The organism is Gemmatimonadetes bacterium SCN 70-22, assembly GCA_001724275.1.
In the GTDB taxonomy this organism is placed as follows: domain Bacteria; phylum Gemmatimonadota; class Gemmatimonadetes; order Gemmatimonadales; family Gemmatimonadaceae; genus SCN-70-22.
On record MEDZ01000024.1, the window covers coordinates 57,672 to 107,121 of the forward strand.

Consider the following 49,450-nt stretch of genomic DNA (forward strand, 5'->3'; position numbering starts at 1 on the left):
CCGTCCCACCGGTCCCGCTGGCCCATGCGATCCGCGCATCCACGACGCTGAGTCCGCGCAACGAGGCGGTGGTCCCGCTGGTGAGCGGGGTCCACTGCCCACGGGCGGGGATTGCCACGGCGCCGAGGAGAAGGGCGGCGCGAGCCAGGGTACGAGCGGGAATGGTGGCGGACATGTGCTGGCGATATCCTGAACGAAGGGGGACCGGAAATCTCGCCGATTCATGCGGGTCGGCAACGCCCCGCCACTCCTCGTCAACCGCGACCGCCTCGGCATGCCCTCCCTCATCCGTACCCGCTTCCTCGTCATCGGGAGCGGGGTTGCCGGACTCCACACCGCCTGGCGCGCCGCGGAGCACGGCGACGTCCTGGTCCTCACCAAGCGGTCGTTGCACGACAGCGCCACCTCGTATGCCCAGGGGGGCATTGCCGCCGCCCTCGGCGCCGGCGACTCTCCCGAACTGCACCGAAAGGACACCCTGGCGGCGGGGGCCGCGCTCTGCGACCGTGAGGCGGTGGAAGTGCTGGTGGAGGAGGGGCCGGCCCGCGTGCGCGAGCTGCAACTGGCGGGCGCCGCCTTCGACCTCGGGCGGAACGGCCAGCTCATGCTGGGGCGCGAGGCCGCGCACTCGCGGCGGCGCATCGTGCATGCCCACGGCGATCGCACCGGCGCCGAGGTGGCGCGCACCCTCATCGAGCGCATCCGCGCCACCGAAAGATCCGATGTCCTCGAGTATGCCCGCGTCCTGGACCTCATCGTGGAGGACGGGCGCTGCGCCGGCGCGCGCGCCAGCGTCATGGGGCAGGCGGTCGAGATCCGCGCCGACGCGACGGTGCTCGCCACCGGGGGGTGCGGGCAGATCTACCGGTACACGACGAACCCGGTCGTCGCCACCGGCGACGGCTTCGCCATCGCGCACCGCGCGGGCGTCACGCTCGCCGACATGGAGTTCGTGCAATTCCACCCCACCGCGCTCGATACCCCGGAGAACCCGCTCTCGCTCATCTCCGAGGCGGTGCGCGGCGAGGGGGCGACGCTGCTCAACGCCGAAGGGGAGCGCTTCATGGTCGCGCGGCACAAGCTCGCCGAGCTGGCGCCGCGCGACATCGTGGCGCGCGAGATCTTCCGCGAGCGGCAACGCACCGGGGCCGTTCACCTCGACGCCCGGTCGATCGGGAAGAAGTTCGTGGAGCGCTTCCCCGGGATCTTCGCCATCTGCCAGCACCGCGGCATCGACCCGCGCCGCGACCTCATCCCCGTCACCCCGGCGGCCCATTACATGATGGGGGGGATCGTCACCGACCTGGCCGGGCGCTCGTCCCTCCCGCAGCTCTACGCGTGCGGCGAGGTGGCGTGTACGGGGGTGCATGGCGCCAACCGCCTGGCGTCGAATTCCCTGCTCGAGGGACTCGTCTTCGCCGAGCGCGTGGCGCGCGACATGTCGACGGCGCCGCGCGTCCCGGCGCCGCGCGTCCCGGTGCCGCGCCGTCGCGCCCGGTGGGACGTCCCTCCGCTCACCGACCGCGGCGCCGCCCAGGTGGCGGCCGACACCATTCGCCAGCTGATGTGGGACCACGCCGGCATCGACCGCAACGCGCGCGGGCTCCGCAAGTGCGTCAAGGCGCTGGATCAGCTGCATGCCCGGCTCGACGAAGGGATGACCGAGGAACGGAACATGTGCGAGACGGCGCGCCTCGTGGCCGCGGCCGCCCTGGCTCGGCGCGAGTCGCGCGGCGGGCACTATCGAAGCGACTATCCCAGGGCCCGCGGGGAGTGGCGCGGCAAGCACATCGAGTGGTGAGCTCGCCGGGCGCCCCGCGCCGACGCGTCCGTGGGCCCGGTCGTCGACGTCGCTGCGAGCGTCCGCTACCTTCTTCGGTTCGTGCTCCCGCGTGCGCTGCGACTCGCCGGGGGCAGCATGCGCAGATGCCCCAGCAGCCGAGACGCACATGATCGTTCGCCTTGCCCTCGCGATCCTCGCCGTATCGGGCACCGTCCCGCCCCGGGACGCCGCGCCGTCGCTCCCGCCGGCAGGCGGAGCGGTCGGTGCGTTCCATCTCCGCCTCACCAAGTCGGAGCCGGCCAAGGACCAGACGGTCGCTCCTCCCACCGCGATCCGCCTCTGGTTCTCGCTGGCACCCGAACTGGCGGTCACGACCGTGCGCCTTCACGATGCCGCGGGACAGGCGGTGCCGCTGTCGCCCGTGCGCCGGGCGGACGCGGCCGGCGCCCCGATCGAGGCCGGCATTTCGCATGCGCTCGCCCCGGGACGCTACACCGTCGCCTGGAAGACGTCGTCCAGGGATGGGCACCCAATGAAGGGCGAGTTCTCCTTCACCGTGCGGGCGGGAGGGTAAGTCCTCGTGCTGGAGGCGCTCGTCGCCCCCGCGGCGCAGGGCATCGTCCGCGCTCTCCTGTTCGCGGGGATCATGGTCGTGGTCGGGGGGTGGTGCTTCGCGCTGCGCGTTGTGCCGGTCTTCGACCGTGACGAGCGCGGAAGCGCCCAGGTGCGCGCGCGCGCCAGCCGAATTTTGCTGCTGGCGGTGGGGGCGCTGGCGATGCTCTTCGCCTGGCGCCTCGTGCAGCAGGCGGCAGCCTTCGCCGACACGCCCTCGGCCTGGGCGACGGAGGCCCCGCGGGTCATCACCCAGACCACCTGGGGGACGGGATGGCTCCTGCAGGGCGCGGCCCTGCTCCTGGTCGCCCTGGCCGCGCCGGGGGCGCTGCGGGGCAACACCCGCGGCACCTGGACGTTAGGCGCCGGCGCGCTCGCGCTGGCGGCGACGCCGGCGCTCGCCGGGCACGCCGTCGGCGCGCCGCGCCTGGCCCCGCTCGCCGTCGCCCTCGACGCGATGCACGTGACGGCGGCCGGTGCCTGGCTGGGGACCCTCTTCATCATCGTCGTGGCGGCGCTCCCGGTTGCCCGAGGAACCACGCCAGGGCTTGCCACCGAGCTCCTCGCGCGCTTCTCGTCGCTGGCCCTCGCCAGTGGCGGCGTCGTCGCACTGACCGGGCTCTTCGCCTCCTGGCTGCACCTCGAGTCCTTGTCGGCGCTCTGGAGCTCGGACTACGGCCTCGCCCTGGTTCGCAAGTTGGTCGTACTGGTCGGGGTGGCGGCGCTGGGAGGGTACAACTGGCGCGTCGTCACCCCGCGCGTGCGCGCCACCGGCGACCTCGCAGCGCTCCGTCGCTCGGCGGTGGCCGAGCTGACCCTGGCGGCGATCCTCGTCGCCCTCACCGCTGTCCTGGTCGCCACCCCCCTCCCGGCGGAGATGTAGCCGAGGGAAACATGGCGCCGTCCACCGGAGTAGATTCCGATCCATGACTGCCACCGTCACGCCTCCTGCCGCCGCGGCGACGCACGCCGAGCTCGTCGCGCAGATTCGCGCCCTCGCGAAAGCGAAGCGCGCCGTCATCCTGGCCCACAACTACCAGCGCCCCGAGGTGCAGGATGTGGCCGATTACGTGGGCGACTCGCTGGGGCTGAGCCGCGAGGCCGCCCGCACCGACGCCGACGTGATCGTCTTCTGCGGTGTGCACTTCATGGCCGAGACGGCGGCCATCCTCTCCCCGACGAAGACGGTGCTCCTCCCCGAACTCGGCGCGGGCTGCTCGCTGGCGGACACGGTCACCGCCGAGCAGCTGCTGGAGTGGAAGAGCGAGCACCCCGGGGCCGTCGTCGTGAGCTACGTGAACACCACCGCGGCGGTGAAGGCGGAGAGCGACTACTGCTGCACCTCGGGGAACGCGGTCGAGATCATCAACGCCATCCCCCCCGAGCAGGAGATCCTCTTCCTCCCCGACATGTTCCTCGGCGCGCACGTGCGGCGCGTGACTGGACGCGAGAACATCCACGTCTGGATGGGGGAGTGTCACGTGCACGCGGGGATCACGACGCAGTCGCTCAACCGGCAGCGCGCCGAGCACCCCGGCGCCGAGGTGCTGGTGCACCCGGAGTGCGGGTGCTCCACCAACGTGCTTGAGGCCATGTCGGCCGGCGCCATCGACAAGGAGGGCGTGCAGGTCCTCTCCACCGAGGGGATGATCCGCCGCCCCGGGGTATCGGAGGCGACGTCGTTCATCGTCGCGACCGAGACGGGGATCCTGTACCGGATGCGCCGGGCCAACCCGGACAAGACGTTCTACGCCGCGAGCGATCGCGCGGAATGCATGTACATGAAGATGACGACGCTCCCCAAGGTGCTGCACGCGCTGGAGCGCATGGAGCATCGCATCACGGTCCCCGAGGATGTGGCCTCCAGGGCACGTCGCGCGCTGGAGCGGATGGTCAGCATTGGCGGAAGCCAGGCGGCGCGCCTGCCGGCTGCGGACCCGGGGGAGTAATCGCGGCCGCGGGCCGTGGGGGAGAGATTGCCGTGGACTTGCACCTGGGGGAGACCGAGATGTCGCCGCACGAAGACCCCGTCACGCCGCCGCGTCGCCTGACGCCCCTCGAGACTCCCGCCGCCAACCCGCGGTCGCCGCTCCGCTTTCCGCTGAGCGCGGCGCAGGTGACGGAGTGGGTGCGTGGCGCCCTCAATGAAGACGGCGCCTTCAACGACGTGACCACGATCGCGACGGTCCTCAGCGACCGGCGGGCGCGGGCTCGGCTCGTGGCCCGGCAGCCTGGGGTGATCGCCGGCGTGGCGTTCGCCATCGAGGCCTTCCGCCTCCTCGATCCCAAGACCTCCATCCGCGTCGACGTCGAGGATGGGACGACCGTCTCGCGCGGCGACACGGTCCTCTACATGTCGGGCCACGCACGCGGACTCCTGTCGGCGGAGCGTGTGGCGCTCAACTTCCTGCAGCGCCTCTCGGGGGTGGCGAGCCATACCGCGCGCTACGTCGAGGCGGTGCGCGGGACGCGGGCCAGGATCCTCGACACGCGCAAGACGACCCCGGGGTGGCGCGCACTGGAGAAGTACGCCGTCCGGTGCGGTGGCGGGGTGAACCACCGCCTCGACCTCTCCTCGTCGGTCCTGATCAAGGACAACCATCTCGTGGCCTGCGAGGGCGACATCTCGGTGGCCATCCGGCGGGCGCGCGAGCTGGTCCCGCGGGGCGCCACGGTCGAGGTGGAGTGCGACTCCATCGAGCAGGTGCGGGCCGCGCTCGAGGCCGGGGCCGACATCATTCTCCTCGACAACATGACGAACGAGTCGATGGCCGAGTGTGTGCGCCTGGCGAGCGGGCGCGCGATCCTCGAGGCGTCCGGCGGGGTGAACCTGGACACGGTACGCGGAATCGCCGCCACCGGCGTCGACCACATCTCCGTGGGGGCGCTCACGCATTCGGCGCCCGCCATGAACCTCGCGCTCGACTTCGAGTAGGCAGCGGGGCCGACATGCACGCCGACCTGCAGAAGACAGTCGGACTAGACCCCTGCCCGGTATGCGGCTCGCCGAACGTGCAGGAAATCCGCTGCAAGGTGATCTGCCTCAACTGCCGCACCATCCTGCAGAGCTGCGCCGATCTCGGCGGGATGGAGCAACAGGCGTAGGGGAGGGAGACGTCCGGCGGCAGCGGCCCGCCCCCCCTCCCGGGCCATGTGATGAGACCGAAGGCGAAGCGCCCCGCAGGCCGTCAGGCCGCGGGGCGCTTCGCTGTCGTCGTGCGCGAGTGCCGGCCCATGCCGGCACCGACCATCGATCGGGGTCAGGGAACGGTGATCGTCGCGCTGGCCGGGAAGCCGTTCACCGAGGCCGTGATGATGGCGGTCCCGGCGGCGCGCGCGGTCACGGTCACCACCTGTCCCCCGGTGGGGGGGACGGTGGCGACCGCCGTGGCGTTGCTCGCGAAACCGATGATGGGGCGGTTCACGACGAGCGAATTGCCGTTGGCGTCCCTGATGGTGACCGTGAGCTGCACGGTGCTCCCCACCTGGACCGTCGCCTGCGACGGCGAGATGCTGACCTGGTCGACCTGCGGCACGGTGATGGTGAGCGGGGCGGTCGTCGAGACGTTGTCGATGGTCGCCGTGATCGTGGCGCTGCCGACCGTGTTCTGCGCCGTCACGATCACCCCCGCCGAGGCGGCCGCCGTCGAGAGGACGAGGTTGTTCGACGCCGTATAGGCGATGGTACGCCCGAGGAGCGAGGGGATCACGTTCCCCGCCGTGTCACGCACCACCGGGTTGAACTGCTTCTGGTCGTTGGGGATCAGCGTATCGGCCACCTGCGTGAAGGTGACCGACCCGACGGGGATCAGCGTGACGGTCACCTGCAACGTCGCCGTGCGCCCTTCGCACTCGGCGGTGATCGTGGCATTCCCGACCCCAACCGCGGAGACGAGCCCCTGTTGGGTGACGGTGGCCACCGTGGGGTTGTTGGTGAACCAGGTGACGGTGCGCCCCGCAAGCGGCAGGTTGGCGGCGTTGCGCGGCGAGGCCGTGATTTGCAGCTGGCCGCCGATGCGCAGGAGCTGGGCGACCGGCGGGTTCAGCTGGATGGAGGCGACGGCCTCGCGCGTCACCGTCACCACGGCACTGGCGAGCTTCCCTTCCACGCCGACGTAGATCGTCGTCGTCCCCTCGGCGATCGCCGTCACGAGCCCGCCCGTGCTCACCGATGCCACGCTTGGCTGCGACGAGGAGAAGTTGAGGACGCGGCCGCTGATCGCCGACCCGTCCGGGGCGAGGACGGTGGGGACGAGCTGCCGCGTCGTGCCCACGGTGAGGGAGAAGTCGCCCGTGTTGAGCACGACCTTGTCCACCGGGTGGATGACCTTCACCGTCGCCTCGATGAACCGCCCGTCCGCGGTCGCGCGGTACAGCCCCGACCCCGCCGCCTTCGCGGTCAGCACTCCGGTCTTGCTGTCCACCGTGAAGACGTCGGGGGCCGAGGAGGTATACGTGATCGCGCGCCCGTCCCTGATCTCCGTGTTGTTCGCGTCGAGCATGGTCACCGCGAACGGGGCCGATGCGGTCGTACGCCCGACGAAGAACGAGTCGGCCCCCGGCGTGATGCGGAGCGAGGCGATCGGCGTCGGCGGGATGCTCTCCGTGCACGCCGCGCCCGCCACTGCGGCAACGGCGAAGGCCAGGCGAGCCAGTCGGCGTGAGGCGCGCGCGACGGCAGGCGAGGATCGGTCGGAATCGGTGGTGTGCATTCGCTCGGACGAGGTGATGACTCCGCGAGACAGCGGGGGGGCGAGCCGATCGGGTGCCGAACTGCGACACCCGGGAATCGACGCCCCCCGGAACCCTCGGATTATAGCCGCACCCCTCAGTGCGATGATGCCGAGGGGGGGCCGGCTGTGACCCTCACAGGGACGAGCCACGTGCGACGGCGGATACCCTGGTGGAGCAAGGGGGGTGCCAGCGTCCCTAGCGCTCGGCCGGTGGCGGTGCCGGCCGGCGGGCCGCCGCCAATTGGGCGACCAGCTCGTCCGGGCGGCTGGTGGGGGCCTCGCAGCGGTACTGCCGGCAGAGATACGCCATGGCGTGACCGTCGGGAGCGTCCCGCCCCCGGAGGAGGGCGAGCGAGCTCGTCGGCTGCGGTTCCCCCCCCGCCAGGATCAGCGAGGGAGCGTAGGTCGCGGCCAGGGCGTCGCGCAGCGCGGCGAACGCCGGCACGGACGGATCGCCGACGAGCACCACTTCGGTGGCGCCGTGGAGGGCCATGTCGGCCACCCCCAGGAGGTGCCCGAACGACGACGGGTGCCGCGCGAGCGCCTCGGCCACCCCGCCGCAGATCCGGTGCGCCAGCTCGGCGCCGCGCCCCTCGCCGGTCACCACCGACAGGCGCAAGAGTAGTTCCGCGGCGAGCGAGGTCCCGCTCGGCATCGCGTTGTCGGTGATGTCGCGCGGACGCGTGATCAGCGTCTCGTGGTCGTGGGGGGTGTCGAAGAAGGTGCCGCGCACCGGATCGAGGAACCGCTCCACCGTGACATCGGCGATGGTCATGGCCTCGGCGAGCCAGCGCCCGTCGAAGGTGAGTGCGTACAGGTCCAGGAAGCCCAGGGCGACCGCGGCATGATCTTCGAGGAAGCCGATCTCCTTGACCACCCCTCGCCTCGACACCCGGAAGACGCGCCCGTCGCGTACCAGGTGCGTGCGGAGGAATTCTCCGTTCCGGATCGCGAGGTCGCGCAGCGCCGGGTCGCCGAAGACGCGTGCCCCCTCGGCCACCGCCCGCAGCATGAGCCCGTTCCACGAGGCGATGACCTTGTCGTCCAGGGAGGGCCACGGGCGTCGCGCCCGCTCGGCGTACAGGGCGCCGGAGGCCCGCGACAGGAGATCCGTCAGCTGCATCAAGGTGAGGCCATGGCGCCGCGCGACCACCGACGGGTCGGCAGCCACGCACAGGATGTTGCGCCCCTCGAAGTTCCCCCCCGGCGTGACGCCCCAGTACTCGCGGACGACCGGCGCGTCGTGGCCGACGATCGCCGAGAGCTCCTCGTCGTCCCACACGTAGAACCGGCCTTCGTGTCCCTCGCTGTCGGCGTCGAGCGACGAGTAGAAGCCTCCCTCCGGTGACGTCATCTCGCGCGCCACCCACCCCAGCGTCTGGCGGACGGCCCGTTGCACCTCCGCATCGCCCGTCACCTGCCACAGGTGCACCCCGAGGCGCGCGAAGAGGGCATTGTCGTACAGCATCTTCTCGAAGTGCGGCACCAGCCAGCGCTCGTCGACGCTGTAGCGATGGATCCCGCCTCCCACCTGGTCGTAGATCCCGCCCCGCGCCATGGCGCGAAAGGTGGTGGTGGCCATGTCGAGGGCCAGTTCGGTCCCGGTGCGCGCCCAGTGCCGCACCAGGAAGTCGAGCGCCATGGATGGGGGGAACTTGGGGGCGCCACCGAAGCCGCCGTGCCGCTGGTCGAAGGTGTGCGCCAGTGACCGGTAGGCCGCCTCGAGCACCGCCGGGTCGAGTGCCTCGCCCCCGGCCGCCAGCGAAGCCGAGGCGTCGAAGACTTCGCGCAGCTGACGGGTGGTGTTGGCGATGGCGTCGCGTCGGTCGCGATAGGCATCGCTGATGGCCATCAACAGGCGCGGGAACGACGGCATGCCGTGCCGCTCGACCGGAGGAAAGTAGGTGCCGCCGTAGAACGGCTCGCCTGCCGGCGTGAGGAAGACCGTCATCGGCCACCCCCCGTGCCCGGTCATCGCCTGCACCGCCTGCATGTAGATGGCGTCGAGGTCGGGGCGCTCCTCCCGGTCCACCTTGATGTTGACGAAGCGCTCGTTCATCAGCGCGGCGGTCGCCGGATCAGAGAACGACTCGTGCTCCATCACGTGACACCAGTGGCAGGCCGCGTAGCCGATGCTCAGGAGGATCGGCTTGTCCTCGGCCGCAGCGCGCGCCAGTGCCTCGGGGCCCCAAGGGTACCAGTCCACCGGATTGCCGGCGTGCTGCAGGAGGTAGGGGGAGGATTCGCTGGCCAGGCGGTTCATGAGGACGAGAAGACGAGAAGACGAGAAGACGAGAAGACGAGAAGACGAGAAGTGGGGAGCCCCTGCGGGGGGGCGGCGGCCCTCTGGTGTGAAGATGCAGGGTGGTGAGTGGAGAGGAAGGTACGGGCGGCACGGTTGAATTTCGCCCTTCGCACGACGCACCTTCCCTTTGCCCTTCACCCTGCGCCCGTCGCCCGACTCTCGCTCCCCGGCCCATGCCCGCCCTCGACTCGTACATCGCCTCCAACAGCGACCGCTTCCGTCGCGAGCTGTTCGACTTCCTCCGCATCCCGTCGGTGAGCGCGCGTTCGGAGCATGCCGGCGACGTGGCGCGGGCCGCCGAGTGGTTGCGCAGCGAGATGGCGCGCCTCGGGTTGGAGGCGAGCATTCACCCCACCGCCGGGCACCCGGTGGTCCTCGGGGAGTGGCGAAAGGCGGGGGCGGAGGCGCGCACGATCGTGATCTATGGGCACTACGACGTGCAGCCGGCGGAGCCGCTCGACTTGTGGGAGTCGCCGCCGTTCGAACCCACCCTGCGGGACGGGAAGATCTTCGCCCGGGGGGCGGTCGACGACAAGGGACAGCTCTACTTGCACCTGAAGGCGATCGAGTCGTACCTGGCGGCGCACGGCGCGCTCCCCGTGAATGTCGTCGTCCTCGCCGAGGGCGAGGAGGAGGTCGGAAGCGAGCACCTGGCCCCGTTCGTCGAGGCGCACGCGGAGCGCCTCGCCTGCGACGGCGTGGTCATCTCGGACTCTCCGATGTTCGCCCCGGGGCTTCCGTCGGTCCTCTCGTCGCTGCGCGGCCTCGCCTACTTCCAGATCGACGTGGAGGGGGCCACCACCGACCTGCACTCGGGGAGCTACGGCGGGGCCGTGGCGAACCCGGCCATGGCGCTGGCCCGCATCCTCGCGACGTTCCACGACGCCGACGGACGGGTGGCGATCCCGGGCTTCTACGACGTCGTGCGCGCGTGGGATCCCGCCGTGCGCGCGCAGATGCGGGCGCTCCCCTTCGACGAGGGTGCGTTCCTGCGCGAGACGGGGGCGCCGTCGTTAGGCGGGGAGGCGGGGTACACGACCCTGGAGCGCATCTGGACCCGCCCGACCTGCGAGGTGAACGGCCTCCTGAGCGGCTACACCGGCGAAGGAGCCAAGACGGTCCTCCCGGCCAGGGCGATGGCGAAGGTCAGCTGCCGCCTCGTCCCCGACCAGGACCCCGAGACGGTGGAGCGCCTGCTCGAGGCTCACGTCGCCGCGGTCCAGCCGCCGGGAGTCACCGTCACGGTGCGCGCGTTGCACGGCGGCAAACCGTGGCGCGGCGAGCTGTCCGGGGTCCTCTTCGAGGCGGGGTGCAAGGCGCTCGAGCGCGCATTCGGGCGCGCCCCGGTCATCGTGGGTGAAGGAGGATCGATCCCGGTCGTGCACGACTTCACGCGCGTCCTCGGCGCCCCCGTCCTCCTGATGGGATTCGGCCTCCCCGGCGAGAACGCCCACGCGCCGAACGAATGGATGAGCGACGCCAACTACATCGGGGGGATCCGGGCGGCGGCCTTTCTCTACGACGAACTCGCGCGTCGCTGAGGACAGGCCGCGGGTCCCTGGCTCCCCCACCGAACGGGGGGGCGAGCGTGGCTCGTGGTCGCGCGACTCCGTCGTGGCCCGCGGCCCTTGGGACTCGCGGGGACGCAAGTCCGTCCTCGGCGAAGGACAGCCTGGCAGGCGCACGTCTGGTTCGGGACTCGTAATATCTTGCGGCCAAAGCACTTGGCCGACGGCCAGGTCGCGGCACCGCGCGTGCATACCCATGGGGCGTACCTCAACTGGAGCATCCATGTCTCGCACTATTGTCCGTTTCCGCCGTTCGGCGTTTGCAGCTGTCGCACTCCTCGCGTGCGTCGTCCCCGTCTCGCGCCTCGCGGCGCAGAAGCCCACGGTCGCGCGTGTGACACCGTATGTCGGCTACATGACGTTCGGCGACTACGTCGATGGCCCCCTCGGGACCAGCGTCAGCAACGAAGGAGCGGTCGTGTATGGCGGCACGCTCGCCCTCGACGTCGCGCCCCAGCTCTCGCTGGTCGGGAACCTGGGATACACCGAGAGCGACCTGCGCGTGCGGATCCCCATCGTCGGCGGGGTCAGCATCGCGAACACCCGGATCCTCCTGTACGATGCCGGGCTGCAGTACCGCTTCGGCACGCCGGGGGCGTTAGGCACGGGGGCCATCCCGTTCGTCGAGGGGGGGCTGGGCGCCATCCGGTACGAGGTCAGCAAGGGGCCGCTCACCACCAACACCACCAACTTCGCCGGGAACGTCGGCGGCGGGATCGACCTGCATGTCAGCCGGAGCCTCGCCTTCCGGGGCGCGGTCAAGGACTACATCGGCAAGTTCGACTTCAAGGAGGCGACCTCGTTCAACCTGGACAGCAAGGTCGCGCACAACGTCGCCTTCACGGCCGGGATCAGCCTCGCGTTCTAGCGGACGAACGGGCGAGGGAGTCGGAGATGGGCGGGCGGGGGCGTCGCGAGACGCTCCCGCCCGCTCGATTTCCGGGATGGGAGCGACGGCACGGCGCGGCCCCGCGACATCGGCGAGCCATGGCGGCGGGGCGCGGCTCATGCACATCCGCTGGCGCCAGTGCAGATTCCGGAGCACCGCCGGAAGCGCCTCTCCTCGTTTCGTCCATCGCCTCGCACCACTCACGGCACGCCGCGGGTGCGATCGTCCCCGGAGAACAACGTTCCCGCCCGCCGTGCGCGTATCGACTCGGCGCCGCGCCCCGTGCGGCCGAGCCGCCCGCCCTTCGCATCCTGACTGACGACACGTTGTGCTGACCCCCCTCCTCGCCACGCTGGCCCTTCTCCTGCCATCGGACCCGCCCAAGGGCGGGGTCTTCCACGGTCGCCAGGGGCAGCTCGACGTCTCCCCGCCCCGGCTCGAACAGAGCATCACGGTGGACGGTGTCCTCGGCGAGCCGGCGTGGGGCGAGGCGGCGCTCCTCACCGGGTTCTCCCAGTTCCAGCCGGCCGACCAGCGCGCCTCGACCGACTCCACCGAGGTCCTGGTCTGGTACTCGCCGACCGCCATCCACTTCGGGATCCGCGCCTTCGCCCCGGCGGGGGCGACGAACGCCCGGCTCTCGGACCGGGACAAGATCAGCGCCGACGACTATGTCGAGATCATCCTCTCGACCTTCAACGATGGGCGGCAGGCGTTCACCTTCGGTGTCAACGCGTTAGGCGTGCAGGCCGATGGGACGATCAACGAGCTGTCGACCGCGACGTCGAGCGGTAGCGCCGGCGCGGCCGCGCGCGTGGCCGCCGATCTCAGCGCCAACTTCGTCTACGAGTCCAAGGGACGCCTGACCGAGTACGGCTACGAAGTCGAGGTGCGGATCCCCTTCAAGTCGCTGCGCTACCAGCCCAGGGCGGTGCAGGACTGGGGGTTGCAGCTGGTGCGCAAGGTGCAACACCTGGGGCACGAGGACACCTGGACGCCGGCCCGCCGCGATGCCGCCTCGTTCCTGGCGCAGTCGGGGCGGCTGGTGGGGCTTCGCGACCTGCGCCGCGGCGTCGTGGTCGACCTCAACCCGTCGGTCGTCGCCTTCCAGAACGGCCACCGGAAGGGCGACCTGGGGTGGGGGTACGACCCGCAGGGGCCGGAGTACGGCGGAACCGTGCGCTGGGGCGTCACCAACAACCTCACCCTCAACGGGACGGTCAATCCCGACTTCTCGCAGGTCGAGGCCGACGTCGTCGCGTTCCAGTACGATCCGCGGCAGGCGCTCTTCTACCCCGAGCGCCGTCCCTTCTTTCTCGAGGGGATCGAGAACTTCGCGGTGGGGAACAACCTCATCTACACGCGCCGCATCGTGCAGCCCGACGTCGCGGTCAAGCTCACCGGGAAGGCGCTCGGCACCAACCTCGCGTTGCTCACCGCCCTCGACGATCGCTCGACGTCGCTGACCGGGGGCGGACATCCGCTCTTCAACATCCTGCGAGGGACGCGCGACCTCGGGCGTCAATCGCGCCTCGGTGTCACGTACACCGACCGCATGGATGATGGCGACTTCAACCGCGTGCTGGGGCTCGATGCCCGCCTGGTGGCCCGCAAGATCTGGTCGCTGTCCATGCAGGGCGCGCTCAGCAGCACGCGCGTCGACACCAGCACGACGACCGCGCCGCTGTGGGCGGCGACGCTCGCACGGCAGGGGCGTCGCTACAACTTCTCCGCGCGCATCAACGCCATCGACCGGGACTTCGATGCACAGGCCGGCTTCATCTCCCGGCGCAACGTCGTCGACTACGTCGTCGCCAACACGTGGAGCTTCTTCCGTCCCACCGGGTCGTTCATCGAGACCTGGGGGGTGACCGTGCGTGGCCAGGGGACCGGGCCGTACGACGCCTTCGTGAACGGGCGCGCGTCGCAGGATCGCAAGCTGCACTTCACCTCCAACGCCGCGCTCCGCGGCGGCTGGCGCGTGAGCGGGGCCCTCTTCTTCGAGAACTTCGGCTTCGACAAGGAGCTCTACGCGGGCTACTACGTCGAGCGCGACCTCGGGACCCACAAGGACACGGTGCTCTTCACCGCCGCCGGCGACCCGCGCCTGCACAACGTCGACCTGATGCTGAACGTCACGACCCCCGAGTGGGGGAAGTTCTCCGGCGACTTCCAGTACATCGGCGGCAAGGACGAGAACTTCGACGAGTGGCAGTCGGGGCTGATCCACTTCGTCACCGCCAACCTCCGCTTCCGCCCCACCGATCAGCTGCGGGTGGAAGGACAGTACCAGCACCAGGAGTTCAATCGCTGGACCGACGGGTCGACCGTGAGCATTCGCAAGGTCCCGCGCCTCAAGGTCGAGTACCAGGCAACGCGGTCGATCTTCGTCCGGATGGTGGGGCAGTACGACACGCAGGAGAAGCTCGACCGTCGCGACGACGGGCGCACCAACGATCCCTTGCTGCTCCGCAACGCCGATGGATCGTTCACGAGGCTCAGCGGCTTCAAGCGCAATCGCGTGCGCGCCGACTGGCTCTTCTCGTACCAGCCCACCCCGGGGACGGTCTTCTTCCTGGGGTACGGGAGCTCGCTGGTCGAGCCGGAGCCGCTCAAGCTTCGTGACCTGCGGCGCGCCGCCGACGGCTTCTTCGTGAAGTGGTCCTATCTCTACCGCATCTGATGACCGTGTCGGGCGCCCGGGGGTGACGGCGTGAGGGGATCGCGGGCGGCGCCGACAGGTGCCGCCTCGCCAAGCCGGCTCGGCCCGCGAGGTGGCCATGCGGAATCGCCGCGGATGATGGGCGCGCGGGCCGCCGCTGGGAATCCGGGCTTTCTGCTCGGAGTTAATCCGGGGTTCATGGCCTTCTCATAAGCTCTCTCCCATGGATCTGGGAGAGCGCGTCGCGGAGATCATCGCCCGGGTCGCCGATACGGACATCGTCATCGGTGACCGTGAAGTGCGGCTGTACGATCGGGGGATCCTCGACTCGATCGCGACGGTCGAGCTGCTGCTGGAGCTGTCACGCGAGTTCGGGGTCGAGCTCTCGCCCGCCGAGGTCGACCGCGAGGAGTGGGCGACCCCGAATCGCATCGCGCAGTACCTGGAGCAAAGGATCGCAAGGTGAGCGGCGCGAGGGGAGCCCCTCGCGAGGAATCGGCTGTTGCGTCGCACGCGACCGCCGCGGTGTGGTCGACGCTGCTCATGCTCGCGATCCTCCTGGCCGGGTGGTGGTGGAGCGGCCGGCAGGTGGCCGAGCGTGCCGACGTGATGGGGGGGACATCCTGGCCGACGCGGTCACGCGGGACGATCCTCCTTCGTGCTTCGCTTCGCCCCCCCGATGTGGTGCCGCTCCTCGGGACCTCGGAGCTGGTCCGCCAGCGCGAGAACCGGCCGGACGAGTTCTTCGCCACGAGTCCGACGGGATTCCGCGTCGTCGCGGTCGGCCAGGCGGGAATGGTCCTCGTGCAGCACGCGCTCGCCGTCGGCGCGATGGGGTCCATCCTGCGCGGCCGGACGGTGGGTGTCCTCGTCTCCCCGGGCGAGATCGTCCTCCCCGACACCGGCGGACGCCAGGGGTGGTTCCGCGGGAACTACTCGCGTGTGCAAGCCGCGGCGGTCTTCATCGGCCAGGCGCTCCCCGACACCCTCACGCGCGACATCGCCCGGCGCCTTCTCGCCTACGACGGGCTGGGGAGCGATCCGGTGATCGAGGCGCTCGTGAGGTTCCGCGCGATCGGCGGCGCATGGGGGCGCCTCGGCGCCCGGCTTCTTGCACCGGCGGCGTGGCTCGATGCGGCGTGGCTCGCCCTCGTCGATCGCATGGAGGGGGCCATGGCGCTGCGCCACTTCACCCCCGTCAAGCGGCTGACGCCGTCTCCCGCCGTCCCGGTGAAGTGGGCCGCGCTCGAGTCCGTGGCGCGCGCGGACTACGCACGCCAGTCGAGCAGCAACCCCTTCGGCATCGACGACGACTGGTGGAAGCAGTTCGAGAAGTACCTGACCCAGAAGCAGCCGCCCGACTTCGACGCGCGGCAGGCGACGCTCCTGCGGGACGGTCCGGCGTGGGGGGAACTGGCCCTCCTGGTGCGCACGATCCAGGCGGTCGGCGCCACCCCTGTCCTGGTCCCGATGCCGATGAAGGGATCGCTCCTCTCCCACGCAGGGGTTCGGGCGGAGACGCGCGCGCTGTACTACGACCGCCTCGACTCCCTCGCGCGCGCTCACGACGTGGCCCTGATGGAGGCCCGTGATTTCGATCTCGACAACCTCTTCATGCACGATCACGCTTCCCACCCCAGCGCCGTCGGCTGGCTGCTGATGAACCAGGCGCTCGATTCCCTCGTCCACCATGCGCGTGTCACCCGCTAGGCGCCGGTTCCTCGTGCTCATCGTCGGCTACCTCGCGATCCAGCTGGCAGCGCTCTGGTTCGCGCAGGGCGACGCGACGGCGACGCCGAGCTTCATCTACCAGGCGTTCTAGGGGGGCGCGTGGACTTCCTGGACCGGATCCTGTCCTGGGGGACGCGCGCTCCCGACCGCGTGGCGCACGTGAGCGCCACGCGACGGATGTCGTACGGGGAGCTGGTGGGGCGCGCGGCGACGCTGGCGCGCGAGCTCGCCACGACGCTCCCGAACGACCGTGCCCCCGTCGCCCTCGTCGGCCACCGCGAGCCGCAACTACTGGTCGGGATGCTCGGCTGCGCCCTCGCCAATCATCCATACGTCCCGATCGACGACGCGCTCCCCGCCCCCCGCGTCGCGCGTATCCAGGAGATCGCGCGGGTGGCGACGACGCTGACGCCGGACGACATCGATCGACTCGCCCCTGTTGGGAGCGCCCTCCCCGCGCCGCTCGCGCGCGCCGGTGACGACCGCTTCTACATCATGTTCACCTCGGGGAGCACCGGCGAGCCGAAGGGGGTGCAGGTCACCCGCGGGAACCTGGCGGCGTTCATCGACTGGATGCTCGGCGAGCAGGCCTTCACCCCGGGCGGCGAGGTCTTCCTGAACCAGGCGAACTTCTCGTTCGACCTGTCGGTGATGGACACCTATCTCTCGCTGGTGACCGGCGGGACGCTGGTGAGCGCGACGCGAGACCATGTGGCCGACCTGCGCGCGCTCTTCACCCTCCTACGCGAGACGCCCTTCACCACCTGGGTCTCGACCCCCACCTTCGCGGGGATGTGCCTGGCCGAGCCGGCGTTCTCGGCGTCGATGCTCCCACGGCTTCGCCGCTTCCTGTTCTGCGGCGAGGTGCTTCCGCGGGAGGTGGCGCGCGCACTCCTGGCCCGCTTTCCGTCCGCTGCGGTGTGGAACACCTATGGCCCGACGGAGGCCACGGTGGCCACGTCGTCCGTGCGCCTCGATCACGCGATGGTGGAGGCCAACGATGCGCTGCCTGTCGGGCGCGCGATGCCGGGGACGTGGGTGGAGGTCGTCGACGCCGACGGGCGGGTCGTCCCGGAGGGAGGGCGGGGCGAGATCGTCATCGCCGGCCCCAACGTCAGCCCGGGCTACCTGGGGCGCGACGACCTGACGCAGGCACGCTTCACGCGGCGCCACGGGCATCGGGCCTATCGCACCGGTGACTGGGGGCGCTACCGGGGCGACCAGCTCTTCTGCGAGGGGCGCATGGACCAGCAGGTGAAGCTGCGCGGCTATCGCATCGAGCTGGGGGAGATCGAGGCGCACCTGCGCGACGTTTCCGGGGTCCGCGATGCGGCGGTGGTCCTCGTGGTGCGCGACGGCACCCCCCACTCGCTCGTCGCGTTGCTTCTGGCGGAGGACGCCCGCGGCGATCACGAGGCGCTGGCGCGCGAGGCGAAGGCGGCGCTCGCCGCGCAGCTCCCCGCCTACATGGTGCCGCGCCGCCTGCGGGTGGTCGATCGCTTCCCGATGACGGCGAACGGCAAGGTGGATCGGGCGGCCCTCGCCGCCGAGGCGGGGGCGAGATGACGCCCTACACGGACCTCCTGTTCGGCGGCCTCGCCCTGTACGTCGTGCTGCCGGCCATCGCGCTGGGCATGGCCGGGCGCCTGCGGTGGTCCTGGGTGCTCCCGTCGACCCTGGCGATGTTCGTCGTGCAGCTGGCGCTCACGCCGGGGCGCACGACCGCGGTGGCGTGGCATGCCGTCGCGGCCGGGGCCGGCTGGACGCTCTGGCAGTGGGCGTGGGCGCAGGTCGCCTTGCGCCTGCGGGGGGATGCGCGGCGCTGGCGGGTGTGGTGCCTCGTCGGGATGGCGCTGGCGCCGTTGCTCCTGCTCAAGTTCTCCGCGGCGGCCGGCGTCCACCAGCTCGTGGGCTTCCTCGGGATCTCGTACGTCACCTTCCGCGCCGTCGACGTGCAGCTGGCGATCCACGACGGACTGGTGACGACGCTCCCGGTGTCGCGGTACCTCGCGTTCGTCCTCTTCTTCCCCACGATCTCGGCCGGACCGATCGATCGCTACCGCCGGTTCGTGAAGGATCTCGAGACGCCGCCGACGCGCCAGGCGTATCGCGCCCTCCTCGACGAGGCCGTCCACCGCGCCTTCATCGGCGTTCTGCTCAAGTTCGTCCTCGCGGCCGCGGTCCGCCGGTGGTGGCTCGAGCCGCTCACCGACCAGCGCGGCGCGTGGGCGACCCTGTCGTACATGTACGCCTACTCCGCATACCTCTACTGCGACTTCGCCGGATACAGCGCCTTCGCCGAGTCGCTGAGTCGCGTCTTCGGGATCCGGACCCCCGCCAACTTCAACCAGCCCTGGCGCGCGCGGGACCTGAACGAGTTCTGGAACCGCTGGCACATCTCGCTCTCCTCGTTCCTGCGCGACCACGTCTACATGCGGTTCGTCATGGCCGCGCGCCGCCGCGACTGGTTCCGCTCGCGCGCCATCGTCTCGGCGATCGGCCTGGTGCTCACCTTCGGGGCGATGGGCGTCTGGCACGGGACGGCGCGGCACTTCGTGGTGTATGGCCTCTACCACGCCGTGCTCCTGATCGCGCTCGAGTGGTGGCGCCGCCGCCACCCGCGCAACCAGGCGGACGCCGATGCGCGCCTCCTGCCACGCCTGGCGGCGATGGTCCTCACGGCTCACGCCGCGGCCTTCGGCTTCCTGATCTTCTCCGGGCGGCTCTTCTAGCGGCACAGGCCCGAGGGCGGTCCGCGCCGCCCGCGGCCCGACGGTGCGTGGGCGCTCGCCATGCTCAGCGCGCGTACCGGCCCCGGTCCTGCTCGGCCAGTGCCATCACCCGCGCCATGACCACGTCGGTTATCTGCTTGTAGGTGCTCCCCTTGCCGGGGAGGGCGAGGTATTCGGCGAGGTCCACTGGGGCGTCGAACCAGAGGCGAATGGGCTCGCCGCCGGTCCAGTTGCGCCTCACCTGCGTGACGATGTCGTTGTCGAGCCCCGCGATGAAGGTCGGGATGACGATGGGGCGAGCGGCATGGATGATCTTCCCCGTCCCTGGCTGGAAGCGCATGAAGGAGTAGGGATCGGGATCACGGTTGCGTCCCCCTTCGGGGTGGATCCCCAGGATGTGCCCCGGCCCCTGCGAACACAGCTCCACGAGGAGGTCCAGCGCATAACGATCGCTCGCGCCGTGGGTCGGAAGGGCGAAGAGCGGGGGGAACATCGACCAGAAGGCGAAGAACTGGTTGAGCGCCAGTCCGACGAGCGATTGGTAGTAGTACTGGCCGACGACCGGAAAATAGAGTCGCTTGCGCCCGGGAAGCTCGCGGTGGACGAGGCTCGAGACCACGAACATGTCGAAGTACGTCCGGTGGTTCGCCACGAACAGGAGCGGACCTCGTGCGTAGGCGTCGCGCACGTGCTCGAATCCCTCCGTGCGCAGGAGCCGGCCGGTGGCGAGGGCGATCCACGTCGCCCCGATGGCCGACTGGCACCACGTCCATGCTCCCTTCAGGGGCTCGCGGTTCATGCGTAGGGCGATCTCCACGATCGAGCGCTCGAGCGGCGAGAGCGCCCGCCGCACCTCCTCGGGGAGGGGGCGATGAAGGATCGTTGGCGGAGGCGCGTCGCCCGGCGCCGGCGCGTCGTCTCGCACTAGTGGCCTCGCCCCAGCCCCGGGCGCACGGTGCGCGACGCCCTGCTGGCACACGGCGCCCCGGGGATGCACCTTCCGTGGCGACGCGCGCGCCCTGGCGCCGGCGCCGGGAGGGGAGGGGAAGTCCGGGTGGTGGGGAGTGGCGTCATGCGCATGGAAGGGTGCGACGCGCGCACGCGAATGGGAAGCGGTCGCTGGGGCGTCGGCACGGACGAATGGCGAGGAGGGGGACGTTCGATGGAAGTCTTTCACGCGGGTGGATTCTGGGGAGCATGGTACCTCCTGCTCTGGACAGCCGTTGTCCCGTTCGTGTTCATGCTCGGGTGGACGCTCCTGCACGTGAGCGCCACGAACAGCGCGGAGGAGAACACCTGGCTCAACGGGGCGGTCCTCGGGGCGTTCTTCGTCCTCATCGTCACCTCCTTCCTCAGCGCCATCCTCTTCGCGCGCGCCCAGCCGTCGCGCACGTGGTGGACCTACGTCTCCTGGCTGACGGTGCACTTCGTCTTCTGGACCTTCCTCGGCTCGGGGATCTTCTTCGCCTCGCTTTCGGCGCTGGCCGCCGGGCCGCGCCTGGTGATGCGACGCGTCGCGGCGTTCCTGGCCGTCGTCGGTGTGGTCGTCGTGCACGTGGCGCAGCTCTACGTGGCGTACCGATTCCGCACCCGGTAGCACCCCTCACCCCTGCGCATGCCCCTCCCCCTCCTGCTCGCTGCCGCCCTCCTGCAGGGCGCCGCCTCGCCGTCGCCCGCCCCCGCCACTGCCACGGCACAAGCCCATGCGACGCAGCCGCCGATGCGCGACCCGGCTTTCGCGCCCGATGGCCGGCTCGCCGTCAGCATCGATGGCGACCTCTGGGTGCAGCGAGGCCCCGGGCGCGACGCCGGCTGGTTGCGGCTGACGGCCGGGGGGGCGTGGGACCGGGAGCCCGCGTGGTCCCCGGATGGCGCGTCGCTCGTCTTCACCTCCGATCGCGCGGGCGGGCTCGACCTGTGGCGCGTCGCGGTGCGAGACGGCGGGGCGGGGGAGCCGGAGCGCCTCACCTCCGATCGTGACGACGACACGGAGCCCTCGGTGGGGCCAGGCGGGGCCATCGTCTTCACGCGCGGGCGCGGGAGCCAGGCCCGCCTCTGGGTGCGCGACGCCAACGGCGCCGAGCGGCGGCTGACGCGGCACGAGCTCCCCGAGCGATGGGGGACATGGTCGCCCGACGGGGAGCGCATGGCCTATGTGCAGCTGACGGAGACCGGGCGCCGGCTGCGCGTACGCGGGGCGGGAGAGCAGGCCGGCGACACGGTCGTGGTCTCCGACCGCGCGGTGGAGCGCCCGGCCTGGGCGCCCGACGGCACGCGCCTGGCCTTCGGGTCCGCCACCCCGCGTGCCGCGACCTATGTGGCGGCGCGCGATGGCCGCTATGTGAACGTGGCCACGTTCGTCCGCGGAAGCGTCGCCTGGTCGCCCGATGGCCGGTGGCTCGCGGTGGCGGAGTCCGAGGGAGAGGAGCCGGGATACAACGGCGACCCGCAGCGCCTCCGCGACCGGGTGGCGGAGTCGTTAGGCAACGTGGCCAGGCTGCAGTGGGTGGACGCGCCCGTCGCGCCACGCGAGGCGGCGGCGATGGCGTCCCCGCCCGCCGTGCCCGACCGCCGGGCGCGCAACGCCGAGCTGTTCGACCGCATCTGGGAGCGCCTCGACCGGCTGTACTTTGCCGCCCCATCGCCGGCCGCCCCATCGCCGGCCGCCCGTCGCCAGGACTGGCGGACGCTGCGCGATGCGTACCGCCCGCGGGCGCTCGCCGCCGCCTCGGACGTCGAGCTCGAGCGCGTCGTCCACCGCATGCTCCGCGAGCGCCCGCCATTCCGCGACGAGGCGGTCGGGCGCGCGGCCGTCTCGAGCGCCCACCCGCTGGCCACCGAGGCGGGACTCGAGGTGATGCGCAAGGGCGGGAACGTGGTCGATGCCGCCGTCGCGGTGTCGTTCGCGTTAGGCGTGGTCGAACCGGACGCCAGCGGGATGGGCGGCTATGGCGAGATGCTCATCCACCTCGAGGGGATGGAGCGCCCGGTCCTGTTCGAGTTCATGGCGCGCGTCCCCGAGGAGGCGGGACTCTCCAACGCGTCGCTGCTGCAGGACGGGCGCTACCCGCCGGACGGCCCCGTCCTGGCCATGGTCCCCGGCACGGTCGCCGGGATGCATGCGGCGTGGAAGAAGCACGGGAGCGGCAAGGTACCGTGGAGCGACCTCCTCGCCCCGGCCATCCGCGCGGCGCGCGACGGCTACGTGGTGAGCGATGGCCTGGCCACCACGCTCATGCGCGAGCGCGCCGCCTTCGCCAAGTACGAGGGGAGCCGGGCGCTCTTCTTCCGCGACGGCACGCCGCTGGCCGCCGGCGACACGATCCGTAACCCCGACCTCGCATGGACGCTGGAGCAGGTGGCCAAGGGGGGCGCCGATGGCTTCTACCGCGGCGAGGTGGCGCGACGCCTCGTGCAGGACCTGCGCGGGAAGGGGAGCGCCATGCGCCCGGCCGACCTGGCCCGCTACTTCGCCGCCGAGCGCGAGCCCGTGCACGCCACCTACAGGGGGAATGCGGTCTTCTCCAGCGCGCCGCCGGTGGGCGGCGGGGCGCTCCTGGCCGCGCAGCTCAACAACCTGGAACGCTTCGGCGTCCCGCGTCCCTACGCCGACGACGCCCCCTCGCTGCACGCGATGATCGCCGCCTGGCAGCTGGCGCCGTCTTTGCGCAACCGGATCGCCGATCCGTCGCTGTGGCCCGTCAACACCGAGCCCTTCACCAGCAAGGACACGGCGGCGGTGCGCTGGCGCTGCTTCACCCCGGGGCGCGCCCTCGACCCAGCCATCTTCCGCGGTGACACGCTGCGGTGTGCTGCGCCCGCTCTCCCGAAGGAGGGGCACGCGGCGCGCGGCGCGCGCGACGACGCCCCGGAGCGAGACGCCGAGCTCGCCCCCGGCGCGTGGGGGGCCCGCGACGAGTGCGCGGGGCTCGACCACGCCTCGGGGAGTGACTGTCGCCCGCAGGGGACGACCGCCTTCGCGGTCGGCGACGCCGAGGGCAACCTCGTGGCGGTGACGCAGACGCTGGGGACGTGGGGGGGGAACTTCTACGTCACCCCCGGACTAGGCTTCCTGTACAACGACAAGCTCACGTCGTACGGGACCGATCCGGGGAGCTACGGCGCCCGCCTCCCTTATGCGCGTCACGGGAGCACCTTGGCGCCGACGATCGTCTTCCGCGGCGAGGGCTCGGCCCGGCGCCCCTGGTTCGCCCTGGGGGCGGCCGGGAACGCCTGGATCACCTCGGCCGTCTACCAGACACTGGTGGGGATGAGCGACCTCGGGCTGGGGCCGCAGCGTGCGCTCGAGCTGCCACGCTTTCTCTCCGGACAGAGAGGGGGAGGGGGGGCGCCCGGTTCGCGCGTTCCGGTCATCGACCTCGAGGATGGCTTCTCCCCGGATGTCGTGGCCACGCTGCGCGACATGGGGTATCGCCTGGAGATGATCTCGCTGAAGGGGGAGCTGCGCATGGGATACGGCGCGGCGGTGATGATCGACGGCGCACGCGTGCGGGGAGGAGGCGATCCCCGCCGCGCCGGCACGGCCGGCGCCATTGCGGGTGCAAGCGCCGGGACGAAGTGAGCGAGGGGCACGGTGCGCCTCGCGGTGACGAAGTGAGGGTGCCATGAGCGACAAGGTCAGGATGTCGGATGACGAGTGGGCGGCGCAGTTGACGCCCGAGCAGTTCCAGATCACCAGGCGGAAGGGGACCGAGCGCGCCTTCACCGGTGCGTACTGGGACCACCACGCGAGCGGCACGTATCATTGCGCCTGCTGCGGGGAGCCGCTGTTCTCGTCGGAGACGAAGTACGATTCGGGGAGCGGGTGGCCCAGCTTCTGGGCACCCATCTCGGCGGAGGCGGTGGCGACGGAGGGCGATCACTCGCACTTCATGCGCCGAACCGAGGTGCTGTGCCGGCGTTGCGACGCGCACCTGGGCCACCTCTTCGACGACGGCCCCCAGCCGTCGGGGCTGCGCTACTGCATGAACTCCGCCTCGCTGCGCTTCCAGTCCGGGGACGGCGAGGGCGAGTCGAGGTAGGCGCCCCGCGCCCCCTCCCGAGCGCGCCGCCCGCCGCCCGGTGGAATGCAGCTGCGAGTAGGGTGGGACACAGGTGGAAGAACGTCGGCAAAGGAAAGGGGCCCTGCCGCACTCCGTGCGCCAGAGCCCCTCGTCTTCTCGTCTTCTCGTCTTCTCGTCTTCTGCCCCTATCTACAGTCCCGCAAGCAGCGCGTCGTTGTTCGTCGTCGCCGCGATGCGCTTGATGAGCCATTCCATCGCGCTCTGCGGCGGCATCTGCTGCAACCCGCGGCGGAGGGTGTAGATCGCATCGAGCTGCCCATCCTTGTAGAGCTTCTCCTCGCGGCGCGTGCCGCTGGCCGCGATGTCGAAGGCGGGGAAGATGCGCTTCTCGGCGAGCGAGCGATCGAGCTTGATCTCGCAGTTGCCGGTCCCCTTGAACTCCTCGAAGATCACCTCGTCCATGCGCGACCCGGTCTCGACGAGCGCGGTGGCGATGATCGTGAGGCTTCCGCCGCCGTCCTTGGGGTGCACGGCGCGTGCGGAACCGAAGAAGGCCTTGGGCTTGGCCATGGCGCTCGTGTCCAGTCCCCCCGACATCGTCCGTCCGGAGCCACGCTCGGCGGTGTTGTGGGCGCGCGCCATGCGGGTGAGCGAGTCGAGGACGATGACGACGTCCTTCCCCATCTCCACCATGCGCCGCGAATGCTCGAGCACCATCTCGCAGACCTCGACGTGGCGCGGGGCCGGCTGGTCGAAGGACGACGCGACCACTTCTCCCACTCCCCACGAGATGGCCTCGCTCACTTCCTCCGGGCGCTCGTCGACGAGGAGGATGATGAGGACGGCGTTGGGATGGTTGACGGCGATCCCTTCCGTGATGGCATGGAGGAGCATCGTCTTGCCGGCGCGCGCCGGGGCGACGATGAGGGCGCGCTGCCCGTAGCCGATGGGGGCCACGAGGTCGATGGCGCGGCGGGTGAGCTCGGGGCCACCCTTGGCCGGGCGCCCGGTTTCCAGCGTTAGGCGCCGCTCGGGATATGTGGCCGTGAGCGAGCCGAAGTCCGGGCGCCGCCCGAGTTCGGTGATGGCGACGCCGTTGATCTGCACCACCTCGACGCAGACGTTGCGCCCGCGATGGTCGCGCGCGGTGGTGGCGGCCACCTGGTCGCCGCGGCGCAGCGTGTACTGCCGTACGAGCTGCGGCGGAATCCACGCGTCGCCATGATCGGCGAGGTAGCTGTTGGATGCGCGGCGAATGAAGCCGCCGTCGCGCGAGGAATCGAACCAGCCGAGCGTCTCGCCGTCGGCGACGAGCGGCTGCGGCGGCGCCTGCGGCTGTCCCTCGCCTCCGCGCCCGCGCCCGTTCCGCCGCCGGCTGCGGCGACCGCGGCGTCCGCCGCCTTCGCCGTCGCGGCGCTGGAACTCGTGGCGGGAGGGGCGCTCGCCACCGGGTTGCGCCTCGCGGGGGGCACTCGCCTCCCGGACGCCGTCCCCCTCGTCGGCTCCGCTCGGGGCATCGCTGGCGGGTGGCGCTCCCTCCTCGGTCGGGGTCGCGCGCGCCTCGCGCGGCGGCTCCGATTCGACGCCTTCCGGTGCGCCCCCCTCGGCGCTCGCGCCCTCGGCCTCGCCATCACGATAGGGGTTCGGCTCGGCGTACGGTTCGGCGCCCTGCTGGCGCTTGGTGTACGGCTTCCGGCCGCGACGATAGGGGCGTCGGCGTTCGGTCATTCAGTGGGAATGGTGTGGGTGTGAGCAGGCGAGCGAGCGGCACGGCCGCGCGACAACGCGAATACGGACTGGTGTCCTGAGGAGTTCGGTCGGAACGCGCCGGGCGCAAAGCGATCGGCGCTGGAGGACCTGGGGACCGGAGTTTCGAGCTGTGAGGGACGACTCGTGCGATCGTCGCACCGATCACGTCGTCAACGTGCAACGCGGAAACCTCACGCGCTGCTGATGACCACTACCGCCAAATCGCGACCGCGTAAGGCCACCTCCCGGGGGTGCCGGGACACTGCCGGGGCCAGTGCGGCGCAGTACCTCGCAGTACCTGAGGCGGTTGTACCCCGCCCGCGGATACTGTGAGTATCGCACCCCTCCGCCATTCGCGCAAGCAGCGCCTTTCCTTACAGACCAGCGACGAGCGCGCGGGGCAACATCCGGCACGCTCGCCCCCGCGGCCCCGGGCGAGGGCGCGCGGTCGCCCCTCCCCACGCCCCCCTGGCCCCCCTCGCCATCGTCGCACGCTTCGGCGCCGGTCCTTGGGAGGGGCGCTATCTTGCAGCATGACCGCACCCGTCCCTGGACTTTCCGGCGAGCTGGCGTCGATCGTCGCCGACTATCACACCCATTCCAACATCGCGGAGCTGAAGGAACGCGTGCAGGCGCTCGCGCGAACGGCGACGCCTGACGCGGTGGTCGTGGCCGCGGAGCCGTATCGCGATGCGCCGGAGATCGTCGCCCCGCTGTACGAGGTGGTCGTCGAGGCGCAGCCCGACAATGCGCGTGCGCTGGTCGTGTTGGCCAATGCGTACTGGCTGATGGGGATAGGGCCGGACGTCGTCGGCGTACTCGCGAGCAGGGCCATCGCCGCCGACCCCGGCAACCGCGGCGCGTGGCACCTCTGGGCGCTTTCCGAATCGGATCCGCGCCAGCGGGTGGGGCGGTGGCAGCAAGTCGTCGCGCGCTTCCCGGGGGACGATCTCGCGCTGGCCAACGTCGCCGACAATGCCACGGGCGTCGCGGGGAACGAGCAGGACTACGAGATGCTCGACCTCGCCGTGGCGGCCTACGAGTCGCTGCTCGAACGCGCGGAGCACCAGGCCCAGCGCGACGCGCTGGAAACCGCCCTGAAGGCGCTGCGGGGGTGGAAGTTCTAGCGGGCGTCCGGGGAAACCTTCGGGGGCGTATCCCGTATCAGGGAGGTACGCCCCTCCTCGAGAGTCGATGACGCTTCGCGCTTCGCTCGTCGCGCACTGGCAGTCGCTGCGCGCGGCCTTTCGCCTCGACCCCGGCAATCCGCCCCGTGTCTGGTTGCGCCGTCATCGGCGCGCCGTCGTCGGGGTGTCGGCTCTCGTGCTCGGCGCCGCGGCCTTCGATGCCTGGGTGGTCACCTGCGGCTTCGCCGGCTGTCCCACGCCCGCCGCGATCCGCGCCTTTCGCCCTCCCGAAGGGGGGCGGGTGCTGGACCGCAACGGTCGCCTGATCGGCCGGCTGGCGCCGGTGAGGCGGGTGAACGTCCCGCTCGCCCGCGTCCCGGCGCACGTGCGCCAGGCCTTCATCGCCACCGAGGACCGTCGCTTCTATGCGCACGCCGGGATCGACTGGCGCGGCTTCGCGCGGGCGGCGTGGCGTAACGTCACCGCGCTCGGGGTGCGCGAGGGCTTCAGCACGATCACGATGCAGGTGGCGCGCAACACCTTCATCGCCGAGCACCGCGCGCTCGACCGCTCGTTGGGGCGCAAGCTGCTCGAGTTGCGGCTGGCGAGACTGCTGGAGCGCCACCTCACGAAGGACGAGATCCTCGAGCGCTACCTCAACGTCATCTACCTCGGCAACGGGGTGTACGGGGTGGAGGGGGCGAGCCGCGACCTGTTCGGGAAGGGGGTCGAGGACGTGACGATTGCCGAGGGGGCGCTGCTGGCGGCGCTCCCGAAGGGGCCATCGGCGTACACCCCGCGCCGCAACCCGGCGCGCGCCTTGGCACGACGGGACCTGGTCCTTGGCCTCATGCGCGACGCCGGCTACCTGGACGACATCGGGGTGGTGGCGGCACGCGCGGAGCGGCTCGCGATCGCGCGCCGTGAGTGGTCGCCTCCCCAGCCGAACGAGTCGTTCGCGCTGGATGCCGTGCGCTCGACGGTCGACTCGGTCCTGCGGAGCGCGGGGGAGCGCATGTCGGAGCTGACCGTGTACACCACCCTCGACCTCACCGCCCAGCGGGAGGCGGAGCGGGCGGTGCGGGTGCACGCCGACCGGATTGCGCGCGAGGCGTCGTGGGAGCGGGGGCGTGACGATGCCTCCGCGGAGCTGCAGGGCGCCATGGTGGCCCTCGACCCTCGGACCGGCGACATCCGTGCTCTCGTGGGCGCACGCCGCTACGAGCGGGGGAGCTTCAACCGCGCGCTCGCCGCCCGGCGACAGCCCGGGTCGGCCTTCAAGCCGTTCGTCTACGCGGCCGCCCTCACCGCCGGATTCACCCCGGCGACGATCGTCGACGACGAACCGATCTCCATCGAGACCGGGAACGACGTGTGGACGCCCGCCAACTATGGCGACGAGTATCGCGGGCGGGTGACGCTGCGCCAGGCGTTGGCGCAGTCCGCCAATGCGGCGACGGTGCGGGTCTCGCGGGCGGTGGGGGAGAGTCGCGTGGTCGACGTCGCCCACCGCAACGGGATCTCGAGCCACCTGCAGGTGGTGCCGTCGATCGCGTTGGGCGCCGTGGAGGTCACCCCGCTCGAATTGGTGACCGCCTACGCCCCGTTCGCCAACGGCGGGCTCCGGGTGACCCCGCGACTGGTGCGGCGGATCGAACGGAGCGACGGAAGCCTCCTGTGGGCCACGCCGGTGACGACGACCCCGGTGATGGATCCGCGCGATGCCTTCCAGCTCACCTCGATGCTGCGCTCGGTGGTGGACGAGGGGACGGGGCGCGCGGTGCGCGCGGCCGGCATTACCGGCCCGGTCGCGGGGAAGACGGGGACGACGAACAACGGGAGCGACGTCTGGTTCGTGGGATACACGCCGACCCTGGTCGCCGGCTTCTGGTTCGGCTACGACACGCCGCGTTCGCTCGGGGACGGGGCCAATGGCGGGCGGTTCGCGGCCCCCGCGTGGGCCGACTTCTATCGCCGCGGGTGGCGGGAGCGCGAGAACGGGGCCGCCTGGAAGGCTCCCGACGGCTTGATCAGCCGCGACATCGATCCGGCGACCGGGATGCTCGCCGAGGAGTGGTGCGAGACGCGTCGCCGCGAATGGTTCAAGCCCGGGACGGAGCCGACCGAGTATTCGTGCGAGTCGGCCAGGGACGACGACGCGTGGGTGTCCGGCTTCGAGCGCGCCATCGGCGACCGGATCGCGGAGGTCTTCCGGCGGATGGTTCGGCGGAGGATGTAGTTTGGGAGCCGGCATGACCTCCTCACGCATTTCCCTCGACCGGATCGCCCGCGCGGCGCGCGAGATCGACCCGGTCTTCCTGCGCTCGCCGCAGTTCCGTGCCGAATCGTTAGGCGCCTCGCTCGGGGCCGACGTCGTCGTCAAGGTCGAGGCGGTGAACCCGATCCGCTCCTTCAAGGGGCGTGGCGCCGACTTCTTCGTCCGCGAGCTCGCCGACGCATCCCGCCCCCTCGCCTGCGCCTCGGCGGGGAACTTCGGGCAGGGGCTGGCCTACGCGGCGCGCCGGCGCGCGATCGCCCTCGACGTCTTCGCCGCCGTCAACGCCAATCCGCTCAAGATCGAGCGCATGCGCGCCCTCGGGGCCCGCGTGCACCTGGCGGGACACGACTTCGACGCCGCCAAGGCGGCGGCCCGCGACCACGCCGCGCGGCATGGCGCCCGCTACGTCGAGGATGGGCGCGAGGTCGCCATCACCGAGGGAGCGGGGACGATCGGCGTCGAGCTCGCGACCTGGCCGGATCCCATCGACGTCCTCCTCGTCCCCCTGGGCAACGGCGCGCTCCTCGGCGGCGTGGCCACGTGGATGCGTGCCCACGCCCCGGCCACGAGCATCGTCGGCGTCTGCGCCGAAGGGGCGCCGTCGATGGCGCTCAGCTGGCGCGCGAGCCAACCGGTGGAGACCGAGAGTGCCAACACCATCGCCGACGGGATCGCCGTGCGTGTCCCGATCCCCGAGGCGGTCGCCGACATCCAGGCGCTGGTCGACGACATCGTCCTGGTCGACGACGTCGCCACGCTCGGCGCGATGCGGCGCCTGTTCGCCCATCTCGGGATCGTCGTGGAACCCGCGGGGGCGGTCGGGATCGGGGCGATGATCGCCGACCCGCGGCGCTGGGCGGGGAAGCGGGTCGCCACGATTCTCTGCGGAGGGAACCTCACCTTGGAGCAAGTGGGCGACTACGCGCTCACCGGGGCCCGGGAGGAACCGGGACGGCGCTGATCCGGACCGTCAGCGGCATGCCGAGCTCCCTCGCGCGGCCGGCGCGCGACCCGCGCGCGACCCGCGCGCGATCGGCGCACGAGCGGCGCGGGATCGGCGCACGAGCGGCGCGGGATCGGCGCACGAGCGGCGCGGGATCGGCGCACGATCGGCGCGGGATCGGCGCACGAGCGGCGCGGGATCGGCGCACGAGCGGCGCGCGCCCGACGCCCCCGGCGATCCCCCCTCGGCGTGATGCGTCACGCCGGGCGAAGGATCCCCGGATAGTCCAGCCGGCGCGCGTCGAACCCGGGGAAGACGCGGGTGAGGTCGGTGGCGCCGAAGTGCCGCTCGAGGACCTCGCAGAAGACCGAACGGAAGTCGGTCGTCAGGGCGAGGTCGCGCCCCTCGTAGAGCTGCTCCTGCTCCAAGCCGGGCCAGCGCCCGTGCACCTTGCCGCCGATCGCCCTCGCCCCGATGACGAACATGGCGCCGGCGTGCCCGTGATCGGTCCCGCCGGTCCCGTTCTGGCGGGCCATGCGCCCGAACTCGGACATCGTGAGGATCACGACGTCGTCCATCCGGTCGCCCATGTCGGTGACGAAGGCGCCGATACTGTCGCCGAAGTCGCGGAGGCGGTTGGCCAGCTGCCCCGTTCCGCTGCCCTGGTTCACGTGGGTGTCCCAACCGCCCACGTCGGCGAAGGCGACTTCGAGTCCGACGCCGGCCTCGATGAGCTGGGCGATCTCGCGCAGGCGCTGCCCGAAGGGGGTCCGCGGGTACTCGGCGCCGTGCTGCGGGAGGTAGCGCGCCGGGTTGGCGCTGCGGAGCATCTTCACCGCCTCGAACATCTCCTGCCCCGAGGCGTGGACGAGGTCGGCCGAGCCGGTGCGGTACAGCGCCTCGAGGCGCTCGGCCGACGAGCCGGCCGCCCGCACGGTGAAGTCGCCTAACGACGACATCGCCACCACGGGCGCCCCCCCGTCCAGGATGCGCGGTGTCTGGGCCGTCATCGACACGGCGCGGAAGGGGGTCGGGGAGCACGCCTCGCACGTCCCGGCCACCGCGAGGTAGCGGTTGAGCCATCCGTCGCGCGTCGACTTCCGGTCCGGGGTCCCCGACTCCATGTAATCCTGCGCGTCGAAGTGCGAGCGCGTCGCGCTCGGGCTCCCGACGGCGTGGATCGGGGCGAGCACTCCCTCGGCGTACAGGCGCTGGAGGGCGCCGAGCGCCGGGTGCAACCCGAAGAACCCATCGAGGTCCAGGGCGCTGGCCGCCTCGGCGCGCGACGGGCGTGCGATGCCGATGTCGGGGCGCAGGCGATAGTAGGCGGGCTCGCCGTGCGGAACGACGACGTTGAGGGCGTCGGCGGCGCCACGCTGGAAGAGGCAGACCAGGACCTTTCCCTTGCCGGCGCGGGGGAGCGCGGTCGCCAGCGCCGTGCGTCGCAGGAACGACGGCGAGAGGCCGAAGGTGGCCAGGGCCAGGGCGCCGGAGCGAACGAAGACGCGGCGATGCATGGATCCTGGGACGGGAGAGGGGAGGGGTACGGGGGGCGGGAGCGTGCGCGGGCGGATGCCTGCGGCTACCGCCTCTGGAACTCGGGACTGCCTAACGCCAAGCCGATGACCTGGTCGAGGCCGGCGAGGCGCGGCGCTCGGGCGCGGGGGCGCTCCGGCCGGCCGGGGGGGGCGGGCGCTGCCTGGTCCCTCCCCAGCAGCGGGTTCTCGCCGCGCACGAGGATCTCGCGGGTCTCCGGCGAGGCCTGTCCCCCGAGGAAGGCGTCGACGACCGCGTCGACCTGCGCCTCACGCGGGGCGTCCCGCAACCGATCGTACGGCGGCCACGACGCGACACGGGCACCGGGGATGCGGCTGGCGGCGATCGCCAGGCCGAAGTTGATCCGCTGGAGAATGGCGCCCGTGTTCATCCAGGGCTCCCCTGTCTCCGGCCAGCCGTCTGGGGCCTGGTGGCCGTAGATCGGCTGCCCGAGGCGTCCCACCATCATGGCGCTGACGGCGGAGGTGTCGGCTGCCGCGCCGAGGGCACGCGCCGCGCTCACCAACACTTCGAACGGTGACTTGACCTTGGCGCGGTAGGCCGGGCGTGAGAAGAACTCCGGCGAGGTGACGATCGTGCGCACGACCTCGCGGATGTCGCCGTCGGTGCGCCGGAACGTATCGGCCGCCCGATCGACGAGCGATGCAGGTGGTGTGTCGCTCACGAAGCGCACCGCCAGCTTGCGGGCGATGAAGCGGGCAGTAGAGGGGTGGCGTGCGAGGAGGTCGAGCACCTCCTCCCCATCCTCTATCCCGCGCCCGGCGCGAAGGTGCGTCCTCAGCACCACCTTGTCGCCGGCATCGTGCGCCGCGCCGTTGAACTGGAAGGCCGATCTGCCGCGGCGGGGAGGGCGAACGCTCCACCCGGTAAGGGCGCGCGCCACCTCGATGATGTCCCGCTGGGTGTAGCCGCCGTCCACGCCCAACGTGTGCAGCTCGAGGAGTTCGCGCGCATAGTTCTCGTTCAATCCCCTGGGGCGGCGCGCCTGGATGGTGTCGAGTCGCCGGCGCTGCTCCTCGCTCATCGTCGCGCGCCGGCGGGCCATCGCGGCGGCCACGCGGCGCTGGCGCATCGCCCCGCCCCGGTTGGCCAGCGTGGGGTGGGTGCTGTCGGCCACGCTCTGTGCGTTGTCGAGGTAGAGGAGCATGGCGGGGCTCTTCGCCACCGCGCCGAGGAGGTCACGGAAGCGTCCGAGAGCGTGGGGGCGGATTGCCTCGCGCTCGTAGTCGGCCAGGTAGTAGCGCAGCTGCCCCTTCCCGGCGAAGACCGAGAAGTGGTTGAGCCAGAAATCGGTCATGACCTCTTGCAGCTGCCGCTCGCTCCCGACCGCTCGTGCGACGCGCGCCGACAAGACCTCGCCGATCAGGCGGCGATTCTCGCGGGCCATCGCCCGGAGCTCGGCCGAATCGGTGGTGGCCAGGGTGTCGCCGCGCAGCCGCCGCCGGGCCAGGAGCGCGGCCGGCGGCGGGAAGTCGCGCAACAGTTCGCCGGCGTTGCGGTCCAGGGTCGCGTAGCTGGCGAGCACGTGCTCCATCGCGCGATCGGGGATGCGCGCGGGCTCGAGCTGCTGCGCGATCCACCGGTCGACGCCCATGCCGGTCACACGCTCGACGTCGCCGGGGCGCGGGCCAAAGGCGAGCCGTCCCAGGACGTGCCGCACTTGCTCCTCTCGCGTCAGCTCGCGAGGGAGCGCGCGATTGGGGTCGCGCTCGGTGGCGAGGGGACGAGCATCCGCGGTGGCCACCGGCGGAAGCGGTGGGGTGTGCTGCGCCCCGGCGGGGGCACAGGCCGCCACGCCGAGCAGCAGGGTCGAGCGGAGGAGGTGGGCGGCAACCGGTCGCATACGTCGAGTTCCCCCCAGCGTGGCTGTGGGGCGTTGGACGGACGACCTGGGGGCGCCGTTAACCGGTCAGTCGGCCTTGAGCATGTAGCCGACCCCGCGCACCGTATGGACGAGCGGCTTGTCGGCGTCCTGGTCGATTTTCTTGCGCAGGTAGTTGATGTAGACGTCGACGATGTTCGTCGTGGGGTCGAAGGGCTGCTTCCAGACCTGCTCCGAGATCTGCTCGCGGGTCACCGGCATCCCGGCGTGACGCACGAGGTACTCGAGGAGGGCGTATTCCTTCTGGGTCAGGGCGATGGCGCGTCCGCCACGGGTCACGTCGCGAGTGAGCGGGTTGACCGTCAGCTCCCCCACGCGCAGGAGGGTGGCCTCGTCGCGCATGGTGGCGCGGCGCAGGAGCGCCTTGACGCGCGCCAGCAGTTCGTCGTACTCGAACGGCTTGGAGAGGTAGTCGTCGGCCCCGGCTTCGAAGCCCTCGACCTTGTCGGGGACCGTGTCGCGCGCCGTGAGCATCAGGACCGGCGCGGTGAAGGCGCGCTCGCGCAGTTCCCGGGAGACCGCCAGGCCGTTGCGCTTGGGAAGGCCGATGTCCAGGATGACCAGGTCGGGCTTGCGGTCGAGCGCGACCTGAAGCCCTTCGTCGCCATCGGCGGCCGTGAGGACGCGATAGCCGTTGTCGGTCAGGGTGCGCTGCAGCACGTCCAGCACTTCGCGCCGGTCCTCGACGACGAGGATGGTCGCTTGCTGTGTCGTTGTTGACTGTTCCATGGGAGTCCGGATAGGCCCGATGGTTCAATATAGCCTGTATACAATTCCGGCAAGCGTGAGTGCCCCCTTGAGCGCCGGGCGTCGTCCCTCTTGCTTTCGCCCGTGCATTCCGACCGACTTCGCGCCGGGTTCTTCGTTGGCCTCCTCGCCGGGGCCGTTACTGCTGGGGCCCTCGTTGGCCTGGGGCTGCGCCATGGCACCGCGTCGGTGCCCTTCGAGATGGGGGGGAGGGCCCTCCTCACCTCCTGGCGGCTCGGGGTTTCCTCGAGCGGCGTCGCGCTACTGGTCGGCGCGATCGCGCACTTTCTGTGGATGGAGCTGTGGGGCGTGTGCTTCAACTCCGTCGCGACCGCGCTGCGGGGAACGGGGCTCGTGCTCGGCGCCCTCGTGTTCGCAATGGTGCTCGGCGCGCTCTCGGCGACCGTGATCCCGGGGGCGCTCGGGGCGGTCGCATTCGCCGCATTGACCACGGCACAGACTGCCTTCGTCCTCGCCCTCCTCGCTGGTGCGTTCATTGCGGGTATGGCCATGGTGCGCGACCGGCGCTGACGCGAAGGGATCTCGGTCACACGGGATCTGTCACGAAATCGAATCTTCAGCTTCGCGGTGTGTCCGATCGCGTGATGGCGGGGTCCTAGTGTTGTAAGGACTCCTGCTCCGATACGCGCCGTCGGACACGCCGGTCCGTCAGCGCACCGGGGCATTTCGTAGCGAGAAGGAGGGGAGATGGACGTCCTCGTGATGCTGGAGGATCGCCCCGAACACTCGACGGTGCTTGCGCACGTGAATTCCGTGCCGTCACCGCTCAACTTCGAGCGCCCCTCCCGGGACGTGGTCACGCTCTACGGAGCTGCCACCCCCGAGTCGTTGGCGCTCGCCTTGGCGGCGGCGGTCGAAGTTCATCGTGAGCCCCGAGAGCGCTCGGACACGATTCGGCACGTGGCACTCTGGCCCGAGCGCGGCGCGGTGGGCGACGCCGCGTGGCGAGATGAATCGACGGGACATCTCGTGACCAGCGACCTGGCCATCCCGTTCGCGGTGGTGCAGCAGACCGCGGAAGAGCTGCTCGCAGAGTGTGGTGCGGTGATCCGACGGCTGGTGGCAGGGCTCCTGATGCCCGACTGGCCCGAGGGCGCGCGCCGCGCCATCAGCTTCACCCTCACCCCACAGGCCATCCTTCCGGCGACCGCGGGGGGGCGTGCCGACGCGCTCCTCGACAGCTACCGGCAAGCCGTAGGCATCGACTACGACCACGACGGAGACTGAACGCCAGACCTGATCTGTCCGAGAGTTGCGGCGCGGGGCGTCCCTTCGGGGCGCCCCGCGTCTTCATTCTCGCCTGGCGCCGACGCGCGCGAGCTCGACCGCCGGGTCCGACGCCAATCGGGCGTTCGCTTCTTGACGCACTCATACACGCGCAGCAGCGTCTCCCCACATGTCACCATCCCACCACGGGAGACCAGTGCAATGCGTGAGTATCGCGCGACGGACATCCGAAATGTGGCGGTAGTCGGACACGGAGCCAGCGGCAAGACCACCTTGGTCGATGCCCTGAGCTTCGTGTCCGGCTCGAGTAAACGTCACGGATCCATCAAGGAGGGGACGACCCTCACCGACCATACCCCCGAAGAGATCGAGCGGGGTTACTCCATCAGCCTGGGGTGCGCCTACGCCGAGTGGATGGACACCAAGATCAACCTGATCGACACCCCGGGGTACCTCGACTTCCACGGTGACGCGGTCGCCGGCATCGCGGCGGCAGACGGTGTCATCTGCGTCGTGAGCGCCCAGTCCGGCGTCGAGGTCGGGACCGAGAAGGTGTTCAGGGAAGCGGTGTCCCGCGGCGACCCGGTCCTCTTCGCCGTCTCGCTGATGGACAAGGAACACGCCGATTTCGACCGCGTCTACCAGCAGGTCAAGGAGCGCCTCACCAGCAAGGTCGTCCCGGTCGAGATCCCGATCGGTGCGGGCCCCGGCTTCCGCGGCGTCATCAACCTCTTCACCCGGCGCGCCTACCTGTACACCCCCGGGTCCAGGAGCGGCGAATACACCGAGACCGAGATCCCCGAGGACTCCAGGGGCGCCGTCGAGCGGTACCATCAGGAGCTCATCGAGGCGATCTCGGCGACCGACGATGCGATGCTCGAGCGGTACCTCGAGGGCGTGGAAATCGGGCGCGACGAGGCGATCCAGGGGATGAAGGAGGCCATGAAGCGCATGGACCTCTTCCCGCTCTTCGCCGTCTCGGCCGAGCACGTGATCGGCATCCAGGCCATGCTCACCGAGCTCGTGCAACTCATGCCCTCGGCCTTCGAGATGGAGGAGATCCATGCCTTCAAGGGGGCCGAAGGCGACCATACCGTGGAGATCCACGCCGTCGATACCAATCCGTTCTCGGCGCTCGTCTTCAAGACCGTGTCCGAGCCGCACGTCGGCGAGGTGTCGTACTTCCGGGTCTTTTCCGGGACGGTGGGCAACGGGCAGGACGTGTACAATGCCACCCGCGACGGGGTGGAGAAGATGGGGCACTTGTGCGTGGCCCAGGGGAAGGAGCGGATCGAGGTGTCGGTCCTGCACGCCGGCGACATCGGGTGCGTGGCGAAGCTGAAGAACACGCACACGAACGACACGCTCTCCACGCGCGAGCATCCGGTTCGGCTCCCGCAGGTCGGCTTCCCCGAGCCGGTGGTGCACTTCGCGGTGCACGCCGCCTCGCGAAACGACGAGGAGAAGCTGCAACAGGGGCTGCACCGGCTGCACGACGAGGACCCGACGTTCGAGACGAGCTACAACGCCGAGACCCACGAGACGATCATCGCCGGGCTCGGCGAGCGGCACCTCGACGTGTCGCTGGCCAAGCTGCGCCGGAAGTACAACGTCTCGGCCGAGCTGACGAAGCCGCGGGTTGCCTATCGCGAGACGATCGTGGGGCGGGGCGAAGGGCAGGGGCGGCACAAGAAGCAGTCGGGCGGGCGCGGGCAGTTCGGCGACTGCTGGATTCGCATGGCGCCGCGCCCCCGCGGCGCGGGCTACGCCTTCGTCGACAAGATCGTCGGGGGGGTGATTCCCTCGGGCTTCCGTCCGGCGGTGGACAAGGGGATCCAGGAGGCGTCGGCGCGCGGGATCCTGGCCGGGTATCCCCTCGTCGATTTCGAGGTGGAGCTGTTCGACGGCTCGTACCACTCGGTGGACTCGAACGAGATGTCGTTCAAGATGGCGGGGATCCTGGGGTTCCGGGCCGTGGCGCCCAAGTGCAAGCCGATCCTCCTCGAGCCGCTCGACCAGGTCGAGATCACGACGCCCGACAGCTACCTGGGCGACGTGATGGGGAACCTGTCGGGGCGTCGCGGGCAGATCCTCGGGTCCGATTCGCCCGAGCCGGGCATGACGACGGTCAGGGCGCTCGTCCCGCAGGCGGAGTTGCACCTGTACGCCACCGACCTGAGCTCGCTGACGCATGGCCACGCCACCTACCGCCGGCGCTTCCACGGCTACGAGCAGATGCCCGCCGACGCGGCGCAGCGGGTGGTGGCCGAGGCGGCGAAGTCGAGAAAGGAGGAAGAAGAGGAGGCGTGAGCCTCCCGTGTCCGGGCCCCCGGATGGTCGTGAGGAGCCCGACCCCGAAGAGCCGTCCTTGCCCCGGCTCGCCCCACAGCGCGATGAGGTAGCGCGTGGTGGGAGAGGGCAGCGCCTGCCAGCTCGTCCCATCGAACCGGATGATGACGCCGTCCTCACCCAGCGCGTAGACGTCGGTGGGGCCCGTCCCCCAGACCGAACGCAGCGCCTTGTTGACCGGGCTTGGCATCGCGTACCAGCGCACCCCGTCGTAGCGCAGGATGGTTGCCGAGTCGCCCACCGCGAAGATGTCCCTGGCCCCGGTCCCCCAGATGCCGCGGAGCAGCTGGCGAGTGGGGGTCGGCATGCCGGACCACGTGGTCCCGTTGTAGCGCAGGACGAGTCCGGAGTCGCCGACGGCGTAGACGTCGGTGGGCGAGAGTCCCCAGACGTGCCGGAGGAAGGCGTTGGTGCCGCTCGCCTGGGCGCTCCAGGTGCCGTTGCCGGCCGATCGGAGGATGACGCCGCGCTCGCCGACGATGAAGACGTGCGACGGGTCCGCCGCCCACACTGAACGCAGCAGCACGTTGACGCCGCTGGCCTCCGGCGTCCAGCGGGACCCGTCGTAGCGGAGGATGGCGCCGGTGTCGCCGACGGCGTAGACCTGCGTGGGTGAGGCGCCGTGCACCCCGTACAGCGGCTGCGCCGGCGGTGCGTCGGCGAGCGTCCACCCCTGCGCCCCGCTGCGCTCGAAGACCGCGCCTCCGCCACCCACCGCGTACAGCGTGCCATCGCCGGGCCCCCACACCGACATCAGCACGGGCGAGGTGATGTCGGTGCGCCACCCGGTGGCGGCGCTCCCGCGAAGGACCGTCCCGTCCCACCCGGCGAGCGCGGCGCCGCCGGCGCCGTCGTCCCAGACGCCGCGCAGGTTCTGCCCGGTGCCGGGGTTGGCGAGCTCGCGCCACTGTTGGCCGTCGAAATGCAGCACGGCACCGGTGTTCCCCACGGCGTAGATGTCGGCGGCGGTGCGTCCCCAGATGCCGAACAGGTTGCGGCGCGTCACGGCGCTCACCTGCTGCCACCCGCCGCCATCATAGTGCAGCATCAAGCCGCTGACGCCGACGGCCCACACGTCGTTAGGCGCGCTGCCCCACAGGCCGAACAGCGCGCCCGTGGTGGGCGAGGGGACCTCGCGGAACTGCGCGCCGTCGTAGCGCACCACGACGCCGTTCTGCCCCACCATCCACAGGTCGTCGGGGGCGGTCCCCCAGATCCCCCACAGCTCCCACCCGCGCCCGCTCGACATCACCGTCCATGCCGAGCCGTCGAAGCGCAGGACGGTCCCGCCGGTCCCGACCGCGTAGACGTCGCTGGGGCCGAGACCGAAGACGTCGAGGAGCGTCTCGCCCGTCGGCGTCGGCATCGGCGCCCACGACGCCCCGTCATAGTGCCAGATTGCCCCCCCGGTCCCCACGGCGAAGACATTGCGTGCGCTCGATCCCCAGACGCCCACGAACGTCTCCCTCGTCCCGGTGCTGACGAGGCGCCATCGCCCTCCCGCCCCCTGCAGGACCACGCCCTCCTGCCCCACGGCGAATCCCTCGCCACTCGCCGCGTCGACCCAGATGCCAAGGAGCGACACGTCGGTGACGCCCTCATGCTCGACGCCGAACGACGGGACACGCGCGGCCGTCCCGACGACGGTCACTTCCGCGGTCGCGCGAAGCGAGCCCGCGCGGGCGGTGACGCGCGCCTGTCCCGCCGCGACCGCCTGTACGACGCCGCTGCTGCTGACGGAGGCGATCGACGGCGCGTCACTCGACCAGTCGAAGGTCACGCCGCCGACGGCGCCGCCCGCGGTGCTTCGCGCGCTCGCTGCCAGCGGAAGCGTTGCGCCGACCGGAAGCCAGGCGGTGGCGGGGACCACCTCCACGGCCGAGACGCCGGGAGGGATGGGGGTGCCGGGGCCCCCGGGGTCGTCGCTGCATGCCGGCACCAGGACGACGACGAGCGCGGCACAGACGCCGCGTACGCGACGCACGGTTGCGCCGAGTCGCCGTCCGCCGAGTGGGGCACGGGATGGGGGATTGCCGGCGCGCTCTCCTTTCGGGGGGCGCGCCTTCGATGTCACGACGTCCACGGGGACTCCACTGCCGGTCGACTGGTTGTTGCGCCCCCGTAAAGATGCCGGGGTGCACCGGCAGGAAAAGGGGACGTGCGCTACGGTGCCCGTGCCGTCCCGGTCACGACGAGGATCGCCCCCGAGGGGTGGTCCATGCCCCAGCGGAGTTGCGCCTGCGAGGCGCCGATGAAGCGGATCTCGACGATCCCGTCCACCGGGATGTTGCGCAGCGTGCTGGCGTCGCCGAACCGTTGGTTGTCGAGGTACACCACGGGCGCGACGCTGCTGGCGCGGGGCTGCAGGAGGGTGGTGGGGCCTCGGCCGGAGAGGAAGGCGGGACGCAGGAGCCTCACGGCATCGTACGCGTTCTGCGCCGTGGACTTGGCGATCTCGTTCCTGTAGATGATGTCGGTGCGCTTCTCTGCTACGCCCCCGCGCTTGGCGCCGCCGCTGGCGCAGGCCGCGACTGCGGCCAATGCTGTCATTGCCGCGATCGAGGCGATCTTCCTGGCCGACGCCCACGTGGCGATGACCTCGCGGACGGCGATGTGGGGGGTCGAACCGGCGCACAACCGAGGGGCGTGGCGCGCGTGAACGATGCGCGGTGACATCGTGCCCTGCCTCGTGGGGGACGTCGGATACTCACACGCGATCGCTCGCCCGACAAGGGGGCATCGCCGGCGGGGACGAACGGGCGCGTGAGGGGATGGTGGATGGTGGATGGCGGGACGGCGGGATGGCGGATGACGACCGCGCGCGCACGGGGCGCGCCTCGGGCGACTCACCCCCCTGTCACCCAGCGAGGGTGCACCCCCGGCGGTGTGTGGCGCGAGATGCGACGGAGTGCCGGGGCCGACGGGAGGCGGATCCCTTCGCGCGCGGCCGCGACGACGAGGCAGCGCTGGACCAGCTCTGCCTCGCCCACGCCGGCGGCGCGTGCCGCCGAGATCATCGCCCCGTCGCCCCTGCCGGTGAAGGCGGGGACGGGCTCGACGCCGCAGACGTGCGGGACGCCGGCGTCGGAGAGCCGGATGTCGATGCGGGCCACGTCGCGGCAGCCGAGCGCGTGGAACGCGCGCATGGCGATCGACGCGATGTCCTCGGCCAGCCCGTGGGCGATGCGCACCGGCTTCGCCCACGGGACCGCCGGGGCGGCGGCATACGGGTCGTTGGGGACGCTAACGACCGGAAGCGCCACCGACTCCGTGCCATTCCCCAGGATGGTGCAGGCGAACGACTCGCCAGGCAGGAAGCGTTCGATGAGGACCGGCTCATCGGACGCGGCACGCAGCTCGGCGACGATCGCCTCGAGATCGTCGAAGTCGTGGGCCACGAGGGTGGCGAAGCACGAGGAGACGCCGCGGGCGCGCCGGATCGCCACCGGGAAGGCGCGGTGACGGAACGGGGCGAGCTGCCCCGGCGCATCGACGACCGTGGCGGTGGCGGTCGGGATGCCACGCGCCGCGAGCATCGCCTTGAGCCGCGGGCGCTCGACGCAGGTCGAGTGGGTGGCCGAGTCGCTCCCGCAGAAGGGGATGTCGAGCGCCTCGAGCGAGGCGGGGACCCGGAGCCGGCGCTCGGGCGAGCCGTTGCCGTGGGCCAGGTTCAGGACGATGTCGGGGCGCGTCGCGCGCAGGAGGTCGGCAAGGCGGTCGCCCACGGGGATGGGAACGACGTCGCCGAGCGGGGCGAGCGCCTGGGACGCCATCGCTCCATCCTCGTTAGGTCCCTCGTCGAACGCCACGCCAATCCGCATCGTCGTGCGCCAGGTGCTGTCGTCATGGTCGAGGCCGCCAAACCGGCGCCATACTACGCGCCCGGGAACCGGCGGTCAACCGGCAACTTCCGCACCACGCAACGATCATGCCTAACGGCACCGAGTCCCGTTAGGTCACGCGCGGCGAGGGGGAAACGACACCGGCGCCCCGCTTCTGGGGCGCCGGTGCCGGAACTTGGAGGGCGAGGCGCGCGCGCTGGGGCCTCGCCGATGCGGGCGCGCCCGCCGTGCCCCGGGTCAGACCTTGTGGTAGCCCGGGCGCGCCGACTCGCGGCGATCCTCGGCCAGGTAGATCTCGAAGTCGCCGAAGAAGGCCGGCGCCTCGTGCTGCAGCGTCCGCAGGACCATGACCGCGAGGCGCCGGATCTCGAGCTCCGCCCCCTCGCCGCAGCGCAGCTCGAGCATCGTGCGCCAGGCGCGCACGTTCCCGGTCACGACGATCTTGGTCTCGGTCGAATTGGGGAGGACGCCGCGCGCGGCCTCACGCGCCATCTTGCGCCGGTGCACCTTGTCCGACACCCACGCATACCGCTGCATCAGGTCGTCCACCAGCGCCACGTACGAGCGCTGGGCCGCCTCCATCTGCTCCCGCCACGCCCGCTCCAGCGCCTCGTCACCGACGATCGCCGGGGGGACGACGAAGGCGGCCTCCGACTCGTCCACGTAGCGCTGGCTCAACTGCGAGTAGGCGAAGCCCGCGCGGTGGCGCACCAGTTCATGCGTGAGCGAGCGCGAGATCCCCTCCAGCAGCAACGAGTAGTTGGCGTGCTCGAGGACGCTCCCGTGCCCCTGCTTGAGGATGTTCTCCAGGTACTCGCGCGTCGCGCGCCCGGCGGGGTTGCGCTGGCTCATGTAGCACAGCCGCCCGGCAAACTCGGCGAGCCGCTCGCCGTCGCTCGACTCTCCCTTCCACTGCACCGGGAGGTGCCCGGGCTCGGTGAAGGCCGGGCGGGCGAGGACGGTGACACGCGGTTCGTAGTACAGCATGGGGCGCGAGGCGGGAGGCGAGGGGCGGGACGTGCGTCGGTGGCGCGAAACCTAGTCCGGCTCGCCGAGCATCTCCAGACGAGACCGATCGTACGCGCGCTCGCGCTCGACGCGGGCCAGGACGCGTCGCGCATCGTCCGGGAGGGGGGGGAGCTGCGGGTCGTACTTGATGCCCGAAAGCGCCCGCTCCGCACCCGCCGGGAGCTTCACGCCAGGGTTGAGGATCCCGGCGGGATCGAACGCCTCCTTGACGCGCCGGAAGAGGGACAGGGCCTCGGGTGGCCAGATCCGTTCGAGGACGGGCGTGCGCAGGCGGCCGTCGCCATGCTCCCCCGCCAGCGTCCCGCCCAGGGAAGCGGTCAGGGTGACGACGTCGTCGAACAGCGCCTGGACGCGCTCCCGCCAGTCGTCCTCGCGCACGTCGACGAGGGCGTTGGCGTGGACGTGCGCATCGCCCGCGTGCCCGAAGACGACGCCGCGAAGCCGCGCCTGCTCCATCGCCAGCCGCACCCCGCGCACGTAGTCGCCAAGCCGCTCCGGGGGGACGCATCCGTCCTCCACCAGCTGCATCGACTTCAGGTGGGGATCGAGCCGGGCCAGGATGGGGCTGGCCGCGTGCCGCAGCGCCCACAGCGCCTCTTCCGATTCCTCGTCGAGCCCCACCAGGGCGCTGGATGCCCCGTGCCGCTCGCAGGCCGCGGCCAGCGCCCTGGCGCGATCGGCGACCGCGCCCGTCCCCTCGCGCCCGTCACCCTCGAGCCCGTCACCCTCGAGCTCGACCAGGAGCACGCACTCGGCATCGTTAGGCACGGGGAGCGGGGCGCCGCTGCGGGCCACGTCGAGGAAGGTGCGGTCGAGGAGCTCGCACGCGGCGGCCCCGGACTGGCGGGCGAGCGAGGCGCCCACCATCCCGAGGTCGAGCGAGGGCCACGACGTGAGGACGCTCGCGGTGGCCGGCGGGATCGGCGCCAGTTGCAGCTCGACGGCCGCGAAGAGGGCGAGGGTGCCCTCGCTCCCGACCAGGAGGTCGATGAGCTCTCCGCTCGCCGCGTAGTCGTGCACGCCGTAGCCTGACGACTCCTTGCGGACGCGCGGGGCCGCGAGCGCGCCGGCGGCCCGGCGGCACTCTCCCGCCACCGCGCCCCAGCGATCGAGCGCCGTGGTTCCCTCCGGAAGGGGCTCGCCGCGACGCACCGTGGCCCGGCTCCCGTCGGCAAAGACGCAATCGAGGGCCCGGACCCAGCGACGCATCGCGCCGTACGCCAGGGCGCGCGGCCCCGCCGCGTTGGTCGCCGCCATCCCCCCGATCGTGGCGAAGGTCCCGCTCGACGGGTCGACCGGGAAGCGCAGCCCCTCGGCATTGGCGGCGTGCTCCACGTCGCGGCGCAGGACGCCGGCTCCGCCCCGCACGGCGCGGCGCACGACGTCCACGGGCGACAGCGCGGTGAACCGCGAGAGGTCGACCACGACACCGTCACCCACCGCCCCCCCGGACATGCTGCTCCCGCTACCGCGCGCGATGAGCGGGACGCGCTGCGCCGCGGCCCACCGCACCAGCACCTGCAGGTCGTCGGCATCGGCGGGGACGGCGACCGCGCGCGGCAGGCGCTGCAACACGCCGGCGCTCTCGGCGTACACGGCACGCGCGGCATCGTCCGTACGGAAGACGCCGCGAAGCGGAGGGGGCGAATGCACGAATGGCTTCGACATGCGGGGAGAATGGTGCGCCGGCGCTCGCGCGACAATCGGGTGGTCCCCCTCCGCGTCGTCGCCGCGCACTCGCGGCCGGCCGAATCGGTCGCTCGGCTCCGACCGCGCGCGCTGGCGCCTAACGCGGCTCGGGCCTGTCCTGCTTCTTCTGCTGCGCGATGAGCGAGGTATCGATGCGGAAGGCGAACATCTGCTGGACCAGCTGCCGCACCTTGCGTCCGTTCATGACCGCCGCACGAAAGTGCATCTGCGGCAGCGTGCGGCGCACCGACTTCGCGAATTCCTCGTGGGTCGCCGACAGGATCACGACGCTCGAGGTGTCGGCGTATCCCGTCGTGTCGACGACGTACTGGATCCCGACGGACCCCTCGATGCGCTGCTCGAGCAGCTTCGGGGGATAGGGAGGGGCGGCACTGTCGTCGTAGCGCGCGGCGGCGGTGTCCACCTGCAGGACCGTCATGATCGAGTCGCCGTCCGCCTGGGGCGCCGAATCCGCGTCGTCGGCGAGCTTGCTGCTCATCTCCTGCAGCCCGGGGCCAGGATCCGGTGCGGGCTTCCGGTACGTCTCGTCCCCGGCCCCCGACGCGGCGCCCCCGCCGAGGGCGTCGGCCGACATGTAGGTGATGCGCTCCTGCTTGGGTCGCGATCCGATGATCCGGTCACGCGGGATGAAGTACGCGACCGGGGTGAACGAATCCGCGACGTTCGACGGTCGCGCGTCGTGCGTCACGACCAGCGTGCCACCGAGGAGGGCCGCATGCGCGACGATGCTCACCGCGTACCCCTCGACGGCCGCGATCAGCGATGCGCGCGCATTCGACTCGATGATGCGTCGAAACAGCATGGGGGGAACCTCACGGCCCGTGATGGCGGTCGGCCGGGTGGCCGGCGTCACTTCCATCACCTGGATACGAACATTGGGGGGATCGGTGATGCGCGACAAGCGGGTTGGGGCGAACCGTCTGTCCCACCCGGTGAATTACCCCTATCGCCCCGTGAAGTGCGGGGGACGCTTCTCGAGGAAGGCGCGCACCCCCTCGTCCTTGTCCGCGCTCGAAAAGGCCAGGAGATAGAGTCCACTTTCCACGCGCAGCCCCTCGGCAAGCGGGGTCTGCAGGGCCGCACGCGTCGCCTCCTTCGCCGCCGCCAGGGCGACGGGACTCTTGGCGGCGATCTTGCCCGCGATGTCCCGTGTCCGGCTCATCAGGTCTTCCGACGGGACGACGTCCTGGACGAGCCCGACGCGCAGCGCCTCGGCGGCGTCGATCGGCTCGCCGCTCAGGATCATGCGCATCGCGTGGCCCAGCCCGATCAGCCGGGGGAGGCGCTGCGTCCCGCCCCCGCCCGGGATGATCCCGAGATTGATCTCGGGCTGGCCGAAGCGCGCCCGGTCCGAGGCCAGGCGAAAGTCGCAGGCCATCGCGAGCTCGAGTCCTCCCCCGAGGCAGTAGCCGTTGATGGCGGCGATGACCGGCTTGGGCGAGCGCTCGATGGCCTCGAGCGGAGACGGCGCGCGCATCACCCGGTATTGGTCCACGGGGGTGCGCGTCGCGAACTCCGCGATGTCGGCGCCGGCGACGAACGACTTCTCCCCCGCCCCGGTGATGATGATGACGCGGACGTCCGGGTCGGCCGAGCATGCGCTCACGGCGTCGAGGAGTGCCCGTCGCACGCCGGCGCTGAGGGCGTTGTGCTTGTCGGGACGGTTGATCACCAGCGTGGCGATCGCCCCGTCGCGCGAGGTGACGACGAGTGCCGCGTCGTCGCCGGCGGACGCCGGCGCGTCTGGGCGCATCTATCCTCCGACGATGATCGAGGCGGTGGTGCGCTTCGCGTCGCGGGACGACCGGCGCGACATGCCGATCCCGCGCCACGCCAGGAAGGCGAGCGCGATGATGAACGTGGCGTGCTTGACGAGCGCCTTGAGCGCCGCGGTCGCGAAGGCCGGCTTGGCCTCCTCCTGCACGCCGCCTTGCAGCTGCACGACGTCGAGCAGGAAGAAGACGAGCACGACGAGCAGCGTGATGCTGACGAGGAGGTTCAGGATCGCCAGGATCCGGAGGAATCGCGGGTGCCCGGCGAAATGCGCGACCCCCGTCGCGAGTGCCATGCCCAGCAGCGGGGTGAGGAGGAAACCGGAGAGGAGGCCGACCGACGCGAAGCGCCATTCCATGCTGCCGGCCCGGATGGGGACGATACTGGTGGCGAAGTCCATGGCGGGGGTCGCCACGAGGAGGAAGGCCACCAGGTAGAGCGGGGCGACGAGCGCTTCGGCGCCGGTGGGTCGCGTTGGACTCATGGTACGAAGGGGCGTCTGGATTCGGTCGCGCGACGAGCCAGCGGGGAGGGCCGGGGCCAGCCAGGGCCAGCCAGGGCCAGCCAGGGCCAGCCAGGGCCAGCCAGGGCCAGCCAGGGCCAGCCGGGTCCAGCCGGGGGCGAGTCACGATATTCGCGGAACAGGACAATGAAAAGTGGGCTGGGTTCCGGGACCCAGCCCACTTTCCATCCACCGTATCGAAGGGGGTTGATACGGCAAGGATCGAGGCCGTCCAAGGGACAGCCGCTGAATTCGGGTGGCGCACACCGGATCGAATCGCCATCCGGGGGTTGTCGCCATGGAGAGACGATGCCACCGGTGTGCGCCACATCACAAGTGCATCACCCGTGCCGGGGCGGTCGAGGGACGACCTACCCCGAAGGGCACAGGCGACGCGTCGCGGGCAAGTCGTTGCGCATTCGCCCCTTGGGATGGTGTGGCGGGAACGGCTCGACGGGGAGGGGGGGGGGGGGNGGGGGGGGGGGGGGGGGATTGCGCCCCGCGGGGGACGGAATGGCCTGAGGTGGAGGGAGTGCGGCGGGAGGGGTGTGGGGTCCTGGTCCCGCGGGGCGTCGCTCGGGAGCGACAGGGGGATGAAAATTCCGCCTGGGGGACATGGGGCCCCCCCCGAACGAAATTTGCCCCTCATCCGTCCCCCGCCCCTCACCCAATCCTCTCGGGCCGCATCATGCCATTCCGCGGCCGTTCCGCCCCGCGCCTCCCCTCCACTACGCCGCCCCGGACAGATCGCCCTCGATGAAGGCGGCGATGCGCGCGTGGTGCTGCTCTGCGTCCGCCTCTCCCAGGTCGACGACGCGCCGGAGGTAGTCTTCCTGGAACATCACCAACGACAGGATGTCGGGACTCGTCGACTTGCGCGTCCCCAGCCCTCGGGTGAGGAAGCGGAACACCTTCGGGAGTCGCGGTTCGTATTCGCGCGCGAGGATTCCGAGGTCGACCGACGGGCGCAGGACGAGGATGTCGATGATCCGCAGCCCTTCGCGCTGCGAGGGTGCGAGCCTCCGGACCAGCTCGTTGATCATGTTCAGCCGCATGACGTCCTGGTCGATGACGTCGAGGAAGACGGCGTTGTACAGCGTCCCCAGGACCTGGGCCGGCGGCGGATAGGGCGCGGCCTCGCTGACCGTGGGGACGGGGCGAGCGGCGTTGGACCGCGTCGAGATCGTGAGGATGCGCGAGGCGCCCAGGTGCAGGGCCGGAGAGAGCGGGGCGGTGAGCCTGATGCCCCCGTCGCCGTACCATTCGTTGCCGACGCGCTCCGCGGGGAAGAAGATCGGGAGGGCGGCCGAGGCCATGACGTGGTCCACGCCGAGCCGTGCCGGCAGGCTGCGACGCTGGGGGCGTTCCCACAGCGACGGGCGGCGCCCCTCGACCCAGGTGACGGACTGGCCGGTGGTATAGCTCGTCGCGCTGAGGGCGACCGCGCTCAGCGTGCCGCGCGACAGGTTGTACTGGATGCCGGGAAGCGCCCCGTCCTCGTCGCGTTCGAGGGTGCGCTCGAGGAACGCGCGCAGGGGCGCCGTGTCGACCATGCCGCGCACCCGTTCGCGCTCCGTGGGGTCGGAGGAGAGGAGCCCGTAGCCGGATCGAATGACGCCCGACAGGAGGGAGTGGGCGTCGACCCGGTACACCTGCTCGGGGGTCATCGACAGCCAGTGCCTAACGAGTTGGTCCGTGGACTCCTCGAATGTCCCGCGGTGCGAGGCGAGGTGGATGGTGTTGACCGCTCCCGCCGACACGCCGGCGAGGATGGGGATGCGCAGGTGCGGGTACCGCCGCGCGATGGCCCGCAGCAACCCCGCCTGGTAGGCCCCCCTCGCGCCGCCCCCGCCGAGGACGAGGGCCAGGTCTTCGGTGGCTGGGGTGGGACGCGACATTCTCACCATGGGCGAGGCGACGACGAGTCGGCGTGGAGGGAGCGCCGGCCGGTCGGGAAGCCGGCCGCACGACGTTAGGCGGAGCCGAAGGAATATCCCCCGCCGGCCGTCCCTTGCCAAGCACCCTGCGCCTCCCGCGCCCCGCACGGACGTCTCGTTCCACTCCCCCGCCGGAAGAGGATCGCGCGGACGACGGCGATCGAGACGTCGGCGATGGCGGCGGCGTCGCTCATCCCCCTGCTGGGGAAGGGGGCCAACATCACCGCGCGCATCGCGATGGCCGCATCGCCCGCGACGGCTTGACGCTCCGGCCTGGATCGCGGATCGACGCGATGGGGCGACGCGTCGGCGTCGCCGCGGCGGACCAGGGTGCCGGGCGCGGCGCGCTACTCCGGGACGACCGCCGTGGCCTCGATCTCCACCTTGGCCCGCGGCTCGACCAGCCCCGCGACGACCACCACCGACATCGCGGGAAAGTGGCGCCCCACGACCTCGCGGTACAGGCGCCCGACCTCGGCGGCGGCCGCCGCGTATTCGTCGCGGCTGGTGATGTACCAGGTGAGCCGGACGAGATCGCCCGCCGTCGCCCCCGCCGCGCCCAGCACCGTCATGAGGTTGCGCATCGCCTGGGCGCACTGCGCGATGAAGTCGTCGCTCTCGAACTGCAGGGTCACGGGATTCCAGCCGGTCTGCCCGGCGGTGACGACGACGCGTCCCCGCGCCGACATCCCGTCGGCGTAGCCGCGCGGGCGCGGCCACCCCGGGACGATGACGGGG

Annotated in this window: 39 protein-coding genes (1 of these 39 running past the window's edge); 21 read left to right on the forward strand and 18 right to left on the reverse strand. The window is 71.3% G+C overall.

Annotation, left to right across the window (positions count from 1 at the left end; genetic code table 11):
• Nucleotides 1-175: the 5' portion of a hypothetical protein gene (locus ABS52_12710; GenBank protein ODT02674.1), read on the reverse strand. The gene continues 881 nt to the left of window position 1, outside the view; only the first 175 of its 1,056 coding nucleotides appear in the window; the start codon lies at nucleotides 173-175; its stop codon lies off the left edge, out of view.
• Nucleotides 176-223: 48 nt separating this feature from the next.
• Here ABS52_12710 and ABS52_12715 point away from each other — a divergent pair, with 48 nt between their 5' ends.
• From ABS52_12715 to ABS52_12735, 5 genes are all read left to right on the forward strand, one after another.
• Nucleotides 224-1,801 (forward strand): L-aspartate oxidase, encoded by a 1,578-nt coding sequence (locus tag ABS52_12715; GenBank protein ID ODT02675.1) that lies wholly within the window; start codon nucleotides 224-226, stop codon nucleotides 1,799-1,801.
• A 172-nt stretch (nucleotides 1,802-1,973) separates the two neighbouring features.
• Nucleotides 1,974-2,357: a hypothetical protein gene (locus ABS52_12720; protein ODT02716.1), complete on the forward strand. Its 384-nt coding sequence runs from the start codon at nucleotides 1,974-1,976 to the stop codon at nucleotides 2,355-2,357.
• Between the two features lie 6 nt (nucleotides 2,358-2,363).
• On the forward strand, nucleotides 2,364-3,278 hold the full coding sequence (locus ABS52_12725) for a hypothetical protein (GenBank protein ODT02676.1): 915 nt from the start codon (nucleotides 2,364-2,366) through the stop codon (nucleotides 3,276-3,278).
• Nucleotides 3,279-3,321: 43 nt separating this feature from the next.
• Entirely contained in the window at nucleotides 3,322-4,344 is a 1,023-nt protein-coding gene (locus tag ABS52_12730; GenBank protein ID ODT02677.1) for a quinolinate synthase, read from the forward strand.
• 167 nt (nucleotides 4,345-4,511) lie between these two features.
• Nucleotides 4,512-5,330, forward strand: coding sequence for a nicotinate-nucleotide diphosphorylase (carboxylating) (locus tag ABS52_12735; GenBank protein ID ODT02717.1), 819 nt, complete (start codon nucleotides 4,512-4,514; stop codon nucleotides 5,328-5,330).
• 325 nt (nucleotides 5,331-5,655) lie between these two features.
• Here ABS52_12735 and ABS52_12740 read toward each other — a convergent pair whose 3' ends face one another.
• Complete coding sequence (locus ABS52_12740; GenBank protein ID ODT02678.1) at nucleotides 5,656-7,107, reverse strand: hypothetical protein; 1,452 nt, start codon at nucleotides 7,105-7,107, stop codon at nucleotides 5,656-5,658.
• A 217-nt stretch (nucleotides 7,108-7,324) separates the two neighbouring features.
• Nucleotides 7,325-9,391 carry a thioredoxin gene (locus tag ABS52_12745; GenBank protein ID ODT02679.1) on the reverse strand — a complete coding sequence of 689 codons (2,067 nt, stop codon included), beginning with the start codon at nucleotides 9,389-9,391 and terminating at the stop codon, nucleotides 7,325-7,327.
• Nucleotides 9,392-9,606: 215 nt separating this feature from the next.
• Between ABS52_12745 and ABS52_12750 the strand changes: the two genes are divergently transcribed.
• From ABS52_12750 to ABS52_12780, 7 genes are all read left to right on the forward strand, one after another.
• Nucleotides 9,607-10,974 (forward strand): peptidase M20, encoded by a 1,368-nt coding sequence (locus tag ABS52_12750; protein ID ODT02680.1) that lies wholly within the window; start codon nucleotides 9,607-9,609, stop codon nucleotides 10,972-10,974.
• A 361-nt stretch (nucleotides 10,975-11,335) separates the two neighbouring features.
• Nucleotides 11,336-11,869, forward strand: a complete 534-nt coding sequence (locus ABS52_12755; protein ODT02681.1) for a hypothetical protein — start codon at nucleotides 11,336-11,338, stop codon at nucleotides 11,867-11,869.
• A 349-nt stretch (nucleotides 11,870-12,218) separates the two neighbouring features.
• Nucleotides 12,219-14,573 carry a hypothetical protein gene (locus tag ABS52_12760; protein ODT02682.1) on the forward strand — a complete coding sequence of 785 codons (2,355 nt, stop codon included), beginning with the start codon at nucleotides 12,219-12,221 and terminating at the stop codon, nucleotides 14,571-14,573.
• 202 nt (nucleotides 14,574-14,775) lie between these two features.
• On the forward strand, nucleotides 14,776-15,018 hold the full coding sequence (locus tag ABS52_12765; protein ODT02683.1) for a D-alanine--poly(phosphoribitol) ligase subunit 2: 243 nt from the start codon (nucleotides 14,776-14,778) through the stop codon (nucleotides 15,016-15,018).
• 59 nt (nucleotides 15,019-15,077) lie between these two features.
• The gene (locus ABS52_12770; protein ID ODT02684.1) at nucleotides 15,078-16,262 is read left to right on the forward strand and encodes a hypothetical protein; all 1,185 of its coding nucleotides are present in this window, start codon (nucleotides 15,078-15,080) and stop codon (nucleotides 16,260-16,262) included.
• A gap of 120 nt (nucleotides 16,263-16,382) precedes the next feature.
• Complete coding sequence (locus ABS52_12775) at nucleotides 16,383-17,849, forward strand: hypothetical protein (protein ODT02685.1); 1,467 nt, start codon at nucleotides 16,383-16,385, stop codon at nucleotides 17,847-17,849.
• Nucleotides 17,846-19,015 carry a D-alanyl-lipoteichoic acid biosynthesis protein DltB gene (locus tag ABS52_12780; GenBank protein ID ODT02686.1) on the forward strand — a complete coding sequence of 390 codons (1,170 nt, stop codon included), beginning with the start codon at nucleotides 17,846-17,848 and terminating at the stop codon, nucleotides 19,013-19,015. The genes ABS52_12775 and ABS52_12780 overlap by 4 nt, the downstream gene beginning before the upstream one ends.
• Before the next feature lie 64 nt (nucleotides 19,016-19,079).
• Here the strand turns inward: ABS52_12780 and ABS52_12785 are convergent, their stop codons facing one another.
• On the reverse strand, nucleotides 19,080-19,868 hold the full coding sequence (locus ABS52_12785) for a hypothetical protein (protein ODT02687.1): 789 nt from the start codon (nucleotides 19,866-19,868) through the stop codon (nucleotides 19,080-19,082).
• 102 nt (nucleotides 19,869-19,970) lie between these two features.
• Between ABS52_12785 and ABS52_12790 the strand changes: the two genes are divergently transcribed.
• From ABS52_12790 to ABS52_12800, 3 genes are read left to right on the forward strand one after another with little or no spacing between them, the layout of a single operon-like run.
• Nucleotides 19,971-20,612, forward strand: a complete 642-nt coding sequence (locus ABS52_12790) for a hypothetical protein (GenBank protein ID ODT02688.1) — start codon at nucleotides 19,971-19,973, stop codon at nucleotides 20,610-20,612.
• Nucleotides 20,613-20,630: 18 nt separating this feature from the next.
• Nucleotides 20,631-23,597 (forward strand): hypothetical protein, encoded by a 2,967-nt coding sequence (locus tag ABS52_12795; GenBank protein ODT02689.1) that lies wholly within the window; start codon nucleotides 20,631-20,633, stop codon nucleotides 23,595-23,597.
• 43 nt (nucleotides 23,598-23,640) lie between these two features.
• The gene (locus ABS52_12800) at nucleotides 23,641-24,057 is read left to right on the forward strand and encodes a peptide-methionine (R)-S-oxide reductase (GenBank protein ID ODT02690.1); all 417 of its coding nucleotides are present in this window, start codon (nucleotides 23,641-23,643) and stop codon (nucleotides 24,055-24,057) included.
• A 171-nt stretch (nucleotides 24,058-24,228) separates the two neighbouring features.
• Here the strand turns inward: ABS52_12800 and ABS52_12805 are convergent, their stop codons facing one another.
• Nucleotides 24,229-25,767: a transcription termination factor Rho gene (locus ABS52_12805; GenBank protein ODT02691.1), complete on the reverse strand. Its 1,539-nt coding sequence runs from the start codon at nucleotides 25,765-25,767 to the stop codon at nucleotides 24,229-24,231.
• Between the two features lie 554 nt (nucleotides 25,768-26,321).
• On the opposite strand from ABS52_12805, the gene ABS52_12810 reads away from it, so the two are divergent.
• The 3 genes from ABS52_12810 (at nucleotide 26,322) to ABS52_12820 (ending at nucleotide 30,154) form a co-directional block, all read left to right on the forward strand.
• Entirely contained in the window at nucleotides 26,322-26,915 is a 594-nt protein-coding gene (locus ABS52_12810) for a hypothetical protein (protein ID ODT02692.1), read from the forward strand.
• Nucleotides 26,916-26,982: 67 nt separating this feature from the next.
• Nucleotides 26,983-29,154 carry a hypothetical protein gene (locus ABS52_12815; GenBank protein ID ODT02693.1) on the forward strand — a complete coding sequence of 724 codons (2,172 nt, stop codon included), beginning with the start codon at nucleotides 26,983-26,985 and terminating at the stop codon, nucleotides 29,152-29,154.
• Nucleotides 29,155-29,167: 13 nt separating this feature from the next.
• On the forward strand, nucleotides 29,168-30,154 hold the full coding sequence (locus tag ABS52_12820; protein ID ODT02694.1) for a hypothetical protein: 987 nt from the start codon (nucleotides 29,168-29,170) through the stop codon (nucleotides 30,152-30,154).
• A 9-nt stretch (nucleotides 30,155-30,163) separates the two neighbouring features.
• Here ABS52_12820 and ABS52_12825 read toward each other — a convergent pair whose 3' ends face one another.
• From ABS52_12825 to ABS52_12840, 4 genes are all read right to left on the reverse strand, one after another.
• Entirely contained in the window at nucleotides 30,164-30,397 is a 234-nt protein-coding gene (locus ABS52_12825) for a hypothetical protein (protein ID ODT02695.1), read from the reverse strand.
• Entirely contained in the window at nucleotides 30,394-31,653 is a 1,260-nt protein-coding gene (locus tag ABS52_12830; protein ODT02696.1) for a hypothetical protein, read from the reverse strand. Before ABS52_12830 ends, ABS52_12825 begins: the two co-directional genes overlap by 4 nt.
• Before the next feature lie 65 nt (nucleotides 31,654-31,718).
• The gene (locus ABS52_12835; GenBank protein ID ODT02697.1) at nucleotides 31,719-33,536 is read right to left on the reverse strand and encodes a hypothetical protein; all 1,818 of its coding nucleotides are present in this window, start codon (nucleotides 33,534-33,536) and stop codon (nucleotides 31,719-31,721) included.
• Nucleotides 33,537-33,602: 66 nt separating this feature from the next.
• Entirely contained in the window at nucleotides 33,603-34,304 is a 702-nt protein-coding gene (locus tag ABS52_12840) for a DNA-binding response regulator (protein ID ODT02698.1), read from the reverse strand.
• Between the two features lie 102 nt (nucleotides 34,305-34,406).
• Here ABS52_12840 and ABS52_12845 point away from each other — a divergent pair, with 102 nt between their 5' ends.
• The 3 genes from ABS52_12845 to ABS52_12855 all read left to right on the forward strand — a co-directional run bounded on the left by ABS52_12845 (nucleotide 34,407) and on the right by ABS52_12855 (nucleotide 37,880).
• Nucleotides 34,407-34,853: a hypothetical protein gene (locus ABS52_12845; protein ODT02699.1), complete on the forward strand. Its 447-nt coding sequence runs from the start codon at nucleotides 34,407-34,409 to the stop codon at nucleotides 34,851-34,853.
• 177 nt (nucleotides 34,854-35,030) lie between these two features.
• The gene (locus ABS52_12850) at nucleotides 35,031-35,570 is read left to right on the forward strand and encodes a hypothetical protein (GenBank protein ODT02700.1); all 540 of its coding nucleotides are present in this window, start codon (nucleotides 35,031-35,033) and stop codon (nucleotides 35,568-35,570) included.
• A gap of 201 nt (nucleotides 35,571-35,771) precedes the next feature.
• A complete protein-coding gene (locus ABS52_12855; protein ODT02701.1) occupies nucleotides 35,772-37,880 on the forward strand; it encodes a hypothetical protein in 2,109 nt (702 codons plus the stop codon).
• Nucleotides 37,881-40,082: 2,202 nt separating this feature from the next.
• Here the strand turns inward: ABS52_12855 and ABS52_12860 are convergent.
• The 9 genes from ABS52_12860 to ABS52_12900 form a co-directional block, all read right to left on the reverse strand.
• Nucleotides 40,083-40,460 carry a hypothetical protein gene (locus ABS52_12860; GenBank protein ID ODT02702.1) on the reverse strand — a complete coding sequence of 126 codons (378 nt, stop codon included), beginning with the start codon at nucleotides 40,458-40,460 and terminating at the stop codon, nucleotides 40,083-40,085.
• Nucleotides 40,461-40,765: 305 nt separating this feature from the next.
• Nucleotides 40,766-41,740 carry a hypothetical protein gene (locus ABS52_12865; protein ID ODT02703.1) on the reverse strand — a complete coding sequence of 325 codons (975 nt, stop codon included), beginning with the start codon at nucleotides 41,738-41,740 and terminating at the stop codon, nucleotides 40,766-40,768.
• A 258-nt stretch (nucleotides 41,741-41,998) separates the two neighbouring features.
• The gene (locus tag ABS52_12870; protein ODT02704.1) at nucleotides 41,999-42,748 is read right to left on the reverse strand and encodes a thymidylate synthase, flavin-dependent; all 750 of its coding nucleotides are present in this window, start codon (nucleotides 42,746-42,748) and stop codon (nucleotides 41,999-42,001) included.
• Between the two features lie 51 nt (nucleotides 42,749-42,799).
• Nucleotides 42,800-44,458: a hypothetical protein gene (locus ABS52_12875; GenBank protein ID ODT02705.1), complete on the reverse strand. Its 1,659-nt coding sequence runs from the start codon at nucleotides 44,456-44,458 to the stop codon at nucleotides 42,800-42,802.
• A gap of 118 nt (nucleotides 44,459-44,576) precedes the next feature.
• Nucleotides 44,577-45,401: a hypothetical protein gene (locus ABS52_12880; GenBank protein ID ODT02706.1), complete on the reverse strand. Its 825-nt coding sequence runs from the start codon at nucleotides 45,399-45,401 to the stop codon at nucleotides 44,577-44,579.
• 42 nt (nucleotides 45,402-45,443) lie between these two features.
• Entirely contained in the window at nucleotides 45,444-46,253 is an 810-nt protein-coding gene (locus ABS52_12885) for a crotonase (GenBank protein ODT02707.1), read from the reverse strand.
• Nucleotides 46,254-46,757, reverse strand: a complete 504-nt coding sequence (locus ABS52_12890) for a hypothetical protein (GenBank protein ID ODT02708.1) — start codon at nucleotides 46,755-46,757, stop codon at nucleotides 46,254-46,256.
• A gap of 746 nt (nucleotides 46,758-47,503) precedes the next feature.
• Nucleotides 47,504-48,673 (reverse strand): patatin, encoded by a 1,170-nt coding sequence (locus tag ABS52_12895; GenBank protein ID ODT02709.1) that lies wholly within the window; start codon nucleotides 48,671-48,673, stop codon nucleotides 47,504-47,506.
• A gap of 386 nt (nucleotides 48,674-49,059) precedes the next feature.
• The gene (locus ABS52_12900) at nucleotides 49,060-49,443 is read right to left on the reverse strand and encodes an enamine deaminase RidA (protein ODT02718.1); all 384 of its coding nucleotides are present in this window, start codon (nucleotides 49,441-49,443) and stop codon (nucleotides 49,060-49,062) included.
• Nucleotides 49,444-49,450: the final 7 nt, after the last annotated feature.

Bases quoted from the DNA above. Each gene is read 5' to 3' on its own strand.
- ABS52_12745 (ODT02679.1), bottom strand. From the start codon at position 9,391: ATGAACCGCCTGGCCAGCGAATCCTCCCCCTACCTCCTGCAGCACGCC.
- ABS52_12715 (ODT02675.1), top strand. From the start codon at position 224: ATGCGGGTCGGCAACGCCCCGCCACTCCTCGTCAACCGCGACCGCCTC.
- ABS52_12835 (ODT02697.1), bottom strand. From the start codon at position 33,536: ATGCGACCGGTTGCCGCCCACCTCCTCCGCTCGACCCTGCTGCTCGGC.
- ABS52_12850 (ODT02700.1), top strand. From the start codon at position 35,031: ATGGACGTCCTCGTGATGCTGGAGGATCGCCCCGAACACTCGACGGTG.
- ABS52_12830 (ODT02696.1), bottom strand. From the start codon at position 31,653: ATGCATCGCCGCGTCTTCGTTCGCTCCGGCGCCCTGGCCCTGGCCACC.
- ABS52_12865 (ODT02703.1), bottom strand. From the start codon at position 41,740: ATGCGGATTGGCGTGGCGTTCGACGAGGGACCTAACGAGGATGGAGCG.
- ABS52_12805 (ODT02691.1), bottom strand. From the start codon at position 25,767: ATGACCGAACGCCGACGCCCCTATCGTCGCGGCCGGAAGCCGTACACC.
- ABS52_12840 (ODT02698.1), bottom strand. From the start codon at position 34,304: ATGGAACAGTCAACAACGACACAGCAAGCGACCATCCTCGTCGTCGAG.
- ABS52_12810 (ODT02692.1), top strand. From the start codon at position 26,322: ATGACCGCACCCGTCCCTGGACTTTCCGGCGAGCTGGCGTCGATCGTC.
- ABS52_12815 (ODT02693.1), top strand. From the start codon at position 26,983: ATGACGCTTCGCGCTTCGCTCGTCGCGCACTGGCAGTCGCTGCGCGCG.
- ABS52_12740 (ODT02678.1), bottom strand. From the start codon at position 7,107: ATGCACACCACCGATTCCGACCGATCCTCGCCTGCCGTCGCGCGCGCC.
- ABS52_12800 (ODT02690.1), top strand. From the start codon at position 23,641: ATGAGCGACAAGGTCAGGATGTCGGATGACGAGTGGGCGGCGCAGTTG.
- ABS52_12750 (ODT02680.1), top strand. From the start codon at position 9,607: ATGCCCGCCCTCGACTCGTACATCGCCTCCAACAGCGACCGCTTCCGT.
- ABS52_12780 (ODT02686.1), top strand. From the start codon at position 17,846: ATGACGCCCTACACGGACCTCCTGTTCGGCGGCCTCGCCCTGTACGTC.
- ABS52_12885 (ODT02707.1), bottom strand. From the start codon at position 46,253: ATGCGCCCAGACGCGCCGGCGTCCGCCGGCGACGACGCGGCACTCGTC.
- ABS52_12895 (ODT02709.1), bottom strand. From the start codon at position 48,673: ATGTCGCGTCCCACCCCAGCCACCGAAGACCTGGCCCTCGTCCTCGGC.
- ABS52_12875 (ODT02705.1), bottom strand. From the start codon at position 44,458: ATGTCGAAGCCATTCGTGCATTCGCCCCCTCCGCTTCGCGGCGTCTTC.
- ABS52_12890 (ODT02708.1), bottom strand. From the start codon at position 46,757: ATGAGTCCAACGCGACCCACCGGCGCCGAAGCGCTCGTCGCCCCGCTC.
- ABS52_12795 (ODT02689.1), top strand. From the start codon at position 20,631: ATGCCCCTCCCCCTCCTGCTCGCTGCCGCCCTCCTGCAGGGCGCCGCC.
- ABS52_12730 (ODT02677.1), top strand. From the start codon at position 3,322: ATGACTGCCACCGTCACGCCTCCTGCCGCCGCGGCGACGCACGCCGAG.
- ABS52_12765 (ODT02683.1), top strand. From the start codon at position 14,776: ATGGATCTGGGAGAGCGCGTCGCGGAGATCATCGCCCGGGTCGCCGAT.
- ABS52_12870 (ODT02704.1), bottom strand. From the start codon at position 42,748: ATGCTGTACTACGAACCGCGTGTCACCGTCCTCGCCCGCCCGGCCTTC.
- ABS52_12820 (ODT02694.1), top strand. From the start codon at position 29,168: ATGACCTCCTCACGCATTTCCCTCGACCGGATCGCCCGCGCGGCGCGC.
- ABS52_12855 (ODT02701.1), top strand. From the start codon at position 35,772: ATGCGTGAGTATCGCGCGACGGACATCCGAAATGTGGCGGTAGTCGGA.